The sequence below is a fragment of the Streptomyces sp. NPDC094448 genome, assembly GCF_044763775.1.
Taxonomy (GTDB): domain Bacteria; phylum Actinomycetota; class Actinomycetes; order Streptomycetales; family Streptomycetaceae; genus Streptomyces.
The window spans coordinates 535014-590892 of record NZ_JBIWGU010000002.1 but is presented as its reverse complement, the minus strand read 5'-3'; the positions used below and the strand labels follow the sequence as shown (position 1 = coordinate 590892).

The 55879-nt window shown below is 71.7% G+C and carries 53 protein-coding genes and 1 pseudogene (2 of these 54 only partly in view); 38 read left to right on the top strand and 16 right to left on the bottom strand.

All coding sequences use genetic code 11. From position 1 onward, the window contains the following. Window positions 1-45 carry the start of a hypothetical protein gene (locus ACIQ9E_RS06020; protein WP_403702972.1) on the bottom strand. The gene continues 108 nt to the left of window position 1, outside the view, so 45 of the gene's 153 nt are visible here — the first part of the coding sequence; the start codon lies at window positions 43-45; its stop codon lies beyond the left edge, outside the window. Here ACIQ9E_RS06020 and ACIQ9E_RS06015 point away from each other — a divergent pair. The 5 genes and pseudogenes from ACIQ9E_RS06015 to ACIQ9E_RS05995 all read left to right on the top strand — a co-directional run bounded on the left by ACIQ9E_RS06015 (window position 14) and on the right by ACIQ9E_RS05995 (window position 3885). After that, entirely contained in the window at window positions 14-259 is a 246-nt protein-coding gene (locus ACIQ9E_RS06015) for a hypothetical protein (RefSeq protein ID WP_403702935.1), read from the top strand. The two genes, ACIQ9E_RS06020 and ACIQ9E_RS06015, sit on opposite strands and share 32 nt — an antisense overlap. Window positions 260-288: 29 nt before the next feature. Further along, window positions 289-939: pseudogene (locus ACIQ9E_RS06010) on the top strand (pilus assembly protein TadG-related protein); the annotation flags it as partial. Between the two features lie 22 nt (window positions 940-961). Then, window positions 962-1600, top strand: coding sequence for a hypothetical protein (locus ACIQ9E_RS06005; protein WP_403702567.1), 639 nt, complete (start codon window positions 962-964; stop codon window positions 1598-1600). Next, entirely contained in the window at window positions 1597-2310 is a 714-nt protein-coding gene (locus ACIQ9E_RS06000; protein WP_403702564.1) for an OmpA family protein, read from the top strand. Before ACIQ9E_RS06005 ends, ACIQ9E_RS06000 begins: the two co-directional genes overlap by 4 nt. A 183-nt stretch (window positions 2311-2493) precedes the next feature. Next, window positions 2494-3885, top strand: a complete 1392-nt coding sequence (locus ACIQ9E_RS05995) for a hypothetical protein (protein WP_403702561.1) — start codon at window positions 2494-2496, stop codon at window positions 3883-3885. 6 nt (window positions 3886-3891) lie between these two features. Here ACIQ9E_RS05995 and ACIQ9E_RS05990 read toward each other — a convergent pair whose 3' ends face one another. Next, window positions 3892-4605, bottom strand: coding sequence for a TetR/AcrR family transcriptional regulator (locus ACIQ9E_RS05990; RefSeq protein WP_403702558.1), 714 nt, complete (start codon window positions 4603-4605; stop codon window positions 3892-3894). Between the two features lie 328 nt (window positions 4606-4933). Here ACIQ9E_RS05990 and rfbA point away from each other — a divergent pair, with 328 nt between their 5' ends. Continuing rightward, window positions 4934-5809 carry a glucose-1-phosphate thymidylyltransferase RfbA gene (gene rfbA, locus ACIQ9E_RS05985; protein WP_403702555.1) on the top strand — a complete coding sequence of 292 codons (876 nt, stop codon included), beginning with the start codon at window positions 4934-4936 and terminating at the stop codon, window positions 5807-5809. A 39-nt stretch (window positions 5810-5848) separates the two neighbouring features. On the opposite strand, the gene ACIQ9E_RS05980 is transcribed toward rfbA, so the two are convergent. From ACIQ9E_RS05980 to ACIQ9E_RS05965, 4 genes are all read right to left on the bottom strand, one after another. Continuing rightward, window positions 5849-6811, bottom strand: a complete 963-nt coding sequence (locus ACIQ9E_RS05980) for a Gfo/Idh/MocA family protein (RefSeq protein WP_403702932.1) — start codon at window positions 6809-6811, stop codon at window positions 5849-5851. Window positions 6812-6858: 47 nt separating this feature from the next. Further along, on the bottom strand, window positions 6859-7968 hold the full coding sequence (locus tag ACIQ9E_RS05975) for a DegT/DnrJ/EryC1/StrS family aminotransferase (protein WP_403702553.1): 1110 nt from the start codon (window positions 7966-7968) through the stop codon (window positions 6859-6861). 61 nt (window positions 7969-8029) lie between these two features. Next, window positions 8030-8740, bottom strand: a complete 711-nt coding sequence (locus tag ACIQ9E_RS05970; RefSeq protein ID WP_403702551.1) for a class I SAM-dependent methyltransferase — start codon at window positions 8738-8740, stop codon at window positions 8030-8032. A gap of 46 nt (window positions 8741-8786) precedes the next feature. Then, entirely contained in the window at window positions 8787-9566 is a 780-nt protein-coding gene (locus ACIQ9E_RS05965; protein WP_403702548.1) for a cyclase family protein, read from the bottom strand. 195 nt (window positions 9567-9761) lie between these two features. On the opposite strand from ACIQ9E_RS05965, the gene ACIQ9E_RS05960 reads away from it, so the two are divergent. The 3 genes from ACIQ9E_RS05960 (at window position 9762) to ACIQ9E_RS05950 (ending at window position 11527) form a co-directional block, all read left to right on the top strand. Next, a complete protein-coding gene (locus ACIQ9E_RS05960; protein ID WP_403702929.1) occupies window positions 9762-10199 on the top strand; it encodes a nuclear transport factor 2 family protein in 438 nt (145 codons plus the stop codon). Between the two features lie 74 nt (window positions 10200-10273). Then, window positions 10274-11230 carry an NAD-dependent epimerase/dehydratase family protein gene (locus ACIQ9E_RS05955; protein ID WP_403702545.1) on the top strand — a complete coding sequence of 319 codons (957 nt, stop codon included), beginning with the start codon at window positions 10274-10276 and terminating at the stop codon, window positions 11228-11230. A 39-nt stretch (window positions 11231-11269) separates the two neighbouring features. Next, the gene (locus tag ACIQ9E_RS05950; RefSeq protein WP_403702542.1) at window positions 11270-11527 is read left to right on the top strand and encodes an acyl carrier protein; all 258 of its coding nucleotides are present in this window, start codon (window positions 11270-11272) and stop codon (window positions 11525-11527) included. 87 nt (window positions 11528-11614) lie between these two features. Here ACIQ9E_RS05950 and ACIQ9E_RS05945 read toward each other — a convergent pair whose 3' ends face one another. Next, the gene (locus tag ACIQ9E_RS05945) at window positions 11615-12334 is read right to left on the bottom strand and encodes a class I SAM-dependent methyltransferase (protein WP_403702540.1); all 720 of its coding nucleotides are present in this window, start codon (window positions 12332-12334) and stop codon (window positions 11615-11617) included. 208 nt (window positions 12335-12542) lie between these two features. Between ACIQ9E_RS05945 and ACIQ9E_RS05940 the strand changes: the two genes are divergently transcribed. The 4 genes from ACIQ9E_RS05940 to ACIQ9E_RS05925 all read left to right on the top strand — a co-directional run bounded on the left by ACIQ9E_RS05940 (window position 12543) and on the right by ACIQ9E_RS05925 (window position 18227). Continuing rightward, a complete protein-coding gene (locus ACIQ9E_RS05940; protein ID WP_403702537.1) occupies window positions 12543-13787 on the top strand; it encodes an aromatic ring-hydroxylating dioxygenase subunit alpha in 1245 nt (414 codons plus the stop codon). 68 nt (window positions 13788-13855) lie between these two features. Further along, window positions 13856-15073 carry a methyltransferase domain-containing protein gene (locus ACIQ9E_RS05935; protein ID WP_403702534.1) on the top strand — a complete coding sequence of 406 codons (1218 nt, stop codon included), beginning with the start codon at window positions 13856-13858 and terminating at the stop codon, window positions 15071-15073. Between the two features lie 70 nt (window positions 15074-15143). Continuing rightward, window positions 15144-16520 carry an activator-dependent family glycosyltransferase gene (locus ACIQ9E_RS05930; RefSeq protein WP_403702531.1) on the top strand — a complete coding sequence of 459 codons (1377 nt, stop codon included), beginning with the start codon at window positions 15144-15146 and terminating at the stop codon, window positions 16518-16520. A gap of 60 nt (window positions 16521-16580) precedes the next feature. Then, the gene (locus ACIQ9E_RS05925; RefSeq protein ID WP_403702529.1) at window positions 16581-18227 is read left to right on the top strand and encodes an FAD-binding oxidoreductase; all 1647 of its coding nucleotides are present in this window, start codon (window positions 16581-16583) and stop codon (window positions 18225-18227) included. A gap of 3 nt (window positions 18228-18230) precedes the next feature. Here the strand turns inward: ACIQ9E_RS05925 and ACIQ9E_RS05920 are convergent, their stop codons facing one another. Continuing rightward, window positions 18231-19373, bottom strand: a complete 1143-nt coding sequence (locus ACIQ9E_RS05920) for a glycosyltransferase (protein ID WP_403702526.1) — start codon at window positions 19371-19373, stop codon at window positions 18231-18233. A gap of 195 nt (window positions 19374-19568) precedes the next feature. On the opposite strand from ACIQ9E_RS05920, the gene ACIQ9E_RS05915 reads away from it, so the two are divergent. From ACIQ9E_RS05915 to ACIQ9E_RS05900, 4 genes are all read left to right on the top strand, one after another. Further along, a complete protein-coding gene (locus ACIQ9E_RS05915; protein WP_403702523.1) occupies window positions 19569-20339 on the top strand; it encodes an NAD-dependent epimerase/dehydratase family protein in 771 nt (256 codons plus the stop codon). Continuing rightward, window positions 20336-21571, top strand: a complete 1236-nt coding sequence (locus ACIQ9E_RS05910) for an acyl-CoA dehydrogenase family protein (protein ID WP_403702521.1) — start codon at window positions 20336-20338, stop codon at window positions 21569-21571. Before ACIQ9E_RS05915 ends, ACIQ9E_RS05910 begins: the two co-directional genes overlap by 4 nt. Beyond that, a complete protein-coding gene (locus tag ACIQ9E_RS05905; protein WP_403702518.1) occupies window positions 21568-22677 on the top strand; it encodes a methyltransferase in 1110 nt (369 codons plus the stop codon). Before ACIQ9E_RS05910 ends, ACIQ9E_RS05905 begins: the two co-directional genes overlap by 4 nt. 66 nt (window positions 22678-22743) lie before the next feature. Continuing rightward, window positions 22744-23637 (top strand): alpha/beta fold hydrolase, encoded by an 894-nt coding sequence (locus ACIQ9E_RS05900; protein ID WP_403702515.1) that lies wholly within the window; start codon window positions 22744-22746, stop codon window positions 23635-23637. 79 nt (window positions 23638-23716) lie between these two features. Here the strand turns inward: ACIQ9E_RS05900 and ACIQ9E_RS05895 are convergent, their stop codons facing one another. Further along, complete coding sequence (locus ACIQ9E_RS05895; protein WP_403702512.1) at window positions 23717-24337, bottom strand: disulfide bond formation protein DsbA; 621 nt, start codon at window positions 24335-24337, stop codon at window positions 23717-23719. 94 nt (window positions 24338-24431) lie between these two features. Then, complete coding sequence (locus ACIQ9E_RS05890; RefSeq protein ID WP_403702509.1) at window positions 24432-24908, bottom strand: SnoaL/DnrD family polyketide biosynthesis methyl ester cyclase; 477 nt, start codon at window positions 24906-24908, stop codon at window positions 24432-24434. A gap of 186 nt (window positions 24909-25094) precedes the next feature. Here ACIQ9E_RS05890 and ACIQ9E_RS05885 point away from each other — a divergent pair, with 186 nt between their 5' ends. From ACIQ9E_RS05885 to ACIQ9E_RS05835, 11 genes are all read left to right on the top strand, one after another. Continuing rightward, window positions 25095-25445 carry a putative quinol monooxygenase gene (locus tag ACIQ9E_RS05885; RefSeq protein WP_403702506.1) on the top strand — a complete coding sequence of 117 codons (351 nt, stop codon included), beginning with the start codon at window positions 25095-25097 and terminating at the stop codon, window positions 25443-25445. Next, a complete protein-coding gene (locus tag ACIQ9E_RS05880; RefSeq protein WP_403702503.1) occupies window positions 25445-26725 on the top strand; it encodes a beta-ketoacyl-[acyl-carrier-protein] synthase family protein in 1281 nt (426 codons plus the stop codon). Before ACIQ9E_RS05885 ends, ACIQ9E_RS05880 begins: the two co-directional genes overlap by 1 nt. Next, complete coding sequence (locus ACIQ9E_RS05875) at window positions 26722-27966, top strand: ketosynthase chain-length factor (RefSeq protein ID WP_403702500.1); 1245 nt, start codon at window positions 26722-26724, stop codon at window positions 27964-27966. The genes ACIQ9E_RS05880 and ACIQ9E_RS05875 overlap by 4 nt, the downstream gene beginning before the upstream one ends. Window positions 27967-27974: 8 nt before the next feature. Further along, window positions 27975-28760, top strand: a complete 786-nt coding sequence (locus ACIQ9E_RS05870; protein ID WP_403702497.1) for an SDR family NAD(P)-dependent oxidoreductase — start codon at window positions 27975-27977, stop codon at window positions 28758-28760. A 32-nt stretch (window positions 28761-28792) separates the two neighbouring features. Beyond that, entirely contained in the window at window positions 28793-29743 is a 951-nt protein-coding gene (locus ACIQ9E_RS05865) for an aromatase/cyclase (protein ID WP_403702494.1), read from the top strand. Next, window positions 29743-31101, top strand: a complete 1359-nt coding sequence (locus ACIQ9E_RS05860) for an activator-dependent family glycosyltransferase (protein WP_403702491.1) — start codon at window positions 29743-29745, stop codon at window positions 31099-31101. Before ACIQ9E_RS05865 ends, ACIQ9E_RS05860 begins: the two co-directional genes overlap by 1 nt. Further along, window positions 31094-31855 carry an SDR family NAD(P)-dependent oxidoreductase gene (locus ACIQ9E_RS05855; RefSeq protein WP_403702488.1) on the top strand — a complete coding sequence of 254 codons (762 nt, stop codon included), beginning with the start codon at window positions 31094-31096 and terminating at the stop codon, window positions 31853-31855. Before ACIQ9E_RS05860 ends, ACIQ9E_RS05855 begins: the two co-directional genes overlap by 8 nt. A gap of 63 nt (window positions 31856-31918) precedes the next feature. Continuing rightward, a complete protein-coding gene (locus ACIQ9E_RS05850; RefSeq protein WP_403702485.1) occupies window positions 31919-33226 on the top strand; it encodes a P450-derived glycosyltransferase activator in 1308 nt (435 codons plus the stop codon). A gap of 206 nt (window positions 33227-33432) precedes the next feature. Further along, a complete protein-coding gene (locus tag ACIQ9E_RS05845) occupies window positions 33433-34317 on the top strand; it encodes an ABC transporter ATP-binding protein (protein ID WP_403702926.1) in 885 nt (294 codons plus the stop codon). Beyond that, a complete protein-coding gene (locus ACIQ9E_RS05840; RefSeq protein ID WP_403702482.1) occupies window positions 34314-35168 on the top strand; it encodes an ABC transporter permease in 855 nt (284 codons plus the stop codon). Before ACIQ9E_RS05845 ends, ACIQ9E_RS05840 begins: the two co-directional genes overlap by 4 nt. Next, window positions 35161-35556, top strand: coding sequence for a helix-turn-helix transcriptional regulator (locus ACIQ9E_RS05835; protein ID WP_403702479.1), 396 nt, complete (start codon window positions 35161-35163; stop codon window positions 35554-35556). Before ACIQ9E_RS05840 ends, ACIQ9E_RS05835 begins: the two co-directional genes overlap by 8 nt. Window positions 35557-35626: 70 nt before the next feature. Here the strand turns inward: ACIQ9E_RS05835 and ACIQ9E_RS05830 are convergent, their stop codons facing one another. Continuing rightward, window positions 35627-36919, bottom strand: a complete 1293-nt coding sequence (locus ACIQ9E_RS05830; protein WP_403702478.1) for an activator-dependent family glycosyltransferase — start codon at window positions 36917-36919, stop codon at window positions 35627-35629. A 164-nt stretch (window positions 36920-37083) separates the two neighbouring features. On the opposite strand from ACIQ9E_RS05830, the gene rdmE reads away from it, so the two are divergent. From rdmE to ACIQ9E_RS05805, 5 genes are all read left to right on the top strand, one after another. Next, entirely contained in the window at window positions 37084-38691 is a 1608-nt protein-coding gene (rdmE, locus tag ACIQ9E_RS05825) for an aklavinone 12-hydroxylase RdmE (protein WP_403702475.1), read from the top strand. 87 nt (window positions 38692-38778) lie between these two features. Continuing rightward, a complete protein-coding gene (locus ACIQ9E_RS05820; protein ID WP_403702472.1) occupies window positions 38779-39573 on the top strand; it encodes a phytanoyl-CoA dioxygenase family protein in 795 nt (264 codons plus the stop codon). Between the two features lie 23 nt (window positions 39574-39596). Beyond that, window positions 39597-40763 (top strand): P450-derived glycosyltransferase activator, encoded by a 1167-nt coding sequence (locus ACIQ9E_RS05815; protein WP_403702469.1) that lies wholly within the window; start codon window positions 39597-39599, stop codon window positions 40761-40763. A 27-nt stretch (window positions 40764-40790) separates the two neighbouring features. Further along, window positions 40791-42074 (top strand): activator-dependent family glycosyltransferase, encoded by a 1284-nt coding sequence (locus ACIQ9E_RS05810; RefSeq protein ID WP_403702467.1) that lies wholly within the window; start codon window positions 40791-40793, stop codon window positions 42072-42074. 75 nt (window positions 42075-42149) lie between these two features. Beyond that, entirely contained in the window at window positions 42150-42959 is an 810-nt protein-coding gene (locus ACIQ9E_RS05805) for an FkbM family methyltransferase (RefSeq protein WP_403702464.1), read from the top strand. A 49-nt stretch (window positions 42960-43008) separates the two neighbouring features. Here ACIQ9E_RS05805 and rfbB read toward each other — a convergent pair whose 3' ends face one another. Next, on the bottom strand, window positions 43009-44019 hold the full coding sequence (gene rfbB, locus ACIQ9E_RS05800; RefSeq protein ID WP_403702461.1) for a dTDP-glucose 4,6-dehydratase: 1011 nt from the start codon (window positions 44017-44019) through the stop codon (window positions 43009-43011). A 93-nt stretch (window positions 44020-44112) separates the two neighbouring features. Beyond that, on the bottom strand, window positions 44113-44973 hold the full coding sequence (locus tag ACIQ9E_RS05795; RefSeq protein WP_403702458.1) for a class I SAM-dependent methyltransferase: 861 nt from the start codon (window positions 44971-44973) through the stop codon (window positions 44113-44115). A gap of 403 nt (window positions 44974-45376) precedes the next feature. Here ACIQ9E_RS05795 and ACIQ9E_RS05790 point away from each other — a divergent pair, with 403 nt between their 5' ends. Beyond that, complete coding sequence (locus ACIQ9E_RS05790; protein ID WP_403702456.1) at window positions 45377-45994, top strand: dTDP-4-dehydrorhamnose 3,5-epimerase family protein; 618 nt, start codon at window positions 45377-45379, stop codon at window positions 45992-45994. An 80-nt stretch (window positions 45995-46074) separates the two neighbouring features. Here ACIQ9E_RS05790 and ACIQ9E_RS05785 read toward each other — a convergent pair whose 3' ends face one another. After that, window positions 46075-47535, bottom strand: coding sequence for an NDP-hexose 2,3-dehydratase family protein (locus tag ACIQ9E_RS05785; RefSeq protein WP_403702453.1), 1461 nt, complete (start codon window positions 47533-47535; stop codon window positions 46075-46077). Between the two features lie 1067 nt (window positions 47536-48602). On the opposite strand from ACIQ9E_RS05785, the gene ACIQ9E_RS05780 reads away from it, so the two are divergent. Next, on the top strand, window positions 48603-50570 hold the full coding sequence (locus tag ACIQ9E_RS05780) for a BTAD domain-containing putative transcriptional regulator (protein ID WP_403702451.1): 1968 nt from the start codon (window positions 48603-48605) through the stop codon (window positions 50568-50570). A 164-nt stretch (window positions 50571-50734) separates the two neighbouring features. Here ACIQ9E_RS05780 and ACIQ9E_RS05775 read toward each other — a convergent pair whose 3' ends face one another. Beyond that, window positions 50735-51169, bottom strand: coding sequence for a DUF192 domain-containing protein (locus tag ACIQ9E_RS05775; RefSeq protein ID WP_403702448.1), 435 nt, complete (start codon window positions 51167-51169; stop codon window positions 50735-50737). Between the two features lie 77 nt (window positions 51170-51246). Here ACIQ9E_RS05775 and ACIQ9E_RS05770 point away from each other — a divergent pair, with 77 nt between their 5' ends. The 3 genes from ACIQ9E_RS05770 (at window position 51247) to ACIQ9E_RS05760 (ending at window position 54503) form a co-directional block, all read left to right on the top strand. After that, a complete protein-coding gene (locus ACIQ9E_RS05770) occupies window positions 51247-51999 on the top strand; it encodes a prepilin peptidase (RefSeq protein WP_403702445.1) in 753 nt (250 codons plus the stop codon). A gap of 168 nt (window positions 52000-52167) precedes the next feature. Beyond that, a complete protein-coding gene (locus tag ACIQ9E_RS05765; protein WP_403702442.1) occupies window positions 52168-53790 on the top strand; it encodes a DUF2079 domain-containing protein in 1623 nt (540 codons plus the stop codon). 362 nt (window positions 53791-54152) lie between these two features. Continuing rightward, window positions 54153-54503: a winged helix-turn-helix transcriptional regulator gene (locus tag ACIQ9E_RS05760; protein WP_403702439.1), complete on the top strand. Its 351-nt coding sequence runs from the start codon at window positions 54153-54155 to the stop codon at window positions 54501-54503. Window positions 54504-54987: 484 nt separating this feature from the next. On the opposite strand, the gene mgrA is transcribed toward ACIQ9E_RS05760, so the two are convergent. Further along, on the bottom strand, window positions 54988-55879 hold the 3' portion of the coding sequence (mgrA, locus tag ACIQ9E_RS05755; protein WP_403702437.1) for an L-glyceraldehyde 3-phosphate reductase. Its footprint extends 152 nt past the window's final position; only the last 892 of its 1044 coding nucleotides appear in the window; its start codon lies beyond the right edge, outside the window; the stop codon is at window positions 54988-54990.

Sequence of the window (55879 nt, the reverse complement as noted above, 5' to 3'; positions counted from 1 at the left end):
GAAGGGGAAGACGATGTCGAACGTGACGCTGAAGGCCTTGGCCAAGGCCCGGGTGCACCTTGCCGCCTGGACGGCCACGAGGGCCGACGCGCTGAGGGAACGGCGCGACCGGGGCCAGGGCGCGGTGGAGTACGTGGGTGTGATCGTGCTGGTGGCGATCATCATCGCCGCGGTGGCCGGTTCGGGCGTGGGCGACGATATCGCCAACGGTCTGAGGTCACAGGTGCAGCGGGTGCTGAACACCGGCGGCGGGAAGTAGCCGGAGCGGGCGACCGGGGCCAGGCGGCCCCCCTCTACATCACCATGGTGGCCCTGGTCCTCTTCGCCGCGCTGGCGTTCTTCGTGGTGGGCCAGGCGGGCGCCGTCCGCAGCGGTACGCAGTCGGCTGCCGACGCCGCCGCGCTGGCCGCCGCGCAGGAGTCCCGGGACCGGATCGGCGACGACCTCTGGACCCTGCCCCTCGACCCGGACCTGCTCCGCAGGATCTTCGAGGGGGACTTCACCGGCCCGTCCGGAGCCGCCTGCGACGCCGCCGCCGCGCTCGCCGAGCGGAACAAGGCCACCATCGAGCAGTGCGGCCCGCTCGGCGACGGGCGCTGGGGCTTCTTTGTCCAGGCGCTCTCCGCGAACCCGGTCGGCGACACCGTCGTCCCCGGCACCGGAAGCGCCCGCGCCCGGCAGTCCGCCACGGCCGTCGTGGAACCCCGGTGCACCTTCGACCCGGCTCCCGCCCCCTCGCCCTCCCCGGAGCCGCCCGAGGGTCCGGGAGACCCGTCCGCGAGCACACCGCCCGGCGAGGGCGAGGAGCCGCCCGAACCGCCCCCGATCGGGGAACTCCACTGCGACGACGGGGATTTCACGCTCGACCCCGAACGTCCCGACGACTTTCCGGCGATGTCCGACCTCTTCACCGTACGGCTCGCCGACGACCGACCGTGAACCGACATGAAGGAAAGCACTGATGAGGACCCGGCACGGAGCACAGTCCCCGAGAACCGCCCGAAAGGCCTCCGCCGCGGCCCTGGCCGCCGCGGCGCTGCTGTTCTCCCTCACCGCGTGCGGGCTCGGCGGCACCGACGAACCGGACCGCAAGGGCTCGGACCCGGCACCGGCGGGCAGCAGTTCGGAGCAGTCCGGCTCCCAGGACGGCACGACCGGCACGACCGGCGAGACCGGCACCCCGGGCGGCGACGGCGGCGACCAGGCACCTCTGGCGACCATCAAGGGCAGCAACGGCTTCGAGGTGACCTATGCCTCGGCGAAACGCGACAGCGGCGGCTATCTCACGCTCACCGGTGCCATCAGGAACACCGGCGGGAAATCGCAGTTCGCCCCCACCCAGTGGAGCGGCCAGGAGACCGAGGTCAAGCAGACCGGACCGTCACTGGCGGGCATGACCCTGGTCGACAAGGCGGGCAAGAAGCGTTACTACGTGCTCCGCGACACCGGCGGCAACCCCCTCACCACCACCGGCCTCAGCACCATGCAGCCCGGGGAGAGCCTCGATTTCTTCGCCCAGTACCCGGCGCCTCCGGCCGCCACCAAATCCGTCGAGGTCCTGCTGCCCCTGATGCCGACCGCGACGATCGGGCTGTCATGAACCGCCCGGCCCGCCCCGCCGCCGTCACCCTCGCCGTACTGCTGCTGGTCAGCGGGGTCCAGCTCACCGCGGGGCCCGCCGCCACGGCCGACGAGACCCCGGGCGCACCCGCCGCCCCGGGCGCCGCGGAGCCGCCGAAGGTCGATCCGGACGACCCCGGGCTGAAGATGCGCGACGGCGCCACCCTCGCCGCCCCGCGCGTCCTCGACATCGTGTCCATCGTCGAGACCGAGGGCGGTGAGGAGCGGCGCGAGGAGACCACCACCTCGCTGACCCTCGCGCTCCAGGCCGAAGTGCTGTTCGGCAAGGACAGCGCCGTCCTCACCGCGCAGTCCGCGGGCCGGATGGCGGCGATCGTCAACGAGATCCGCCGCAACCGGCCCGGCAAGATCCGGGTCTTCGGCTTCACGGACGACCTCGGGACGTACGAACACGGGCTGAAGCTCTCCAAGGAGCGCGCCGAGGCCGTGCACGGGGTGCTGAGCCGGCAGCTGAACAACCCGAACATCGTCTACGAGGTCCGCGGTTACAGCGAGGACTTCCCGATTGCCGACAACGCCACGGAGGAGGGCCGCCGGAAGAACCGCCGGGTCGAGATCACCTTCCCGACGGGCTCCCGGACCACCACCGGAACCGATTCCACCGGCACCGGCTCCGGCGATTCCGGTGGTTCCGCCGGTTCCGTCGGTTCCGGGGACGGTACGGCTTAGGCGGCCCGCCGGGGACCCCGTGACCGGACCCGGGGGCGCGGGGCGGGCCCGTCCGGCCGTACATTCGAAGGCGAGCCGGTCCGCGGGTACGCTGCGGGCCGGTCGCCCGGCCGAACACGCCGGGCCCGGGGAGCTGTTGGCGGAGATGTCGGTCGTCGACCGAGTGGGCTGAGGGGCGGACGGATGGGGCCGGGCCGGGCGGTGGCGATGGTGTTGGCGGTGGCGATGGGTGCGCGCCCGGAGCGCGCCCCGGCACCGGGGTTCGTACGGAAAGCCGCCGCGCTGCTCCTCTCCGCCGCCGTGTCGGTGTCCGTCCCGGCCCCGGCCGCCGCCGACACCCGGGCCGCCCGGTCCGCGGAGGCCGCGGAGCCGTACGAAACCGCCCGCGACGCCCGCCCCGTCACCGGCGCCACCACCGGCGAAGGGCCCCTGCTGACCCCCGGGACGTACCTCGACGACATCTCGGCGGGGGAGCGGAAGACGTACCGGATCCGGCTCGACGGCACCTCCAGCGCCTATGTGTCGGCGGTGCTCGCCCCACCGCCCGGGACCCGGGTCACCGCGTCCGAAGGCATCCGGATCACCCTGAAGTCCCAGGGCGGCACCGAGTGCAGCGACGGTACCGACATCACCTTCGACGGCTCCGTCGCCCGGCCCGTCGCCGACTACGCGACCCGGCGGATCGGCCCGGGGCGCGCCTGCCAGGAGGCCGGGGTGTACGAGTACGCCGTCGAGGGCATCGGCCCCGGCGCCGGCCCGGACACGGCCGGGGACGCCGGGTCCGGCACCCGGGGCCTGCCGACGGAGCTGCGTTTCATGCTGGAGCCCGGACTCCGGGACGGCGAGGACGTCCCCGCTCCCGCCGGCTCCTCCGGCCAGGGGACCTCCGCCCTGCCCTCCGGCACCGCCAGGACCGCCTCCGGCGGCTCCGGCTTCAACGACGCCCCCGCCACCGGCCACGGCGTCTGGCAGGACGAACTGGCCCCCGGGGAGACCCGGTTCTACCGGATGCCGGTGGACTGGGGCCAGCAGCTCCGCCTCGGGGCCTCCCTCGGCGGGCGGACGTCCGGCGCGGGACTGCGGATGACGGTCTTCAACCCGGCCCGCGGCTTCGTCCGCGACGCCGACGCCGATGCCGACGGCGCCCGTCCCGGCCGGGCGCTCGCCCTGACCACCGCCCCCGTCGCCTTCGGCAACCGGACGTCCGGCCGGAACGAGACCGGCGCGATGCGCTTCTCCGGCTGGTACTACGTCCGGCTGACCCGCGACGGCGACGGCGGTACGGGGGCGGCCGAGCGGGTGACGCTCCGCGTCGCCGTCACCGGCTCCGCCCGGCCCGCGCCGCCGTACGCGGGCGATCCGGTCGCCGCGGGATTCGGCGTCACGGCCGCCGACCGCAGGGCCGCCGGGACCGGGCTGACCGCACAGGAGAGCGACCGCCGGGACACCCTGCGGACGGTCGCCTTCGCCGCCTTCGGCCTGGGGACCGCGCTGTTGATCGGACTGGTCGCCTGGACCGTGCTGCTGCGCCGCTCCCTCGCCCGCACCGCGCCCGGCCCGTCCCCCTGGAACTAGCTTCCGTCAGGCTCCCCGGGCGCCGCCCCCGGTCGCGCCGGCCGAGCGTTCGACGAACGCCTCCAGCCCGTCCAGGATCCGTTTCAGCCCGAACTCGAAGTGGTCGACGTCCGGGCCGCGGGATTCCCCGGAGGGCGGGGCCGTCGCGGGGGCCCGGCCGGGAGCTGCGGTGTCCTGGATCCGGGCGGCCCCGGTGACATAGGAGTCGATCATGACGACCACCGAGACCAGTTCGGGGTCGGGCAGCCCCATGGGTCTGATCCGGGAGATCACCTTCTCCCTGCCGCCGGCACCGGCCGGGCCGGGCGCCGGGCGGGACCGGTCGGCCCGGAGCAGCCAGGGATGGCGCCGGCACCGGGCGAGGCCCTCGCGGGCGAGGCACTCCAGGACGGTGCGCCAGTCCGCGCCCGGGGCGTCCGTGCAGTCGCCCGTCCACCGGCAGCGGTCCAGCATCAGATCGACCAACTCGTCCTTGCCCGCCACATACCGGTAGAGCGACATCGTGCCGATGCCCAGTTCCGCGGCGATCCTGCGCATCGAGACGGCGTCCAGACCGTGCGCGTCCGCGATCCGGACGGCTGTTTCGACGATCCGGTCCAGTGTCTGCCCCGGCCTCGGCCCGCGGACGGCGCGCGGGCCCATGTCCCACAGCAGTTCGAGCGTGCGGACGACACCTCTGCTGCCACCGGTCTCCGCATTCTTTCCCGCACGGCTCGTCATGCACGTCATGGTAATTCCCGGAAAGGGAACGGGAAACGGTGTGCCCTCGGATATTTCACAATTGCCGAGTCGGGGTGCTGTCCGTCCTTGATTTCGTCGCCTTTCCGGGGAGGGCTCCACCGCGCCTCGTGCCGGGCTCAATCGGCCTACCGCGATCCGTGCCGCAGCAGGTCCGCCGGGTGCGAAAGCCGCGAGTGGCGCTTGAGGTCGCTGCGAGGACCCCCGGCAACACTGCTTTCCCGGGAGTTCGCCGGGGAAGAGGGTTTATTTCCTGGGCGCAGGGCGTCGAGGAGCGTTCAGGACCGTTCCGTTCTGGAAGGTGGTCTTGGTGAAAGGCATCGTGCTGGCCGGTGGCGCCGGAGCCAGGCTCTATCCGATTACCCACGCGGTATCCAAACAATTGCTGCCCGTCGGCGGAAAGCCGATGATCTACTATCCGCTGTCGATTCTCATGCTGGCGGACATCAGGGATGTCCTGGTCATTGCGACGCCCCACGACCTGCCGCGCTTCCGTACCCTCCTCGGTGACGGCTCCCGGCTCGGAATGAACCTCAGCTATGCGGAGCAGGCCGAACCGGCCGGTATCGCCGAGGCCCTGCTCATCGGCGCCGGCCATGTCGGCACGGACACGGTCGCGTTGATCCTGGGGGACAACATCTTCCACGGTCCCCGCTTCTCCGATGTGCTGGCGCGGGAATCCCAGGATGTGAAGGGCTGTGTGCTGTTCGGCTACCCGGTGCACGATCCGCAGCGGTACGGGGTCGGTGAGGCCGACAGCGAGGGCAGGCTCGTCTCCATCGAGGAGAAGCCCGTACGGCCGCGGTCCAACCGGGCCATCACGGGCCTGTACTTCTACGACGACCGGGCGGTCGGCTTCGCCCGGGAGATCGCACCGTCGGCCCGGGGAGAGCTGGAGATCACCGATGTGAACCGGTGCTACGTCGAACAGGGCGAGGCCAGGCTCGTCGACCTGGGCCGCGGTTTCGCGTGGCTCGACACGGGCACACCGGAATCCCTTCTCCAGGCCAGCCAGTACGTGGGCACACTGGAGGAGCGGCAGGGGTGCCGTATCGCGTGCATCGAGGAGATCGCGCTGCGGATGGGGTTCATCGACGCCGAGGCCTGCCACCGGCTGGGCGAGGAGGCCCGCGGGTCGAGCTACGGGCAGTACGTCATGTCCATCGCCCAGGAGCTGCGGGCCTGAGGCCCGGGGGCAGGCCCGGGGCCCGCGGGCCGCGGCGGATCAGCCGGTGACGATCCTGGCGACCTTCCGGACGTCCTCGACCAGCCGTGCCTGGAGCAGCGATTCGTCCTCGCCGACCGGACCGTGCCGGCCGGCGAGGACGGCCGCGGCGAATGCGGCCAGCGCATTGCGCACCTGGTGGTCCGCGGGCAGCGCCAGCTCCGTCAACCGGTCCTGCTGCTGGAGCCGGACCACCGGTTTGAGCTGCTCCGGCGGAGTGTAGGCCCGCTCGACCGAGAGCCGCCCCGCACTGCCCCACAGCGCGTAGCGCGACCGGTAGGAGTGGCGGAAGCCGAATTCGAGCTGTGCCGCGACGCCGTCGGGGGCGCACAGCAGGGCCGTACCCGCGACGTCCACGCCCGTCGCTTCGTCCACCCGGAGGGTGGCCGCCAGCACCTCGGGCTCGCCGGACAGATACAGCTGGGCCGTCCGCAGCGGGTACACCCCGACGTCCAGCAGCGCGCCGCCGCCGAGTGAGGGGGCGTACCGGAACCCGGCGGGGTCCAGCGGGGGCACCCCGAACGAACCCGACAGGACCTCCAGTTCGCCGATGGCCCCCGTGTCGACGAGCGACCGGACAGCGGTGTGCTGGGAGTGGTGCAGGAACATGAAGTTCTCGGCGAGGGTCCGGTGCTGCCGCCGCGCCAGCTCCATCAGTTCGGCGGCCTCCGCCCGGGTCGTGCAGAGCGGCTTCTCGCACAGCACGTGCTTGCCCGCCAGCAGCGCCTCGGCCACGTACTCGAAATGGAGTGCGGGCGGGAGGGGGACGTACACCGCGTCGATGTCGTCCCGCTCCAGCAGTGCCCGGTAGCCCTGGACACCGGCGCAGCCGAACCGCGCCGCGACCCGCTCCGCCTTGGCGGCATCACGGCTGGCCACCGCGGTGAGCCGGGCCGAATCGGCCGCCGCGATGGCCGGGAGCATCCGGCGCAGCGCGATGTCCGCGCAGCCGAGCACCCCCATGCGCACCGGGCCGCCCGCCGTACCGTCCCGCCCGGTGGGGACAGGGCTCACAGCGCCGCCAGTACATCGTGGAGCGCGCCGATGACCTTGTCCTGCACCGCAGGGTCCAGCGCGGGGTACATCGGCAGCGAGAAGATCTCGTCGGCCACCGTCTCGGTGACCGGCAGGGATCCGGTGGCATATCCGAGGTGGGCGAAGCCGGTCATGGTGTGGACCGGCCACGGGTAGCTGATGTTCAGCGAGATGTCATAGCTCTTCAGGGCCTCGATGATGGCGTCGCGCCGCGGGTGGCGGACCACGTAGACGTAGTAGACGTGGTCGTTGCCCGGCGCGATCGACGGCAGCACCAGATCGGTGTCGGCGAGCCCCTCGGCGTAGCGGCGGGCCACCTCGCGCCGCCCCTCCAGATAGGTGTCGAGCCTGCGCAGCTTGCGGCGGAGGATCTCCGCGTGCAGCTCGTCCAGGCGGCTGTTGTGCCCCGGGGTGCGGACGACGTAGTACCGCTCCTCCATGCCGTAGTAGCGCAGCCGGCGCAGGTTGGCGTCCACTTCCGGGTCGGAGGTGAGGACGGCGCCGCCGTCGCCGTACGCCCCGAGCACCTTGGTGGGGTAGAAGGAGAACGCGGCAGCGGCGCCCCAGGTGCCGGCGAGCTGTCCGTGGCGGCGGGCGCCGTGGGCCTGCGCGCAGTCCTCGAAGACCAGCAGCCCGTGCTCGTCGGCCACGGCCTGGAGGGCGGTCATGTCGACGCACTGGCCGTAGAGGTGCACCGGGAGCAGGCACCGGGTGCGCGGGGTGACGGCGGCGGCCACCTGCTCGACGTCCATCAGGTACGTATCGGGGTGGACGTCGACGAAGACGGGCGTCGCCCCCACCGAGTCGATGGCCACCACGGTCGGCGCCGCGGTGTTGGAGACGGTGATCACCTCGTCGCCCGGACCCACGCCGATCGCCTGGAGTCCCAGCTTGAGCGCGTTGGTGCCGTTGTCGACGCCCACGGTGTGCCCGGCTCCGTGGTAGGCGGCGAACTCCTCCTCGAAACCGCGCCCGCTGGCGCCGAGCACGAGCTGCCCCGACCGCAGCACGGTCTCGATCGCGTCGTGGATATCGTCCCGCTCGTTCTCGTACTCGCGCAGGTAGTCCCATACGTAAGTGGTCATGGGCGAGTCACTGTCTCCGCTCGTCTCGGGGATGTGTCCGGCTGCGGCTGTCCCGTGGGGCTCACTGCCGTACGCCGACGAACAGACCGCGGCCGGTCGGATCGCCGGGGAGGTACTCGACGGTGCACCCCGCGTCGGTGAACGCCGCGAGGTATTCGTCCCGGGTGAAGAGGGTGAGCACGTCGATCTCGGTGAACTCCTTGATGCCGTCGCGGTCGCCGACCAGGAAGCGCACCTCCATCCTGGTCGCGCGGCCCTGGAGGGTCGAATGCGAGATCCGGGCCACGGTACGGCCGTTCTCCCGGCCGAGGTCACCCGCGACATAGCCCTCGGCATGGTCCTCGGGGAACCACCACGGTTCGACGACGAGCACACCGCCCGGCCGCAGATGGCGGGCCATCGACCGCACCGCGTCCCGCAGCTCGGCCACCGTGCCCAGATAGCCGATGGCGCAGAACATGCACACGACCGCGTCGAAGGTGCGGCCGAGGTCGAAGGCGCGCATATCGCCCGGGTGCACGGTCACGTCCGGCAGCCGCCGGTGCGCCAGCTCCCGCATCGGTTCCGCGATCTCCACGCCTTCGGTGTGCTTGAACAGCGTCGCGAACGTCTCCAGATGGGCCCCGGTGCCGCACGCCACGTCGAGCAGGGAATCCGCCTCCGGACACCGCGTCCGCACCAGCTCCGTGACGGCGGCGGCCTCCGCCGGCCAGTCCTTGCCCCGGCTGCGGTAGAAGATCTCGTAGACCTCCGCCAGCTCCTGTCCGTACATCTGCCCTCCTGTCGAGGTCGGTCGAGGTCGGTCGAAGGGCGCCCGGTCACTCGTCGACCATGGCGACCGCCCTGGTCCAGCCCGCGCCCGCGCCCGCGATCTTCACGGGGAAGCACACGACGGTGAATCCGTACGGCGCGGGCAGGGCATCGAGGTTCGCCAGGCGCTCGACCTGGCAGTACTCCCGGTCGCGGCCGGTGAAGTGGGCGGGCCACAGCACCGAGCGGTCACCGGTGCGCCGGTAGCGGTCGATGATGTCGGTGAACGGGGCGTCCAGGCTGAACGCGTCCGTCCCGATGACCCGTACCCCCAGATCGAGCAGCAGCTCCACGGCCGGCCCGTCCAGCCCGGCGAACTCGGTGAAGTACTCCGGGGTGCCCGCCCGTGCCGAGGCCCCGGTGTTCAGCAGGACGATGTCCAGCGGCTCCGGGGTGCGCCCGATCCGGCCGAACTCCTTCTCCAGCCGTTCCGGGCCGACGGCACCGGTCGGCGCGTCGGTGAGGTCGAGCACGATGCCCGGATGGCAGAACCACTCCAGCGGCATCCGGTCGATGTGCTTCGGTACGCCGTCGCCGTACCCGGCCCGGGAGCCGTAGTGCGAGGGCGCGTCGACGTGTGTGCCGGTATGCGAGGTCAGGGTCAGCCGGTCGAGGGAGAGGAACTCCCCGTCCGGCAGTTCGTCCGGGTCGAACTCGATGCCGAAGTGCGTCCGCATCTCCGCGCTCATATGCTCCGCACCCTGCCGGGGCGACAGCACCTCGTGGACGACGGGATCGGGTTCGTAGGACGCGGCGTCCACCGCCGATGACAGGTCGATCAACCGCACAGGGACCTCCCGCTGCTGATGCGTACCGCCTGCGCCGACGGAGCAGATCGTGCTCGGTGCGAACGGAGAAACGCTCAACGTTCGCTCGGCTTCCGCGCGTCGCGTTCGAGCCGATGCCGAACGGAGTCGGGAATCGTACGCAGGTACCCCCTGTTCGGATCCGAACGGGACCAGCCTGAGGAGGACGCGATGGCAGTGACCACGGGGATCTCGTCGTCGGTCGAGTCCGTCTACGCCGAAGTGCAGCAGTTCTACGCCCGCCATATGCATCTGCTGGATGCCGGGGACGGCGAGGGATGGGCGCTGACCTTCACCGAGGACGGCTCGTTCGCGCCGCCCTCGCTGCCGGAACCGGTCGTGGGCCGGGACGCCCTGGCCGCCGGGGTCAACAAGGCCGCCGCGGCGCTGTCCGAGGCCGGCGAGGTGCACCGGCATCTGCTGAGCATGGTGTCGGTCGAGCACGGCGCCGACGGTGAACTGAGCGTCCGTTCGTACGCGCAGATCGTCGCCACGCCCCGCGGCGGCAGCCCCCGGCTCCATCTGATGTGCGTCTGCGACGACGTGCTGGTCCGGGTGGACGGCGAACTGAAGGTGCGTGAGCGCCGGGTCACGCGTGACGACCGGCAGCCGTGACCCCGCGACCGGGGAAAGCCGGGGAAAGCCGGGAAGGGCTGCGCGGCCGAGGCGGCGAGGAGAGGGACGGTGCGGTGACCCCGAGTGACGTGATCCGGCCGGGAACGGTCGCCGTCCTGGGCGCGACCGGCGGTATCGGACGACAGGTGAGCGCGCTGTTCTCCCGCGCGGGACACGAGGTGATCGGCGTGGCCCGGCAGCTCGCGCCGCACGCCGCCGGACACCCCTTCGTCGCGCTGGACGTGGCAGCGGCGGAACCGGCGGAGATCGCCGCACTCCTCGGATCGCGGAAAGTGCGGCTCGTGGTCAACGCCACGGGCGGCTGGGCGGTGACCGAGGAGGCCATGTACCACGCCCATGTGCGGCTGGTGGACCGGATGCTCGCCGCGGTCGCCACGCTGCCGGTGCGCCCGCGCGTCGTCCATATCGGCAGTATCCACGAGTACGGTTTCGTGCCGCCCGGCACCAGCATCGACGAAACGCTGGCGACGGATCCGAGCACCCCGTACGCCCGGACGAAACTCGCCGGTTCGCAGGCCGTGCTGGACGCGGCCCGCGCCGGGGACGTCGACGGTGTCGTGCTGCGCGCCGTCAACGTCTGCGGACCGTATCCGTCGGAGGCGAGCTTCCTGGGCGCCGTACTGCACCGGCTCCGCGGGATGGCGCCGGGGGAGCGGCTGGAGCTGATGATCGCGGACGCCGCACGTGACTACATCGACGTGCGCGATGTCGCATCGGCGGTCCTGCGGGCGGCGGAGCGGGCGGCCTCCGGCGCGGTGTTCAACATCGGGCGCGGTGCGGCACCCACGATGCGGGAGCTGGTGACGACCCTCGTCGAGGTCGCCGGATTCCCGCCCGACACCATCAAGGAGACCGGCGGACCGGTGGAGAGCAAAGGCGGCGGCTGGACGAAGGCCGATATCCGCCATGCCGAACGGGTGCTGGGCTGGCGCCCCGCCATCGGTCTGCGCGACTCCCTGCGCGATATGTGGGAGACGTGGGACCGGCCCCCGTCCCCCGGCCCCCGCTGACGAGCGTTGTCATCCCCCACGAGCTGAGAGGTGTGTGCGATGAGTGAACTCACCCTGCCCGACCTGGTCGAGATCTTCCGGCAGTGCGCCGGTGAGGCGGAGGGCGCCGATCCGAGAACCGACGACGTCGGTGATCTGGAGCTGGCGGCCCTCGGGTACGACTCACTCGCCCTGCTGGAGGCGATCAGCCACGTCGAGCGGAAGTACGCGATCGGGATGCCGGACGCGGAGACCCGGATCCGGACCCTGAACGAATTCCTCGGCGAGGCCAACGAACAACTGAACCGGCAGCCCTGAATCCGCCGCCCGTCCCGTCCCCCTCCCTGGCCCCCGTCCCCCCGTTCTCCGTCTCCGGCAGGGTCCGCCGGTCCGCCGGTCGGTCGCTCAGCCGGCGGACCTGACACCGACGAAGAGTCCGCGGCCGGCGGGCTCGACGGGAAGGTAGTCGACGCCGAATCCGGCGGCCGTGAAAGCGGCCTCGTACTGCTCCCGGGAGAACAGGCCGATCAGGTGCGTCTCATGGAAGTGCCGTACCCCCGACGCACCGTCGGCGACCAGATAGTGCACCTGCATCCGGGACGCCGCCCCCTCCCGTACGGAATGGGAGACCCGTGAAACGGTCCGCTCCCCGACGGTCACCGTGCCCCCGGCGACATGCCCGTGCCGGTACGTCTCCGGGAACCACCACGGGTCGACCGCCAGCACCCCGCCGGGACGCAGATGCCGCGCGAACCGGCGCACCGCGCCCACCAGCGCCGACTCGTCGAGCAGATAGCCGATGGAGCCGAACATGCAGGTGATGACGTCATAGGTGCGGCCGAGTTCGAAATCCCGCATATCGCCCACGTGTACGGGGACATGAGGCAGTGCCGCCTGAGCGAAGCGCGCCATCGGCTCGGACAGCTCAAGACCGGCCACCTCGTCGAACAGCTCGTCGAAGCAGCGCAGATGCGCTCCGGTGCCGCAGGCCACGTCGAGCAGGGTGGCGGCCTCCGGCCTGCGCTGCCTCACCTGCCGCTCGACCTCGGCCGCCTCCTGGAGATAGTCCTTGCCGCGGCCTCGGTGGATCAGTTCGTAGATCTCGGCGAGTTCGGCTCCGTACACGGCGACCTCATTCGATACACGACCGGCAGGGACAGGGGTCCGGAAGCAACGATCGTCGGGCGGGCCGCTAGAAGAACACCGGAGACCGGCTGGACATACGGCGGGCCGGGGACCGCCGGGGCGGCCGGGCGGGCTGTCGAGCGGGGTTCGACTCCGCTTTGCCACGGTCGGGGGACCAGGCACCCGCGGCACAGGTTGGAGTCCCTCCGTGAGCACAGAGGTGAGCACAGGCAGGACCACCGGCGAGAGGCACCCGGGCACGTCGCGCGGCGGCCCCCGCAGCGGTGGTGGTGAGCGCGCCGGGCCGCCGTCCGCCGAGACCGCCGCGCTCCTGGCCGAGCTGCGCCGCTATCTCGACCTGGCACCCCAGCTCAGCCTGCCGCCGCGGGCGTTCACCTCACCCGAGCTGTACGAACTCGAACGCACCCGGGTCTTCGGCCGCTCCTGGGTGCTCATCGCCCACCGCGACGACCTCGCCGCACCGAACAGCTATGTCTCGGTCGACGTCGCGGGCGAGCAGGTGGTCGTCACCCGCGATGCGGACGGTGTACTGCACGGCCTGTCGCCGATCTGCCGGCACCGGATGATGCCGCTCGTCGAACCCGGCACCGCGGGCACCGCCGACTCCTTCACCTGCCGGTACCACCTGTGGCGGTACGGACTCGACGGCCGGCTCATCGGCGCGACCCATATGCGCAAGAACCCCGACTTCGACCCCGCCCGCTGCCGGCTGCCCGCCTTCGCGGTCGAGGAGTGGCACGGCTTCGTGTACGTGAACCTCGACGCGGAAGCCGCCCCCCTCACCCCCCAGCTGGCCCGGATCTCGGAAGATCTCACGAACTACCGGCTCGGCGATATGGCGCAGCTCGGGTCCTGGAGCGAGGAGTGGGCCTGCAACTGGAAGATCGCCGTCGAGAACGCCCATGAGAACTACCACGTGATGGGCTTCCACCCGGAGACCCTCCAGCCGTCGACGCCCGGTGGGTCCGATACGGACGTACGGGTCGACTCCCCCTGGGCCCTGCGGCTGCTGATCCCCTTCACCGAACCGCTGGAGACCTACACCCTGCCGCTGACCGCCGAGGAGAAGGCCCATATGTACGGGTTCTTCGTCTTCCCCGGAGCGAGTCTGGCCGCGGCCGGCGAAATGATCATCTGGCTCAGCCTGATCCCGCAGTCGATCGACCGGACCCTGGTCCGCGGCGGGATCCTCATACCCCGTGCCGCCCTGGACGGCGCCGACCTCGACGAGATGCGCCGCAACGCCGAATCGTACGCGGGCATGATCAACCGCGAGGACCGGGACGGCCTCGAAGCCGTCCAGCGCGCAGTCGGATCGCGCTTCGCCGGCCGTGGCCATCTGAGCCCCAAGGAACCCGGCGTGGTGGCCTTCTACCAGAGCCTCGCCAGGGCCCTGCTGCGCGGCGACGACGGCTGGCCGGGAGGCCTGTGAACCCGTCGGCCGCAGCCGCGCACATCAGAACGATCGCCGCACACCACACCAAGGAGAGGGCTTCCACCATGCTGAGTTGTCGGATCTGCCGCGGTCGGCTGCACGAGTTCATGGACTTCGGCCGGCAGCCGCTCTCCAGCGGACTCCTGGATCCCGAGTACCTCGGCGACGAGTTCTTCTTCCGGCTGGCCGTCGGCGTGTGCGGTGACTGCGCGATGGTCCAGCTCACCGAGGAAGTACCGCGCCATCTGATGTTCAACTCCCACTATCCGTACCTCTCCTCCGGGTCCTCCGTGATGCGCCGGCATTTCGAGGCGACCGCACGGCACTTCCTGGAGACCGAACTCGGCGGAAAGGACGCCTTCCTGGTCGAACTGGGCTGCAACGACGGCGTCATGCTCCGCACCGTCGCCGAGGCCGGGGTCCGGCATCTGGGCGTCGAACCGTCCCAGAGCGTCGCCGACCTGGCACACCGCCAGGGCATCCGCGTCATCACCGAGTTCTTCCAGGAGTCGACGGCGGCCGATATCCGCAAGACCGAAGGGCACGCCCAGGTCATCTACGCCGCCAATACGATCTGCCATATCCCCTACCTGGATTCGATCTTCAAGGGGGTCGAGGCGCTGCTCGCGCCGGACGGAGTGTTCGTCTTCGAGGACCCGTACCTCGCCGATATCGTCGACCTCGGGGCCTTCGACCAGATCTACGACGAGCATTACTACTTCTTCTCCGTCTCCTCGGTGAGCGCCATGGCCGAGCGGTTCGGCTTCGAACTGGTCGATGCGGAGCGGCTGCCCGTACACGGCGGCGAGGTCCGCTACACCATCGCCCGCGCCGGGCGGCGCACGCCCGCCCCGGCGGTCGCGGAGCTGCTCAGCCAGGAGCGGGAGCGCGGTCTGTCGGAGCCGGCGAACCTCCAGGGGTTCGTCGGCCGGGTGGAGCGGGCCAGGGACGAGCTGGTCGCGCTGCTCCGCACCCTGCGGGCCGAAGGCCGTACGGTCGTCGGGTACGGGGCCACGGCCAAGAGCGCCACCGTGGCCAACTACTGCGGTATCGGGCCCGACCTCGTCTCGTTCATCTCCGACACCACCCCCAACAAACAGGGGCGGCTGACGCCGGGCTCGCACATACCGGTCAGGTCGCGGGAGGAGTTCGAGAACCCCTTCCCCGACTACGCCGTGCTCTTCGCCTGGAACCACGCCGAGGAGATCATCGCCAAGGAGCAGCAGTTCCGGGAGTCGGGCGGCAAGTGGATCCTCTATGTCCCGGACGTCCGCGTGGTGTGACGGGCCCGCGTTCCCGTTCCGACCCTGCCGGCCGAGCGCCGGCCCGACGCCGGCCGAAGAGGGGTGCCCGATGAGGGTCCTGTTCACCACACACACCGCGAAGTCCCATCTGTTCGCGCAGGTCACGCTGGCGTGGGCGCTTCGGGCAGCCGGTCATGAGGTCCAGATGGCCGGTCAGCCGGACCTCGCCGCCGATATCACGGGCACCGGTCTGACCGCCGTGACGGCCGGTGCCGCGCTCGACCTGGTGGCACAGCTCGAATCGTACGAAGCGGCCGATGGATCCGGCGGGAGCGGGGACGGTGCGTCCCAGGACCCCGGAGCGTGGGACGAGGCGGGCGGCGCGGACGACTACCGCGCCGTCGCCGAACGCTTCGAGTACTGGACGGACATGACCGAGATCCGTCCGGAGAAGCTGTCCTACGAGTACATGCACGGCGTCTTCACCGCCATGACCACGCACGTCTTCCAGCAGTACTCCGCCCCGGCGATGGTCGACGAACTGGTCCGCCACGCCCGGTGGTGGCAGCCGGACCTGGTCGTCTGGGACCCGCTCACCTTCGCCGGACCCGTCGCGGCACGGGCCAGCGGCGCCGCCCACGTCCGGCTCCTCTTCGGACTGGACCTCATCGGACGGATGCGGGAGCCCTATCTCGAAGCGGTACGCCGCTTGCCCCCGGGCCGTCGCGAGGACCCCCTGGAGGAGTGGCTGGGCTGGACCATGCGGCAGTACGGCGGCGAGTTCGGCGAGGACCTCGTCGTCGGACAGCGCACCGTCGACCCGCTGCCGCCGTCCCTGCGGTTCCCGGTCGGGGTGGACCGCGTACCGATGCGGATGGTGACCCACAACGGCAGCTCCGTCCTCCCGGCCTGGCTCCGCGAACCGCGGACCCGCAGCCGGATCTGCCTGACGCTCGGCGTGTCGCACCGCGAGCTGCTCGGCGCCGACCGGGTGCCGCTCGACGAGGTGTTCGCGGCCGTCGCCGGAGTGGACGCCGAGGTGGTGGCCACCCTCAACAAGGCCCAGCTCGCCTCCGTCACCGAGATACCGGACAACGTCCGCGTCGTGGACTTCGTCCCGCTGGAGACGCTGCTGCCCAGCTGCTCCGCGGTGATCCACCACGGCGGTGCGGGCACCTTCAACACCGCTCTGAGCTGCGGGGTGCCCCAGCTGATCCTCCCCGACGGGGTATGGGACACCGACCACAAGGCCCGGCTGCTGGAGGAGCGCGGAGCCGGGCTGCGGGTCGCCGAGCCGGAACGGGCCGACGCCGGAATGCTCCGCGGCCTGCTCCGGCGGCTGCTGGAGGAACGCTCCTTCGCGGATGCCGCCGCCGCACTGCGCCGGGAGTCGGGGGAGCTGCCCGCTCCCAGTGCCGTCGTACCGGTCCTCGAAGAGCTGGCGGCGGCCCGGCACGGCGCCGGGCCGGAGCCCGTACGGAGCTGACGGCCCCGGACCCACCGGGGCCACCGGGATCACCGGGATCACCGACAAGGAGACGGGGGAGTGGCAGTGAAGGATTTCTCGCGCCGGGGATTCCTGGCGAGCGGCGCCGCGGCCGGCGGTGCCGTGGCACTCGGCGGTGCCGGTACGGCGGCGGCGGAGACCGGTGTCGGCAGGGCCCCGGCGGCGCCCGGGGCCGGTGAGTGCCTTCCGGCGCCCCCGGCCAAGGACATCCGGCCCGACGATCCGCGCTACGCCGAACTGAACGCCAGAGGCTACAACGGCCGCTTCTCCGGCCGCCCCGAGTCCATCCGCCTCGTCCACCGCGCCGAGCACGTGGTCGCCGCGGTGGACGAGGCGCTGCGGACGGGCAGCCGGATCGCCGTCCGCAGCGGCGGACACTGCTTCGAGGACTTCGTCGACGACCCGGCCGTACAGATCGTCGTCGACGTCTCCGAGATGAAGTCCGTCCGCTACGATCCGGCGCACCGCGCCTTCGCCGTCGAGTCCGGCGCGACGCTCGGTGATGTGTACCGCAGCCTCTACCTGGGCTGGGGCGTCACCGTACCGGCCGGCGCCTGCCCCGGCGTCGGCGCGGGCGGCCATTTCGCGGGCGGCGGATACGGCGGGCTCTCCCGCCGGCACGGTTTCGTCGCGGACCATCTGTACGGAGTCGAGGTGGTCGTCGCCGGACGGGACGGCCGGGCGCGCCGGGTACGGGCCACCCGTGACCCCGCCGACCCCCACCACGACCTGTGGTGGGCCCACACCGGCGGGGGCGGCGGGAACTTCGGCATCGTCACCCGCTATCTGATGCGCTCACCCGGCGCGCGCGGCGACGATCCCACCACCCTGCTGCCCCGCCCCCCGGCCACGATACGTTCCGTCACCATCGGCTGGTCATGGGCGGACATGACCGAGTCCGCGTTCGTCCGGATCCTGCGCAACCACGGAACCTGGCACGAGCGGGAGTCCGGCACCGGCTCCCGGTACGCGCCGCTCAGCAGCTGGTTCGTCCTCAACCACCGGGCGGCGGGCCGGTTCACCCTCGTGGCCAGTGTGGACGGCTCCCTGCCGGACGGCGAGCAGCTCCTCCGCGAGTACGCGGCCGCGATCACCGCGGACACCGGCGTACGCCACGAGACCGAGGAATCCACCGTGCTGTGGATGAAGTCCACCCTGACCGCCGACCCGTACGCCGGCGGCCGCTACCCCTTCAAGTCCAAGGCCGGGCTGCTGCGCACGGCTTGGACGGAGACCCAGATCCGCACCCTCCACCGCCATCTGAACCGGGGCGGGGACGAACACCAGGCGTCGGCCGTCTACCTCTCCACCCTCGGCGGCAGGATCAACACGGTCCCGGCGTCCGCCACCGCGATCCCGCACCGGGACTGCCTGTTCAGCGCCACGTACGAGACCTCGTGGTGGCCGGGCGTCTCCGGCGACGGACAACTGGCCTGGGTGCGCGAGCTGTACCGGGACGTGTACGCGGACACCGGCGGGGTCCCCGTGCCCGGGGCGGCCAACGGCGGCGCCTACATCAACTACCCGGACGCCGATCTGGCCGATCCCCGGTGGAACACCTCCGGGGTGCCGTGGCACACCTTCTACTACCGGGACAACTACCCGCGGCTCCAGCGGGTCAAAGCGCGGTGGGACCCGGGGAACGTATTCCGCCACGCCCTGTCCGTCCGGCCCCCGGGCCGCTGACCCTCACGGGCTGTCCTCCGGCCCTGTCCGCACCAGGGCCTCCAGCCGTCCGACCAGCGCGGCGGGAGACGGCATCGCCGCCGTCTCATCACGGACCGCGGCCGCGGCCCGGCGCATTCCGTCGTCTTCCAGCAGGGCCCGGAACTCCGCCGTGCCGACGGTCTCGGCCGCCGCCCCGATCGCGATGCCCCGTTCGACGACGGCCCGCTCGTTGTCCTTCTGGTCGGGGCTGAGCGGCATCACGCACTGCGGTACCCCGAGGGCCATCGCCACCGCCGTGGTGCCCGACCCGCCGTGGTGGATCAGCCCGTGGGAGACCGCCAGCAGCGGAGCCAGGGGAAGCCAGTCCACCGTCGTCACATTGGGCGGCAGTTCCCCCAGCAGCGACGGATCGCCGCCACCCAGGGTGACGACGAACTCGGCATCCGTGTCCGCCGCCGCCGCGACCAGCGGCGCCAGCACGGCAAGCCCGCCCCACAGGCCCGCGATCGACCCCAGCGTGACCGCGATCCGCGGCCGCCGCGGCGGCTCCAGGAGCCAGCCGGGCAGTTCGCCGTTGCCGTTGTACGGCACATAGCGCACCGGTATGTCGTCGGCCCCGCGCACCTGCTCCGGAAGCAGCTCCAGCAGGCTCCGCGGCATCGAGTTGAGCCGGAATCCGGGCACCGGCTCCGGCGCGACACCGTGCCGCCGATAGTGGTCCTTCATATGGTCCCGCAGCAGACCGTCGATACGCGGCGCACTGTCCGCAGGACCGGTCACCACGGACACCGCAGGCACTCCGAGCGCCCCCGCCGCCAGCGGTCCGGCACCCTGCAACGGCGAGTGGACGACCAGATCGGGGGACCAGCTCCGGGCGACCTCCACCACCCGGTCGACGGTGACCCCCGAGACCTTCGCGAAGAGCGCGGCGACGAACTCGTCCCCGCCGTCCACGCTGAAGTCGATCTCCTCGGGCCGGAATACCGTCGCATAGTCCAGACCGGGGGTCACATCGACGACATTGACGCCGGCGGCGGCCACCGAGCCGACGTCCCCGCCCTGGGCGTACAGCACCTCGTGACCCGATGCGGTCAGCGCGTGCGCCAGGGGCACGGTGGGGAAGATATGCCCCAGCCCGGGGGAGCTGACGAACAGAGCGCGCATGGGAACTCCTCGCGTCATCAGAAGGATGAGGTGGGTGACGCCCACCCTCCACCCGGGTCCTTGAGGGCGCGCGGAGCCTGGTTGAAGCGCCCTTCCGACCGGGCCTCGCCCCGCTGTCCGGGCACTTTCGAGTCTCCTTCGACACCCGGCTGCGAAGGTCGGTGCCCCCAGCGAGCCGAAGGACTGCCTTGTCAGATGGAGATCATCGGGAACGGGTTCCTCGCACGACACCTCGCGCCGCTCGCGGCCGGGCACCCCGGGGCCACCGTGCTGGCCGCGGGCGTCCCCACGCATCCGCTGCCCGACACCGAACACCGCCGTGAGACCGCACTCGTCGACGACACGATCCGGCATTGCCTGGGGCACGACCGGATGCTGGTGTTCTTCTCCACCGTCAGCATGTACGGCGGCCCCGGCGGACCGGGCGACGAGGACGGCCCGCCCGCCGCCTCCACCCGCTACGGGCAGCACAAACTGGACCTCGAACGGACCATCAAGGCCTCCGGAGTCCGCCATCTCATCCTGCGGCTCGGCTATGTGCTGGGCCCGGACGAACCCCCCTTCCGCCTCCTGACTGCGCTCGTCGCCCAGGTGCTGGCCAGCCGGGTGCGGGTCCAGCGCGGGGCCCGCCGGGACCTGCTCCATGTGGCGGACTTCGTCACCGCCGTCGACGCACTGCTCCGTACCGGCGTGTGCGACGAGACCGTGAACGTCGCCTCCGGGGACTGTGTGGAGGTGGCCGCCGTCGTACGGCACCTCGAACGCCGCCTCGGGGTCTCGGCCCGCTGGCAGGTCACCGACGACAGCATCGAACACTGCCCCTCGGTACGGAAACTGCGGCGGCTGGTTCCCGAGGTCGACCGGCTGGGATTCGGGCCGGGCTACCACCGGACCGCCATCGACCGATATCTGATGGCGGCGCGCCCCGCGGACGTCGTCCGGACGGGAAGGACGGAACAGCCATGACGGATCAGTCCGGCAGTACGGGCGGGGCCCCGGCGGGAGACCTCACCGAACCCCGCACCCCCGAGGGCCGCACCCTGCTGGAGATACTGGGCAGACAGCTGCCGGGCATCGCGTCCGGCGCCGGTGAGCACGACCGCACCGGCACCTTCCCCCTCGGCCTCGTCCGGCGTCTGGGGGCCGACGGCGTACTCGCCGCGACCGTGCCCGCCGCATTCGGCGGACTGGGCGTGAGCAGCGTCCACGACGTCTGCCTCGCCGTGAAACGGATCGCCGAGGCCGACGCTTCCGTCGCGCTGTCGCTGCATATGCAGTTCAGCCGCGGCATCACCATGTCGTACGAGCGTGAGCACGGCACCGACACCGGGCGGCCCCTCGCGGAACGGCTGCTCCGGCTGATGGGCACCGAGAAGGCGCTGATCAGCGGCGCCCTGAAGGATGCGGGTGTCACTACCGAACTCGTCCCGGCGGCCGACGGCGGCTGGCGGCTGACGGGACGGAAGATCCTGGTCAGCATGGCCCCGTACGCCACGCACTTCGTCGTCGCCGCGCAGACCCGCCCTGCCTCCGGCCCCCCGCTGACGGCCTCCGCCTTCCTGCCCGCCGACTCCCCCGGTCTGAAGGCGCCGGACAACTGGAACGGTATGGGCATGCGGGCCTCCGCCAGTACCGAGGTCGTCTTCCAGGACTGCCCCGTCCCGGCGGCCGATGTCTTCCTGCGGGGACCGGTCGGCGTCCGCAGCGACGCCGCGATGGCGGGCCAGACCGTCAGCTCCATCGGACTGCTCGGTGTGTACGCGGGGATCGCCCAGGCGGCACGCGACTTCACCGTCGCGGGCCTCGCCCGCCGCGGCGGCGAACCGGCCGCCGCGGTCCGCACCATGATCGCCGAACTCGATGTGAAGCTCTACACGCTGCGGACCGCGCTCGCGGCGGCACTGGTCAACGCCGACCACTACGCGTACCGGGCGACGGACGACCCCGACGAGCGCGGCCGGCTGATGATGGCCCCCTTCCAGTACGCGAAGCTCATCGTCAACCGCACCGCGGCGAGCATCGTCGAGGACTGTATGACCCTGGTCGGCGGGGCGTCGTTCACCGCCCACCACCCCCTCTCCCGGCACTACCGCGACGTCCGGGCGGGCTGGTTCATGCAGCCCTTCACCTACGCCGATGCCGTCGACCACCTGAGCGCGCATGCCCTCGGCACGGATATCGCGGGCGGCGCGTCATGAGCCGTACGGACGGCGGAACAGCCGGAGAAGGAGCGGGCGCAGAAGGAACGGCCGCAGAAGGAGCGGGCGGGGACCGGAGGCACGTCGACGCGCTGGTCCGGATGTCGAACCTGGTGACCCCGATGGCGCTGCGGGTCGCGGCGACCCTGCGGCTCGTCGACCATCTGCGGGCGGGCGCCACCGGCGCCGAGGCCCTCGCGAAGGCCACCGGAGCGGACGCCGACGCGCTGGCCCGGCTGCTGCGGCATCTGGCGGCGGCCGGAGTCCTGGCGGAGTCCGGGCCCGGCCACTACGCCCCGACCGCCGTCGGTGATCTGCTCGCCGACGACCACCCGTCACGCCAGCGTTCCTGGCTGGACCTGGACCAGGCGGTCGGCCGCGCCGACCTGACCTTCCTCGGACTGCGGGAGGCGGTCCGCACCGGGCGGCCGCAGTACGAGGCCCACTACGGCAGACCGTTCTGGACCGACCTCTCCGAGGACGACGCCCTCGGCGCCTCCTTCGACGCCCTGATGACCACCCGTGAGGACACGGCCTTCGCCGCGCCCGTCGCCGCGTACGACTGGACCCGGGCCCGGCACATCCTCGACGTCGGCGGTGCCCCCGGCGGCCTGCTGACCGCGATCCTGCGGGCCGCGCCCGAGGCCCGCGGCACCCTGCTGGACCTGCCCGGGGCGGCCGCGCGGGCCCGCGAGCGCATCGCGGCGACCGGGACGGCCGGCCGGATCGACGTCGTCGGCGGCGACTTCTTCGACGAACTGCCGGTGACCGCCGATATCGTCGTGCTGTCGTTCACCCTCCTCAACTGGTCGGATCCGGACGCGCTGCGGATCCTGGGGCGCTGCCGGGACGCCCTGCGGCCCGGAGGCCGGATCGTCCTGCTGGAGCGGGCGGAGGCGCCGTCCGGCGGGACGCGGACGTCCGACCTGTACTTCAGCGTGCTGGACCTGCGCATGCTGGTGTTCCTCGGCGGCCGGGTCCGGACCGACCGGGAGTGGGCCGAGCTGGCCGCCGCCGCCGGCCTCGACATCGTCTCGAAGACCGGACCCCTGGTATCGCCCAAGGTGCCGCTGGACTCCTGCCTCTGGGAGCTGGCGCCGCGCTGATCCCGTCCGCACCACGACCGCCGACCAACGGAACCGAGGGTTCCAGGAGCCGAGAGGGAGGTCCCCGTGGCAGAACGTACCGTCACGTCGAAGGATGTAGAGCTGTGGAGCGAGGGCTTCGGCGACCCCGCCGATCCCGCACTGCTCCTGATCGCGGGCGGGAACCTGACCGCGCTGAGCTGGCCGGCCGAGTTCGTCGAACGGCTCGCCGCCGGTGGTTTCCACGTGATCCGTTACGACCACTGGGGGGTGGGCCGCTCCACCGGCTGGGACCCGGCCGAGCGCCCGTACGGATATCTCCAGCTCGCCGCCGACGCCGTCGCGGTGCTCGACGGCTGGGGGATCGAACGGGCGCACTTCGTCGGCATGTCGATGGGCGCCGTCCTGTGCCAGCTCGTCGCGCTGGACCATCCGCAGCGGATGCTGAGCATGTCGATGATGCTGAGCGGCGCGCTCGACGTCGACTTCCCCGACAGTATCCGCCGCGCCTTCGCCAACGAGCCGTCGGCCGACGGCCTTCCGCTGCCGCAGCCACGGTTCCTGGAGGCGCTGGCCGTCATGAACGAGGACGCCGACGGGCCGGAGGCGGAGCTGGACCGGCGGGTGCGCCGGTGGCACCTGTTCTCGGGCGACGCGGTCCCCTTCGGCGCGGCCGACTTCCGGCGGTGGGAGCAGCAGGCCATCGACCACTCGGGCGCCCTCCGCGAACCGCAGTCGCACTACGCGGTGCAGCCGCCGCCGCGCGAGCGCGCCCCCGAGCTGCGCGATATCCGCGTCCCCACCCAGGTGATACAGGCGACGGAGGACCCGATCGCCCCGCCGCCGCACGGCCGCCATCTGGCCGATCTGATCCCGGGCGCGGAGCTGGTGGAGATCGACGGCATGGGGCACGCACTGCCGGTCTCGGTCCACCGCCCGCTCGCCGAAGCCGTCCTCCGGCACGTGCTCCGGTACGGCTGAAGGGCGCGGGGGTACGGGCAGCGGCGCCGCTGCCCGTACCCCCGCGCCCGACGCGGATCCCGCCGGCGGCCGTGGCGCGTCAGCCGGACAGGTCGAAGCGGGGCTCCTCGTTCCGGGTGCGCTTGACCTCGTAGAACCCCGGCACCGCGGCCATGAGGAGAAAGCCGTCCCACAACTGGCCCGCCAGCTCCCCGGCGGGAGCGGGCGAGACGACCGGCCCGAAGAACCCGACCCGTTCACCGCCGGGACCGGCGACCGACACCACGGGGGTGCCGATATCGCCGCCCGCCAAGGCGACGGCCTCCGCATGCGAGGAGCGGATCGCCCCGTCGTAGTCGGTGGACCCGGCGACCTCCGCCAGCTCCTCGGGGAGCCCGGCGTCCGCCAGCGCCCCCGCGAGGTTCCCCCAGTCCTCCTGGAGGTGGAAGCGGGTGCCCAGGGCCGTGAAGAGGTCACCGAGCGCCTGCTGCCCGAACCGCTCCTCCACCGCCGCGCACAGGCGCACCGGCGCCCACATGTAGTCCTCCCACTCGCCCTCGGGGTTGTCGTCCCGGTGCTCGTTGAGCACGGACAGGCTCATCACCCGCCAGCGGATGGTCACCGGCCGCACCTTCGCGACCTCCACCAGCCACCGCGAGGCGATCCATGTGTACGGGCATACGGGGTCGAACCAGAAGTCGACGGTTCGCTGCTCGGTCATCGGTTCGGCTCCTCGTACGGTCTTGTGCCGGATCGTCTCCTGCGGATCCCGCGGGTCGTCCGGATCCCGCCGGGCCCGCTCCGCAGGAGACTCCTTACGGGCGCCAGCCGTCCCCCTCGGGCCACGGCTCACCGAGCTGCCGGTAGGTGCTCTGGTACTCCGGCCAGTCACGGTGGTCCCTGATCCTGCCGTCGACGAAACGCAGCAAATGGATCTGCTCACCGGCGAAACGGCGGCCCGTCGGCGCGAATCCCACCATGGGGCCGACCTGCCGGCCGTGGAGCACCAGATACGCCCGTACCCAGTCGCCCCGCTCTTCGATCTTGACCTCCTCCAGGTGCGCATCCTCGGAGAAGGTCATCCGCACCCAGGCTACCGCCTTCGCGAAGGCCTGGGGGCCCTCACCGATGCCGTGCTCGATGGTGGCCGGATTCAGATACTCGGGATGGATGAACTCGTGGACGTCGTCGGTGTTGCCCGTGTTGTACGCCTTGACCATCCGCCGTACCGCTTCGACGTTCTGACTCATCGCGCGCCTCCGGATCTCGGTGTACTCGTCACCGACGAGCATCCCAACACCCCGATCGGCAGGGGGTCGACGTTCGCTCGACCCGCTGCTCCACGGCCGCTCGACCTTCCCGCGGTCCGCCGGCACCACCGGTCCAGGGGCTGTTGAGCGGGCTGCGAGAGACGACGCCCACGTTGGACGACGCCACAGCGTCAGAGCCCGACGTCGCACGTGAGAAGAGGCGATGAGATGCAACCGAACGGCCTTGATCCCACCGGGAGCGGGGTGGTCACCTTCGTCAACAGGTTTACCGTGCACGCCTCGGAGGAGGAGTTCGAGAAGGCCTTCGCCGAGACCGGACGGTACCTGGCGGATCGTGACGGCTTCCTCCGCTACACCCTGCACCGGCACGCCGAGGACCCGACCCGGTGGGTCAACATAGCGCACTGGCGCGACGCGCGGGCCTTCCGCGCCGCGGTCGGCGCCCCCTCCTTCGCGCCGCACGCGGCGGCGGTGCGGAAACTGGGCACCAGCGAGCCCGGCCTGTACGTACCCCGGCAGTACGTGTCGGGGGAGCGGACGGCGGCGGAGGACCGCTGATGGCCACCTCCGCGGGCCGCCGCATCGTCATCACCGGCATCGGTGTCGTCGCCCCCAACGCCGTCGGGCGCAAGCCCTTCTGGGACGCGCTGACCGCCGGTCGCACGGCCACCAGGAGAATCAGCCTCTTCGACCCCGGCGCCTACCGCTCCCAGGTCGCCGCCGAGGTCGACTTCGACCCGCTGCGCGAGGGACTGACCCCGCAACAGGCCCGGCGGATGGACCGGGCAGCCCAGTTCGCCGTGGTGAGCGCCCGGGAGAGCGTCGCCGACAGCGGGCTGGAGTTCGCGGAACTGGACCCCGCGCGGACCGGAGTGACCATCGGCAGCGCCGTGGGCTGCACCATGAGCCTGGAGGACGAGTACTCCGTCGTCAGCGACGGCGGGCGCCAATGGCATGTGGACGACTCCTACGCCGGACGGCATCTCTTCGACTACTTCGTGCCCAGCTCCATCGCCGCCGAAGTCGCCCGCGACGTCCGCGCCGAGGGCCCCGTATCGCTGATCTCGACCGGCTGCACCTCCGGGCTGGACTCGGTCGGGCACGCGGTCGAGCTGATCCGGGAAGGCTCGGCCGATGTGATGGTGGCCGGCGCCACCGACGCCCCGATCTCCCCGATCACCGTGGCCTGCTTCGACGCCATCAAGGCGACCACGCCCCGCAACGACGAACCCGAACACGCCTCCCGGCCCTTCGACCGCACCAGGAACGGATTCGTCCTCGGTGAGGGCGCCGCCGTCTTCGTCCTCGAAGAGCTGGGACACGCCCGGCGGCGCGACGCCCATGTGTACGCGGAGATCAGCGGCTTCGCCTCCCGCTCCAACGCCTTCCACATGACCGGACTGCGCCCCGACGGGAAGGAGATGGCCGAGGCCATCCGGGTCGCCATGCGGCGGGCCGCGATCGCCCCGCAGGACATCGACTACGTCAACGCGCACGGCTCGGGCACCGTACAGAACGACCGGCACGAGACGGCGGCCTTCAAACGGGCCCTCGGCGAGGACGCCCGCCGGGTGCCCGTCAGCGGCATCAAATCCATGATCGGGCACTCCCTGGGGGCCATCGGCTCCCTGGAGATCGCGGCCTGCGCACTCACCATCGAACACAACACCATCCCGCCCACCGCCAATCTCCACGAACCCGACCCCGAGTGCGATCTGGACTACGTACCGCTGACGGCCCGGGAGCAGCGGGTGGACGCGGTGCTCACCGTGGGCAGCGGCTTCGGCGGCTTCCAGAGCGCGATGGTGCTGCGCGGCCCGGACGGGGCGGCATCATGACACCCGCCGCCGTGATCACCGGCATGGGTGTGCTCGCGCCGACCGGCCTCGGTACGGCCCCCCACTGGGACCGCACACTCGCCGGGCGGCCCGCGATCGGCCCGATCAGCCGCTTCGACCCGGAGCGTTACCCGAGCCGGCTGGCCGGTGAGATCCAGGGCTTCGACCCGCAGGAGTACGGCATCCCCAGCCGGCTCATCCCGCAGACCGACCATATGACCCGGCTGGCGCTGGTCGCCGCCGGATGGGCGATCGAGGACGCCGGGGTGGAGCCCGGTTCACTGCCGGAGTACGACATCGGTGTCGTCACCGCCAGTTCGGCGGGCGGATTCGCGTTCGGCCACCGGGAACTGCACAACCTCTGGAGCAAGGGCCCGGAGCACGTCAGCGCCTACCAGTCCTTCGCCTGGTTCTACGCGGTCAACACCGGCCAGGTCTCCATCCGCCACGGACTGCGCGGACCGGGCGGTGTGGTCGTCACCGACCAGGCGGGCGGCCTGGACGCCCTGGCGAAGGCCCGGCGGCATCTGCGCGAGGACGTCCGGATGGTGATCGCGGGCGGTGTCGACGGCTCGCCGTCGCCCTGGGGCTGGGTCGCACAGCTCGCGAGCGGCCGGATCAGCACCGTGGACGATCCGGAGCGGGCGTACCTGCCCTTCGACGCCGACGCCTCCGGATACGTACCCGGAGAAGGCGGCGCCCTGTTCGTGCTGGAGTCGGCGGAGTCGGCCCGCGCCCGTGGCGTCCACTCCTGGTACGGGGAGATCGCGGGCTGCGCCTCCGCCTTCGATCCGCCGCCCGGGACGGGCCGGCCGTCCAATCTGCGGCGGGCCGCCGAACTCGCCCTCGACGAAGCAGGACTGGAACCCGGCGATATCGACGTCGTGTTCGCCGACGCCGCGGGCGTCCCCGAACTCGACCGCGCCGAAGCGGACGCCGTCCGTGCCGTCTTCGGTGCGCACGGCGTACCCGTGACGGCGCCCAAGACCATGACCGGCCGGCTCGGCGCCGGGGGCGCGGCCCTGGACCTGGCGACGGCCGTCCTGGCCATCCGCCACGGGGTGATCCCGCCGACCGCGAACGTCCGGCAGCCGGTCCCCGAATACGGGATCGACCTGGTCCGCACCCCCCGCGAAGCCCCGGTGGCCGCCGCGCTCGTGCTGGCCAGAGGACACGGCGGCTTCAACGCGGCCGCCGTCGTGACCCGACAGCGAACCCGAGAGCGAACCCGACGACGATGAGGAGAGACATGTCCCCCCAAGACGACCGGTGTGCCGTGGTCACCGGTGCCACCAGCGGTATCGGGCTCGCCGTCACGACCCTGCTGTGCGGGCTCGGACAGCGCGTGTTCATCTGCGCCCGGGACGCCGAGAACGTCGAGCTGACCGTCGAACGGCTCCGCGACAAGGGGTACGAGGTCGCGGGGCAGGTGTGCGACGTGCGCTCCACCGAGCAGGTCGGAGCCCTCGTCCGGGCCGCCGTGGACCGGTACGGACCGGTGGACGTGCTGGTGAACAACGCGGGCCGCAGCGGCGGCGGCCCCACCGCGCAGATCACCGACGAACTGTGGCTCGACGTCGTCGACACCAACCTCAACAGCGTCCTCCGGGTCACCCGGGAGGCGCTCACCACGGGCCGGATGCTGGAACGGGGCACGGGCCGCATCATCAACATCGCGTCGACCGGCGGCAAACAGGGCGTGGTGCTGGGCGCCCCGTACTCCGCGTCCAAACACGGTGTCGTCGGCTTCACCAAGGCGCTGGGCCTTGAGCTGGCCAAGACCGGGATCACGGTGAACGCGGTCTGCCCCGGCTATGTGGAGACACCGATGGCCCAGCGGGTGCGCCAGGGCTACGCCGCGGTCTGGGACACCACCGAGGAGGCGGTGCTGGAGCGGTTCGAGGCGAAGATCCCGCTCGGCCGGTACACCACCCCGGACGAGGTCGCCGGGCTCGTCGGCTATCTCGTCACCGACCAGGCCGCCCCCGTCACGGCGCAGGCGATCAACGTCTGCGGCGGACTCGGCAACTACTGACGGCCCCGCGCGAGGACCAGGAGACCCGCATCATGACGAACCAGCACCGAGCCGAACACCGGATCACCGTGGCAGCGCCCGCCCGTACCGTCTACGGTCTGATCGCGGACGTCGACGCATGGCCGCGGGTCTTCCCCCCGACCGTGCACGTGGACGTCCTGGAGCGGACCGCGGGTGAGGAGCGCATCCGGATCTGGGCGACCGCCAACGACTCCGTCAAGACCTGGACCTCGCGCCGCGTCCTGAACCCCGAAGGCCTGCGGGTGAGCTTCCGGCAGGAGGTGTCGTCGCCGCCGGTCGCCGCGATGGGCGGCGAATGGATCATCGAACCGCAGCCGGACTCCACCACCCTCGTCCGCCTCACCCACGACTTCCGGGCCGTCGACGACGACCCGGACGGCGTGGACTGGATCACCCGGGCCGTCGACCGCAACAGCGGTGCGGAACTGGGCGCCCTCAAGAGGGCCGCGGAACAGAACCCCGAGGGCGGCGGCGAACTGTCCCTGCACTTCGACGACGTCGTCGAAGTGGCCGGCGATCCCGCCGAGGTCTACGCCTTCCTCTACGACGCGGGCCAGTGGGAGCAGCGGCTGCCGCATGTGAACCGCGTCGAGCTGGACGAGACCACCCCCCATCTGCAACTGCTGGAGATGGACACGCTCACCCCGAACGGAGCGGTCCACACGACGAAGTCCGTACGGGTCTGCTTCCCGGCCGGAACCATCGTCTACAAGCAGCTCCGGACCCCGGCGCTGATGACCGTCCACAACGGCCGCTGGCAGGTCGAGAAGAGCCCGTCCGGGTGCACCGTCACCTCGACGCACACCGTCGTCCTCAACCCCGAAGCGGTCGTCCCCGTCCTCGGCGAGGGCGCCACGGTCCAGGACGCGCGCACCTTCGTCCGCGACGCGCTCGGCCGCAACAGCACCGCGACGATGCTCCTCGCCAAGGAGCACGCCGAACGAGCCGTACGGGACCGCTGATGCGGGTCCTGTTCACCACCTTCGGCGCCCGCAACCACGTCCACGCCCAGGTCGCGCTCGCCTGGGCGCTGCGGGCCGCCGGGCACGACGTCCGCCTGGCCAGCCACCCCGACCTCGCGGACGTGATCGCCCGGACCGGCCTGACCGCGGTCCCCGTCGGCCGGGAGCTGAACGAGGACCGGGTGATGGAGGAGCTGCGGGAACGCGAGGAGGCCTCCCGGGAGGAGTACGACTCCTCCGGCGAGGACACCCCGGACGCCCAGCTTCTGCTGGCGATGGACGAACTCCGCCCGGAGAAGCTGACCTACGACCATATGCACGGCGTGTTCACCGCCATGACCTCGGCGGTCTTCCAGAACTACTCGTCGGCCGAGATGATCGGCGATCTGGTGGACTTCGCCCGCGACTGGCGGCCCGATCTGGTGGTCTGGGACCCGCTGACCTTCGCCGGGGCCGTCGCCGCCGAGGTGACCGGCGCGGCCCACGCCCGGCTGATGTTCGGCCTGGACCTGGTCGGCCGGATGCGCGAGAGCTATCTGGCGGAGGTCGCCGAACGGCCGCCCGCGCTGCGCGAGGACCCCCTGCGGGAGTGGCTCGGCCCGGTGATGGAACGCTACGGAGGCACGTTCACCGAGGAGCTGGTGGTCGGCCGGTGGACGATCGACCCGGTGCCGACGTCCCTGCGGCTCCCGGTGGACCTGCCGTACGTCCCGGTCCGCTGTATCGCCTACAACGGCCGGGGCAGCATCCCGCCCTGGCTGCACGAAGAGCCCAAACGCCCGCGCGTGTGCCTGACGCTCGGGGTGTCCCACCGCGAAGTCATGGGCGGTGACCAGGCCTCCATCGGCGAGCTGATCGACGCCGTCGCCGGACTCGACGTCGAGGTCGTCGCCACCCTCAACGCCCGCCAGCTCCAAGAGGTCGACAGCCTTCCCGGCAATGTCCGCGCCGTCGACTTCGTCCCCATGGACGCGCTGCTGCCGAGCTGCTCGGCCATCGTCAGCCACGGCGGCTCCGGCACCGTCCACGCGGCCTTTCTGCACGGAGTTCCGCAGATCCTGGTGCCCGGCACCATGTGGGACAACGGCATCCGCGCCGATCTGGTGGCCCGCTCGGGCGCCGGCCTCCGCCTGGACGCCGAGACCCTCACCGCCGACGCCCTGCGCTCCGCACTCCGACGGCTCCTCGGCGAGCCGTCGTTCGCCGCCGCGGCCGGCCGGCTGCGCCGGGAGACCCTCGGCACCCCCTCCCCGCGGGACATCGTCCCCGTACTGGAGTCGCTCACCGCCGAACACCGCCGCCGCACCGCCACCGGACCCGACGCCCCGGAAGACGACCTGGTGAGGAATCATGCCTGAGACAGCAGCCCCCCGCTCGGCCGTGGTCACCGGAGGCGGCTCCGGTATCGGCCGGGCCACCGCACGCGCCCTCGCCGACCGGGGCGCGGCCGTCCTGGTCGTCGGCCGTACCGCCACCGACCTGGCCGGAACCGCGGAGGGGTACGACACCATCCGGACCCTCGCCGTCGACCTCACCGAGGCCGACGCGCCGCAGAAGGTCGTCGACACCGCCCTGCGCGAACTCGGCGGTATCGACGTCCTGGTGAACAACGCGGCACTCCTCGGCCACCGCGCCCTCGCCGATGTGGACCCGCAGCAGGTCGCCGCCCAGCTCGCCACCAACCTCGCAGTGCCCGTGCTGCTCGTCCACAGCGCGCTCGACGCCCTCGCCGCCGACGGCGGCGGCACCGTGGTCAACGTCAGCTCATCCGGCGCCCGCGGATCGCGGGCCTGGGCGGGCAACAGCGTCTACGGCGCCGCCAAGGCGGCACTGGACTTCCTGACCCGCACCTGGGCGGTCGAACTCGCACCGCGCGGCATCCGCGTCGTCGGCGTCGCCCCCGGTCTGGTCGACTCCGGATTCGCGGAGCGGGCGGGCATGTCGCCCGAGCAGTACACGGGCCTGCTCCACCACGTCGGCGCCCTGACACCCCAGGGCAGGGTCGGCACCCCCGAGGAGATCGCCTGGTGGATCGCCCAGCTGACCCGGCCGGACGCCCGCTATCTGACCGGCGCCGTACTTCCGGTCGACGGCGGCCTCTCCCTGACCTGACCCGGCACGACCCGATACCGGGGCCCCACGCGAACGGGGCCTCGGAGAAGCGGAGTTGACCACATGGCGAGCATGACCGAGAGCGAACTGGGCCGTGTGCTGCTCACGCACCGCGGCGTCCAGTGGATCATCGGGACCAAGGACGACCCCTACGCGCTGCTGCTGCGGGCCGCCTCCGACGACCCCCACCGGCTCGGCGACCTGATCCGCGAACGGGGCCCGCTGTACTGGAGCAGCGCCGAAGCCTGGGTGACGGCCCGGCACGAGGTGGCGGCCGCCGCACTCGCCGACCCCCGGCTGAGCTTCCGGCACCCCGACGCGGACGCGCCGGCCGCGGACGACGACGCCGGTGAGCAGCGGGAGCCCATGCCCTGGGAGGTGCCCGCCCTGCGCGAGATCCTGCCGTTCGGCGAGCTGTTCCTGACCGCGGGCCGCGCCGACTGCAAACGCGTACGCGAACTGCTGGAACCGCTGCTCGGCGCGGAGGCGCTGGAGCGGTGGCGGCCCGCGGCCGAGCAGGCGCTGCGCGCCGCCCTCGCCGCCGCGGGCACCGAGTTCGACCTGCGGTCCGATATCGCGGACGGGTTCGCCGCCGGGCTGGTACGGGAGATCCTCGGCGTACCGGAGGAGGATCACGACCGTTTCGCCGCGCTGGTCCGCGGCGGGGCGGGCGCCCTGGACGCCATGGTGTGCTCCCCGCATCTGCGCACGGCACACGAGCTGATCACCTCGGTCGACGGCATGGGAGCCCTGCTCGGCGATCTGATCGCCCGGCGGCGCGAGCAGCCCGGGGACGATCCGGTGAGCGCCCTGCTCGCGGCGGCGCCCGAGCACGAAGTGCGCTCGGTGTGCACACTGGTGGCCCTCGTCGGCTCCGAGCTGGCGGCGAACGTGCTCTGCGCCGCGGTGGCCGCCCTCCTCGACCACCCCGAGGTGTGGCGGAGCCTGTGCGAGAATCCCGGCCTCGCGCCCGCGGTGGTCGAGGAGACCCTGCGGTACGCCCCTCCCGTCCGGCTCGTACCGCTGTACGCGCACGAGGATCTGGAACTGGCCGGAACCGCCGTCCCGGCGGGCAGCCAGGTCGTGGTGGCGCTGGAGGCGGCCCTACGGGACACCGCGGTCGGTACCGAACCCGCCGTCTTCGATCCCGCGGCGGAGCGCAGCGGGCGGCAGCCGGACCTCCCGGTGTTGCCCGTGTTCTCGGGGGAGCTGCCCGTAACGCTGCTCGCCCCGCTGGTACGGCTCCTGGCCGAGTCCGGGCTCCGCGCCCTGTCCGCCGAGGCGCCCGGGGTGCGGCGCACCGGACCCGTACTGCGGCGGCTGAGGTCCGCGGTCACCGGAGCCGTACTGGAGCTTCCCTTGACGCGCTGACCCCCGTCCCGGACGGTACGTCACCAACCCTGCTTGTCATGTGACTTGTACCGCTTGTAGTAGAGGTACTATCGTTGATTCAACTGGTCTGATCGAAAGGTAGACGGCCTATGGCTGGGACAAACGATCTGCACGAGTTGAGTCGCACCGGGGGATTACCCGGCGGCTCGCCGGGCGAGCGGGTGATCGACATCAGCGGACTGCGGATGCGGTACGGGTCCAAGGACGTGCTGAAAGGAGTCGACTTCAGCGTCCGCCGGGGTGAGGTCGTCGCACTGCTCGGGCCGAACGGAGCCGGGAAGACCACCACCATCGAGATCATGGAAGGGTTCCGCGCCCGGTCGGCCGGTGAGGTCAGCGTGCTCGGCGTGGACCCCAGCAAGGGCGACGAACGCTGGCGCGCCCGGCTCGGCATCGTGCTCCAGTCCTGGCGCGACCACGGGAAGTGGCAGGTCCGGGAGTTGCTGGCGCAGCTCGGCGATTTCTACCGGCCCTACTCCACCGCCGACCGGCCCCGCCCGAGGAATGTGGACGAACTGCTTGCGATGGTGAGCCTGGAGGAGCAGGCGGACCAGAAGATCGCGAGTCTCTCCGGTGGGCAGCGCCGCCGCCTCGATGTCGCGATCGGCATCGTCGGCCGTCCGGAACTGCTCTTCCTGGACGAGCCCACGGTGGGGTTCGACCCCAAGGCCCGCCGTGACTTCCACGATGTGGTGCACCGGCTCTCCGATCTGGAGGACACCACGATCGTGCTCACGACGCACGACCTCGACGAGGCCGAGAAGCTCTCCGGCCGCATTCTGATCCTGGCCGGCGGGCAGATCGTCGCCGACGGCAGCGCGGACCAGCTCGCCCGGCAGGCCTCGGGCAAGGCCGAGGTGCGCTGGGCCGTGGACGGCGAACACTTCGTCCACGCCACCCCCGACGCCAGCACCTTCGTCCACGAGCTGTTCAAACAGCACGGGGACCGGGTGCGCGATCTGGAGGTCCGCCGCGCCAGCCTGGAGGACACGTACATGACCATGGTCCGGCAGTACGAAGCGGGCCGGTCCGAAGAGGCGATCGCCGCATTCCGGGAGGCCGGCCAGTGAGTCTCACCGTGTACGCCGTACGGCTGGGCCTGCGCCGCGGCTGGACCGAATTCCGGCAGTCGGTGACCAGCCCCGGCGATATCGCCTACTACCTGTTCCTCGGAGGCGTCTTCCTCGGTGTGCTGTTCTTCATGCGGAACAAGACCGTGGACGGTACCGACCTCTCGCTGGCGACGCTCTCCATGCCGAGCATGATCGGCGGGCTGCTGGCCTTCCAGGCCCTGGGCGGTGCCGCGTTCGCGCTGGCGGCCGAACGGGAGGACGGCACACTGCTGCGGGCCAGGACCGTACCGCAGGGACTCATCGGCTATATCGCGGGCCGGGTGCTGGGGATCGCACTGAGCACCCTGCTCACCCTGCTGATCATCCTGATCCCCAGCGTGTTCCTCTTCGACGATCTGGTGACCGACGACCTCGGCAACTGGCTGAACCTGCTCTGGGTGCTGGGCCTCGGTCTCCTCGCCACCCTGCCGATCGGCCTGATCGTCGGGGCGATGGTGAAGAATCCGCGCGGCGCCAACACCTGGGGTATCTTCCCGACGATGGGCCTGCTGGCGATCTCGGGTATTTTCTACCCGATCACCTCGCTGGTCGGCTGGCTCCAGGGTGTTTCGCAGCTCTTCCCCGTGTACTGGGTCGGACTGGGCACCCGGGCCGCGCTGCTGCCGGAGTCGGCGGTCGCCGTCGAGCTGGGCGACTCCTGGCGCAGGCCCATGACCGCGGTCGTACTGCTCGTCTGGGCCGTCGTCGCCTTGCTGATCGCGCCGAAGATCCTCAGTCGTACGGCGCGCGGCGAGACGGGATCGAAGGTCGAGGCACGGCAACAGGAGGCATTGAAGCGCGTTGGGTGACAGGGCATCCGGCAGGAAGACCAGTACGGCGCGGAGTGGCGACGCGCCGGAGCCGCCGACCGGGACGCCGGACACCCGGTCCGGTGGCGGCAAGCCCGCCGCGGGCTGGCGGGCGGCCGGCGAGCAGGGGCGTGCCCGGGGCGGCGGCGGGACGGAGACGGTGCACAACCGTATCGCCGTGCTGCGGGTGGAGCGCGCCATCACCCGCAGGCAGCTCGCCGAGGCCCTCGGGGTGCACTACCAGACGGTGGGCTATCTGGAGCGCGGCGAGTACAGCCCCAGCCTGTTCCTCGCCCTGCGGATCGCGGAGTACTTCGAGGTCCCGGTCGAGGTCATCTTCTCGACCGCCCCGTTCCCCCGGATAGGGAGCACCACGCCCTCCGGATAGGGAGCACCGCGCCCCCCGGTGAACGTGCCGCGGCGGTGCCGACGCCGAGGCCGGCACCGCCGCGGCACCTTCATCCGGCGCCCCCCGCCCGGTGTTCGGCAGTGAGCCGCTCCAGCACCGGGACGATATCGGCGGGCGCCGGGGTGCCGACGACCTCCCGGCGCAGCCGCTCCGCGCCCGCGCGGAAGGACGGTTCCTCCAGCACCCTCAGCAGCGCGGCCCGCAGCCCTTCCGGTGTCAGCCCCTCCGGATCGATGCAGAGCCCCGCGCCCGCGTCCCGTACCCGCTCCGCCTTGGGCACGTTGCACCACATCTTGGACGGCACCATCACCTGCGGGACACCGTGCGCCAGGGCCGTCATCAGGGTCCCCGAACCGCCGTGGTGGACGATCGCCGCACTGGTGGGCAGCAGGGCGTCCAGCGGGGCGAAGTCGACGACCCGCACATTGTCCGGCACGCGCCGGCCCGGTTCGAGCTGATCCGCGGTGAAGGTGGCGACCACCTCCACGTCGAGTTCCGCCACGGCGGCCAGCAGATCGCCCACGGACGTCCGGTCCGCCCCGACCACCTCGCGGAACGACCTGCCGAGGGTCAGACAGACCCGGGGCCTGCGCGGGGGCTCCCGCAGCCAGCCGGGGACCGTCGCCTCCCCGTTGTACGGCACATAGCGCACCGGTACGGACGGCAGGTCCACGGGCAGTTGCAGCGACGGCGGGACGGGGTCGATGGTCCACTGGCCCACGACCAGATCCTCGGTGAACTCCCGGCCGTGCCGCCGCAGGATCCGGCTCATCCACTCCTCCAGCGGATCCTCCCGCAGCGCGGGCGGCAGCCCGGCCAGTCCGCCGAGGTAGTGCCGGCGCATCAGCCCGACCAGGTCCAGGCCGAACATCAGCCGGGCATGGGCCGCGCCGCTGATCCGCGCCGCGAGCGCGCCGGGGTAGTACATGGTGTCCCACACCACCAGATCCGGCCGCCAGGCACGGGCGAAGTCGATCAGCTCCTCCGTGGTGTCGTCCGGCAGGGTGTTCTGGTAGACGAACGAGGTCCACGCGGTGAGCACGCCGTGGACATAGGAGTAGGTCAGTTTCTCCGGCCGGGTCTCGCTGATGTCGAGGACGTCCAGCCAGGCTTCGTCACGGATCTCGTCGGGTTCGTCGGTGTACTCCGGGTTCATCGTGGCCGGAACGTCCAGGACCTCGCCGACGGTGACCGCGGTCAGACCGGCGTTGTTGATGTCCTCGACGACGTCCGGCCGGGTGGCGACACGGACCTCGTGTCCCGCGGCCCGCATCGCCCACGCCAGCGGTACCTGGGTGTGGACGTGGGTGCTCGCCGGGAACGGCGTGAACAGCACTCGCATGGGACCTCACCCTGCCCGTGCGCCGTCGCGCCGCGCTCGAAGAATCCCGCAGCCTCGGACGAGCCCCCGCCACGGGTCCTCCAGCGGACTTCTAAGCCCACCGGTGAGTCTCGGCCTTCGGGTACCGGCCGGACGGGTGCCGGACCGAAGCGGGGAGGACGGCAATGGCGGAAGCCGGTACGGAGGTCGATGTCCTGGTTGTGGGTGCGGGCCTGGGCGGACTCTCGACGACGATGTTCCTCGCCCGGCTCGGGGTGCGGGTCCTGATGGCCGAGAAGCATCCGACGACGTCGATCCACCCCAGGGCCATCGGCCAGAATCCGCGCACCATGGAGCTGCTGCGGCTCGCCGGGATCGCCGAGCAGGTGCAGGAGGTCACCGACCACCGCGGCGCCAAGGGCCATTTCACGACCCGGGTCGCCGAGACCGTACGCGGCGAGGTGCTGGGCTCCTTCGAGGAGGGCTTCGAGCATCTGGTCGCCAGTACCGCGCCCTGTTCCCCGATGCCGTGGGCACTGGCCTGGCAGGACCAGCTGGAGCCGCTGATGCGGGACCGGGCGCTGAAGGACGGCGCCCAGGTCCGGTTCGGCACCGCGCTCATCGGCTGGGAACAGGACGAGCACGGTGTCACGGCGGTGCTGAGCGACCGGGAGAGCGGCGCGGAGACCACCGTACGGGCGCGGTATCTCGTCGCCGCCGACGGCGACCGCAGCCCCATCAGGGAGGGCCTCGGCATCGCCCGCCACGGCCATGGCTCCCTCTCCCACGTCGTCGGCATGATCTTCGAGGCCGATCTGTCGGCGGTCCTGCCCGCCGACGCCTCCGGGCTGTACTACCTGCGCAACCCCCACTTCAGCGGGATCTTCATCGGCAGCGACCGCCCCGAACGGCATACCTTCCTGGTCGAGTACGACCCCGAACGCGGCGAATCCGCGGACGATTTCACCCACGACCGCTGCGTCGAACTGATCCGCATCGGCCTGGACGCGCCCGGCCTGGAACCCGAGGTGCTGGACATCCAGCGCTGGGACATGGCGGCCCGGATCGCCGAACGGTGGCGCTCCGGCCGGGTGTTCCTGGTGGGCGACTCCGCCAAGGTCGTGCCGCCCACCGGCGGACTCGGCGGCAACACCGCCATCGGCGACGGCTTCGACCTGGCCTGGAAGCTCTCCGAGGTGCTGTCCGGCCGGGCCGGACCGGGGCTGCTGGACAGCTACGAGCCGGAGCGCAGGCTCGTGGCCCAGCTCGTGATGGACGAGTCCATGCATCTGTACGCCTCCCGGCTGGCCCCCCATCTGAAAGACCGGATGGCGGGGCCCTCCGGCTATGCCGAGGTGGTACTCGGCTTCCGCTACCGCTCGGACGCCGTCGTCATCGACGACCAGGACACCCCCCGGGTCGAGTCCCCGGCCCGGCCCACCGGACGGCCCGGATTCCGGATGCCGCACGTCTGGGTACGGCGGGCGGGTGAACGCATCTCCACCGTGGACCTCTTCGGCTCCGGCTGGCTGCTGATCACCGGCGAGGACGGCGCCGGCTGGACCGGGTGGAGCCGCAGCGCGGCGAAGGAACTCGGCGTCCCCCTCACGGTCCACGGTCTGGCCGGCGATCTCGACGACCTCGACGGCGATCTGGCCGGGCGGTTCGGCATCGGCACCGCGGGCGCCAGCCTGATCCGCCCGGACGGCATCGTCGCCTGGCGCACCGCGACCCGCCCCGACGACCCCGCCGGGGCCCTCTACGAGGCCCTGGCCCGGGTGCTGTCCCGCTGACCACCACCCCGGCGGCCCGGCCCTCCCGGCCCCCCGCCCCGATATGCAGCAGTCCGTACCACCGCGACGAAGGAGAGTGAATCCGCCATGACGGCCAGCACCGGCCCGACCACGGCCGACGTCCTCACCGACGAGGCCCACCGCCACTACCGGGAGAACGGTTTCGTCCGGATTCCGCAAGTCCTCTCCCCGGCCGAGACGGAGCGGTTCAGGAAGGCCTCCGAGGAACTGATCGGCCGGCACGGCCCGGAGATCTGGGGCGCGGGCGCCGACGAGGTGCAGGTGCACTTCGTCGCCCAGGCGTGGCTCAAGCACGAGGCGCTCCGCGATCTCGCGCTGCACCCGGCGATCACCGGGATCGCCACCCGCCTCGCGGGCGCCCCCCTGCGTCTGTACAGCACCGACATCCTGCTCAAGCCGGGCCGGAAGGACCTGAACACGCTGCCCACCCTCGTGCACGACGACGAGGCCGGTCTGCCGCTCGACGGTCTGGACAGGACCCTCACCGCCTGGGTCGCGCTGGTCGACGTCACCGTCGAACAGGGCTGCCTCAGCTATGTGCCCGGTTCCCATCTGCGCGACGCGGAGCACCGGCAGACCCATATGACCAGCTTCGCGGAGTACCGGGCCATCGAGGACATCTGGCCCGACTACAGCAGCCGCCCCCGGGTCACCGTCCCGCTGAAGGCCGGTGACGTCGCCTTCCACCACTGCCGCACCGTGCATATGGCCGGGCCGAACCTGACCGACGTCCCCCGGATGGGCCACGGCATCGTCTACATGGACGCCGAAGCCACCTACCGGCCCGGGACCGAGGACGCCCATATCTCCCATATGACGCCCGGCGATCCCCTCAACAACGAGAAGTTCCCGCTCGTCTAGGCAGACCGCAAGGAGGTGAGCGCATGCAAGAGATACGCAACCCCACCCGGAGCCCCGTGGCGACCGGCGAACCGGGCAGACGACTGCAGCGGGCGCACGGGGAGGTGTGGCTGCACCATATGAAGGGCGATCCGTACGCCGATGTGCTCCGCGGCCACGCCGAGGACCCGCACCCGGCCTACGAACGGATCCGCGCCCTCGGCCCGCTGTGGCGGAGCGCCACGGGTACCTGGGTGACGGCGGACCACGCACTCGCCACCCGGCTGCTGGGCGAGGCGTGGCCGCACGGACCGGTGGCCGGTGGGACCGGCCGGACACCGGTGGACGGTACGGGACTGGACGGCGACCCCGCCCACTACGAGCGGCTGCACCGGTCGGCGGCGGCCGCTTTCACCCCCGCCGAGGTCACCGCCGTGTGCGAACGGGCCGTCGACGGCCTGGCCGGGGACTTCGACCTCGTCACCGGTCTCGCGGCACGCGTCCCCGTGGACCTGCTGGCCGGGACCCTCGGGCTGCCCGCGGCGCACCGCCCGGAGTTCGCCGAGGCCTGCGCCGCCGCCGGTACCGTCCTCGACGGTCTGCTGTGCGCGCAGCGGCTGGAGACCGCCCGGCGCACCCTGACCGCCGTCGGCCGGCTGCGGACGCTCCTCGCGGCGGCACCCCGCCAACCGGACGGCACCGGGCTGGGGGAGACGGCGCTGCCGCTGGCCACCGCGGGGGTACGGACCGCGGCACGGCTCGTCGGAAGCTCCGTACTGGCGGTGGTGGACCACCCCGAGCAGTGGTCGCAGGTGGCCGACGACCCCGGACACGCGGCCCTGGTCGTGACCGAGACCCTGCGGTACGACTCCCCGGTGCAGCTCCATCCGGCGGTCGCCCGCGCCGGCGCGGAGTTCGCCGGAGCGCGGATCGCGGCGGGCGAGCAGGTGGTGGTGCTGATCGGGGCCGCGAACCGCGACCCCGGGGTCTTCACCGACCCCGGCCGGTTCGTCACCGGCCGGGCGGCCCCGGTGCTCGTTCCCGGCCTGTACCACCGGGTCACCCTGCCGTTCGCCCGCGCCCTGGCCGAAGCCGTCGTCCGTGCCCTGGTGGCCGCGGGCCCGCGGGTGCGCCGGGCCGGTCCGCCGCTGCGCAGCCGCCGCTCGCCGGTGACCCGGCACCTGCTCAGCTGCCCGCTGACCACCGGCTGACCGGTACCGACAGAGAGGAATCCGGCGATGCGAGTCCTGTTCACCTCCATCGAGGGCAATCACTTCCACCAGATGGTTCCGTTGGCCTGGGCCCTGCGCACCGCGGGCCACGAGGTGCAGGCGGCCTGCAACGCACAGCTCGTCGACACCGTCACCCACACCGGCCTGACCGCGGTGCCCGTCGAATCGCCGACCCTGTGGGAGCAGCTCGACGACTTCCAGAAGGAGGCGATCTCCCTCTTCAACGAGATCGGCACCAGCAAACAGGACCCCTCCCAGGCGACCTGGGAGGACCATCTCGCCTACGAGAACATGGTGGTCCCCGCGCTCTACCAGCCGCTCAACAACGACGCGCAGATCGACCAGCTCGTGGAGACGGCCCGCAGCTGGCAGCCGGACCTGGTGATCTGGGAGAGCTTCTCCATCGCCGGGGCGATCACCGCCACCGCGGTCGGCGCGGCCCACGCCCGTCTGGTGTCCGGCCCCGAGCTGGCCCTCCAGATGAGCACCCGCGGTCACTTCGTACGCCACCGCGACCGGCAGCCGGAGCCGCTGCGCGAGGATCCGACGGCCGAATGGATCGACTGGACCCTGGAACGCCTGGGCAGCGAGCGCCGGTTCGACGAGACGATGCTGACGGGCCAGTGGGTCGTCGACACCCGGCCCGGCAGCCTCCGCCAGGAGCTGGACCTGCCCACGGTGCCGATGCGCTACGTTCCGTACAACGGACGCTGTGTGGTGCCGAAGTGGCTCTACGAACCGGTGGCGCGCCGCCGGGTGTGCGTCACCCTCGGCACGTCCATCACCAGCGAGGAGTCCGAGCGGTTCCGGCTGGGCGACACCCTCGCCGCCCTCTTCCGCAGTCTGGCGGGACTGGACGTCGAGATCATCGCCGCCCTCGACCCGGCGCAGCGCGAGGCCCTGCCCGAACTGCCGGACAACATCCGCACCACCGACTTCGTCCCGCTGAACGAGCTGGCCCCGTCGTGCTCGGTGATCGTCCACCACGCCGGCTACCAGACGAAGGCGACCGCGGATCTGCACGGGGTGCCCCAGGTCGTCATCGTCGGCTACGAATGGGTCAGCGAGGACATGGGGGAGGAGTACGAGAAGTCGGGCACCACCCTGGCCGTCTCCGCCCGTGATCTGACCGCCGAGGTGCTGCGGGAGAAGATCCTCCGGCTGCTCGACGAGCCCTCGTACACCGAGCGGGCCGGGGAACTCCGCCGGGAGATCCGGGCCATGCCGACCCCCAACGACGTGGTGCCGGTCCTGGAGAAGCTGACCGCGGAGCACCGGCACAGCAGCTGACGTGCGCACCGGCGGGCCGCGGTGGACCAGTGCTCCTCGTGCGCTCTTCGAGACCGGTGCGGGAGCGTCGTCGGCATGTCGAATCAGTGGGATCTCCCGGACGAACTGCCCACCGACCTCCCCGTCGCCCGGTGCGAACTGCCCGACGGCCGTGTGGTGTCTGCGGTGCAGGAAGCCGAAGCACACACCCTCTGGGAGGAGATCAGCAGCGCCGAACCCTACCGACGGGCCGCCGAGGGCATCGGCGCCGGCGAGACCGTCATCGACGTCGGCGCGCATATCGGGCTGGCGTCTTTGCTCTTCGCCCGGCTCGCGCCCGAACGCCGTCTGATGGCCTTCGAGCCCGCGCCCAAGGCGTACGCCTGCCTGGAGGAGAACCTCGCCCGCCATCTGCCGGGGGCGAGCGCCCACCGGCAGGCGCTCGGAGCCGTACCCGGGAAGTCGGAGCTGATCTACCGGCCGTATGTCGCTTCGGCGTCGACCCTGTACGCCGATGCGGAGGACGACACCCGCAATCTCGAAGCACACCTCGACAACATCGACGCGGACGTACAGACCCGCGAGGTCGTGCGGCGGACCTTCGCCGTGACCCAGCGGATCCCGGTCGAGGTGACCACCCTGACCGCCGTCATGGCGGAGCACGGCGTGGACCGGGTGGGCCTGCTCAAGGTCGATGTGGAACGCGGTGAACTCGACGTCCTCGACGGTATCGACCCCGGTGTCTGGCCCCGGATCCGGCGGGTCCTGCTGGAGGTCCACGATATCGAGGGCAGGCTCGGCCGGGTCGTCTCACGACTGTCCGGTCTCGGCTTCCGGGCCACCGTGTCCCAGTGGGGGGTCTATGTCGGCGGAAGCGTCCATCTGGTGCTCGCGGAGCGTGGCTGACACGCCGGGAAGGGAGGGCCGGCCACCGGCCGGTCCTCCCTTCCGGGGCTCAGCGGAGTCCTGACGCCGGCTGGGCCGGAGCGGGTCCGGCCGTACGGCTGACGAGCGGCTCCCACCAACTGCGGTGGTCGCGGTACCACCGGACCGTCTCCGCGAAACCGCGCTCGAACGGGATCCGGGGTTCGAAGCCCAGCTCCGCCCTGATCAGCTCGGCGTTCAGGGCGTACCGGCGGTCGTGGCCCTTGCGGTCCGCGACATGATCCACCCGGTCCCAGCCGGCGCCGAACGCGTCCAGCACCATCCGGGTCAGGTCCCGGTTGGTCAGCTCCCGCCCGCCGGCGATGTTGTACGTGGCGCCCGCCCGGCCGGACTCCAGCACCAGCTGGACCGCCCGGCAGTGGTCGTCGACGTGCAGCCACTCCCGTACATGGAGCCCGTCGCCGTACAGCGGAACGTTCCTGCCGTCCATCAGGCGGGTGACGAAGAGCGGGACGACCTTCTCGGGGAACTGGTGGGGCCCGTAGTTGTTGGCGCAGCGGGTGACCGAGGTCCACAGGCCGTGGGTGCGGTGGAAGGACCGGACCAGCAGATCGCTCGCCGCCTTGGAGGCCGCGTAGGGCGAGTTGGGTTCCAGCGGGGACCGCTCGGAGAAGGCGCCCTCGTCGGTGGACCCGTACACCTCGTCCGTCGAGATGTGCACGAACCGGCCCACCCCGGTGCGGACGCAGCAGTCCAGCAGGGTGTGGGTGCCCGTGACATTGGTGGTGACGAAGGGGGCGGAGCCGGTGATGGAGCGGTCGACATGGGACTCCGCCGCGAAGTGGACCACGGCGTCATGGCCCGGCAGCAGGTCCATCAGCAGTTCGCGGTCGCAGATATCGCCCCGGACGAACGTCAGCCGCGGATGGGTGTCCGGCAGATTGGTCAGCGTGCCGGCGTAGGTGAGTTTGTCCAGGACGGTCACCCGCGCGTCCTCGTAGCCGCGGTAGCGGCCGGTGAGCAGGCTCCGTACATAGTGGGAACCGATGAATCCGGCGCCACCGGTGATCAGCAACCTCATGACGGACGGCCCTTCGTCGGGTACGGGCAGGGGAGGCCGGGCGGTCCTCCGCGGACGGCGTCGCGCACGGTGCCGCGGTGGCGTACCGGCAGGTCAACGGTCGACGACCGCGGTGACGTAGCGCACCGGCGTCTCGATGGACAAGGGACCGCCGTCCCGGCGCATACCGTCCAGCGCCTCGGTGAGCCGGATCCGCAGCCGCTCCCGGTCGTCGTCGGGGAGGTGCTCCCAGAGCAGGCGCATGCCCTGGGTGTGGGACCAGGCCACCCAGGCTTCGCCGGACGGTGCGACGAGGTCGACCGGCTCGTCGGCGATCTCCACCTCCCGGAATCCCGCGGACTCCAGGGCTTGGCGCAGGTCCGCCTCCTTCGCCAGCCAGCTGTTGAAGCGGCGCGAGAGCGCCTCGGGCCGCCACTGCGGAGGCAGGTTCTCCAGCAGCGACCGCGGGATCAGCTCGGTGAAGACCGGCGGGAGGAAGGGGAAGGTGTCGTCGTCGAACACCGGGCTGGTGAAGGCGATGCGCCCGCCGTCGGCGAGCAGGTCGGCATAGCGCGGCAGGGCGGCCCGGGCGTCGGGGAAGAAGATCAGGCTGTAACTGCCGGTGACGATGTCGAAGGAGCGGGCCGGCAGTTCGGGGTACTCCCCGTCCATCACCCGCAGTTCGACATTGCCGACGCCGTCGGCCGCCGCTTCCGCGCGGGCTTCCTCGATCATGGCCGGTGCGATGTCGATACCGAGAACACGGCCGGAACCGCCGACGAGGGACGCCGCGTGGAACAGGCACGCCCCCCGGCCGCAGCCGACGTCGAGGACCCGGTCCCCGGGTTTCGGGTCCGCCCGTTCGACCAGGCGTCTCCCCATGGGGGTGAAAAAGGTGACCCCCAGCCGGTCGTAGGATCCGGCGGCCCGGTCGAAGGCCGCCGCGACATGGGCCTTGTACGTTGTCTTGTCCACGTGCGCTCCCAGGAAATTCCGGCGGATGGCGAAAGGGTGGCGAGACGATTGCGTCTCCGTCGCCGCGTTGGCAACGGAATGGTGTGTACGGGCCACCATCGTCCGCCGGTGTCCTGCGAATGCGCTCGACACCGGATGGAGCGCCACTGGATGAAATCGGCCGGAGTTCCGGGCTCGCCCGACAGGTCCGGGAAGGCCCCCGTCCGGTTCTCCGGCGGGCCGGGACCCCGGTATGGCGCCGCCGCCGTCCAGCGGTCGTTGAGGCGGGTACGAGACGTCCGGACCATCATCGTCAGCAGCCCACGGGCCCGGTGGAGAACACCGAATCCTGGCATGCCGGACACGGGACCAGGTGCACACGGATCGCAGACCGACAACATACGGCTTTGAATCGGAGTCTGTTATGGCTTCCACCATGCAGTCGCGGGAACTGTCCGTCGAGGGTGCAATCGAATTCACCCCGCGGGTGTTCGATGACGAGCGTGGCATCTTTCTGTCGCCCTACCAGGAGTCGGCGTTCTCGGGTGCCACCGGGAACAAACTCTTCCGCGTTGCCCAGACCAATCACAGCCGGTCCCAGCGGGGTGTGGTCCGCGGACTGCACTACACGCTGACCCCGCCCGGCTGCGGCAAGTACGTGTACTGCGCGCGGGGAAAGACGCTCGATATCGCGGTGGACATCCGGGTGGGATCGCCGACCTTCGGCCGCTGGGATGCCGTGCTCCTGGACACCGAGGCGTTTCGCGCCGTGTACTTCCCGGTCGGCGTGGCCCACGGATTCGTCGCGCTGGAGGACGACACCGTGGTCTCCTATCTGCTCTCCGGGGAGTATGTGCCGGAGCACGAGCTGGCGCTGTCGATCCTCGACCCGGAGCTGGCCCTGCCCATCCCCGGTGATATCGAGCCGATCCTGTCCGAGCGCGATCTGGCCGCGCCCACGCTGGAGAAGGCGGCCTCGGACGGACTGCTGCCCGACTACGCGGAGTGTCTGGCGATCGACCGCGCGCTGCGGCCCGCCTGAGTCCATCGCGGACACGACAACGGGTGGCGGCGGCCCGCCGGGCTTCCGGTGGGCCGCCGCCACCCGTCCGGGTCCCGGGCTCAGCCGAGCCGCGGGAGCAGCAGGCTGTGCAGGCAGGCGACCAGGCTGCGGGCCTGGACGTTGAGGTAGTGGCTGTGCCGGAGGAGCGTGCTGAGCTGGTGCAGCGTCAGCCAGCGGTGGTCCCGGTCCTCCAGGGAGCCCGCGTCGCCGTCGGCCTCGACGACGAGGTAGCGGTTCAGGGCGTGGTGGAAACGGCCGCCCTCCTCGGACAGCAGACAGGAGAACCTGATCCGGTCCTCCCGGGCCGACAGGACGTCGTCGAGGAAGCGCGGCCTGGCCGTGCCGGGCAGTACCTCGTAGCTCTCCGGGACGCACTGGACGGTGGGGGAGAGTTCGACCCCGTCGACGTAGCCGGGTTCGGCGGCGGCCCGCATCAGGACGTGGAGCACACCGTCGATCTCCTTCACCAGCACGGCGATCAGACCGGTCCCGTGCGGCTCGACCATGGGCTGGGCCCAGCCGCCGACCTCGCGGGTGCCGGCCGAGACGTTGACCCCGATCACGGAGAAGAAGCGGCCGCTGGAGTGCGAGATCCGCTCCGGCGAACTGCGCCATTCACTCAGCTCGTTGAGCGGGACGGGGCCGGTGGTGAGGTCGCCCTGGGCGCGGTGCTCGGTGATCCAGCTCAGCAGTCCGTCCATCCGGTGCGCACCGCCCGGCTCCCCGGCGCACGAGCGGACCAGGGCGGCCCGGAAGCCGTCGCCGGGGTCCGGAACACCGCCGCTGACACCGTCACCGGCCAGCGGGAGGCAGGACAGTGCCGTACGGGTGTCCATGTTGACGATGTCCTCGGCCGCCAGCTGCCGGTGGATCTGGCCGAGTGTCATCCAGCGGAAGTCCTCCCCGACGGTGATGTCCCCGGTGACTTCGAGGACGATGTTCCGGTTCCGTTTGCGGTAGAACCAGGCGCCCTGTTCGGACTGGAGGACATCGGCCACGACCCGGTGCCGGGATCGGTCCCGGAAGTAGTCCAGATAGGGGACCGCACGCCCCTGGTGCAGCCGGAGGTAGTTGCTGCGGGTGGCCTGCACCGTGGGGGAGAGCTGGAGGTGGTTCCGGTTCCCCGGTTCGACCTTGGCCTGCATCAGGAAGTGCAGCACCCCGTCGAACTCCCGGGCCAGCAGACCGAGTATGCCGATCTCCGGCTGGTGGATGATCGGCTGCTGCCAGTGGGGCACCGGACCCGAGGGGAACCGGACGTCCAGTCCGCCGATGCTGAAGAAGCCGCCGCTGCGGTGCCGCAGGGTGCCCGTGCGCGGATCCCGGTCCCAGTCCCGCAGACCGTCCAGCCGCACCCGGTCGACCCGGAGACCCGACCGCTCGCGGGCGGCGGCGAACCAGGCGGCGAACGAGTCCGGCTGAGGGACCCGGCTCTCCTCGGTGAGGGCCGACCTCAGGAGCCGGGCCGGGAAGGCACGGGACGTGGGCGGGGACGGGGAAGGCGGGGCGGATCGGTACACCAGGGGCTCCTCGGTGCCGGGACGGACAGGGAGGCCCTCGGCGGTCCTCCGCGTCGGCGGTGTCGGGCAGGGCGGGACGTGCGGGCGACGCCGGGAGTTGTGGTGGAGGCGGCCGTCGACCGCGCGCACGGTTCGGTGCGCAGGGTTCAGTACAGTGCGGGCAGCCCGCAGGGACCTCGAATCTCCCTGAACCTCCCCGGACACGGTGGGACCGCCGGTCCGTTTCCCGGCGGTCCGCCGCCCCGTGGCGCAGCCGCTGCTGGGAGAGCCCTGGTGGCCGCTCGGCGGAATGCATGCGTCCAGATGGAATCCGGAGCCGGGTTCGACCGTTCTTCGAGGACCGGCTCCGATGGTTATGAGGATGGCGACCCCACGCGACGGTGTCCCCCTCGGGCACAGTCGCCGTCATAGGACAGCGGAGCGTGAAGCACATGGAAGGCAGTCGGCCGGCCCGGGGTGAGCGCACGGAGCGTGCAGTTCCCGCCATATCGAGCCGGGACCGCGGAGAGTCCGGGCGGGGACGCCGGCGCTCCGGTGCCGCCGCGGTCCGTGCCCCGGCACCGCCGGGCGGCAGCCCCGCGGTGAGCGGGGCGGACCGGCCGTCCGCGGTGCGGTCCGCCGGGGGAGGGATGTACGCCACCGGACCCCGGCGGCAGGGAAGGACGGTCCGGCCCGGATGCGCACTCGCGTTGCGGCCTCCGCCCTCCCGCCGCCCGGCGCCGCCCGTGCCCCCGTCCGCCCGCGGTTTCCGGCCGGTGTGTTCCCCCGGCGGCTATTTTCGCTGAAAGTAACCGGAAGATTTCCGTGTGCTGTCAATTGAAGATTGAAGCATGGTTCGGAATGCTTTGGTCCGCCGTCCGGACGAATATTATCTGGATGATCTCGTTCCGTTTTACGTGTCCGAATGAACCCGGATTGCCCAATGGTCGGGGGTTGTGGTTTGTGGCGCGAAGTGTGCGCCGGAAGGGTTGAATGAACCTTGTCCTGTCGCAGTGGAAAGGTTTAACTGGTACAAAGGAAGGGGAAATCTCTTGCAAAAATGCGACGTCACTGGCGGGGGACGTGAGATGGACTTCCGGATACTTGGACCGTTAGAAATACTCGATGGTCAGCGCAATGTGGTACCCACGGCACCCAAGCCGCGTCAAGTGATTGCCCTTCTGCTGATGCGGCGAAACACTCTGGTACGGACCTCCGAGCTTATTGACGAACTCTGGGAGAGCGCCCCTCCCGCGAGTGCGATGACCACCCTCCAGACGTATATCTACAAGCTCCGGAAAATCCTCACGGCACGCCATTCTGACGAGATTCTCCTCACCCGGCCCGGGGGGTACACCCTGGCCATTCCCGATTCCTGCACCGATCTCCACCGATTCGAAGTGGAAGCCGAAGAGGGCAGGCTGCTCCTGAAGAAGGGGGACGCGGCGGGAGCCGCCGAGGTCCTTCAGCGGTCGCTGGCGCTCTGGCGGGGTTCCGCACTGGTCGATGTCGTTCCGGGCGGCCTGCTGTCGTCCTATGTGACGCGGCTGGAGGAGCTGCGGGAGCGCACCCTGAACCTCAGAATCGAAGCCGATCTCCAGCTGGGGCGCCATCAGGAGCTGATCAGCGAACTGAAGTCCCTCGTGCTCAGCCGCCCCCTCCACGAGAACGTGCACGCCGCGCTGATGATCGCGCTCCACCGCTCCGGACGGCGCCACGAGGCGCTGGAGGTCTACCAGGTACTGCGGCGCAGCATGATCGACAATCTCGGTCTCGAACCGGGGCAGGAACTCCGGGCGCTCCACCAGGCGCTGCTGTCGGAGGCCACGGTCGGGGCGCCGTACGAACAGCGCCGGCCCGTCCTGGCCGAGCCCCTCCGGGCCGCCGCCGCCCGTTCCGCGCCCCGCGAGACGGCGCCGCCCGCCGTGCCCGCGCCACCCGGGCCCGCCGCCCCGAGCAGACCCGTCCCGGCGCAACTCCCCGCGGACCTGACCGACTTCACCGGACGCCGGTCCCTCATCGACCGGGCCCCGGCCGTCCTGGCCCGGGACGAGGAGTGCGAGAACCCCCGTACCGCCACCGCCGTCGTGGTCATCAGCGGTATGCCGGGAGTGGGGAAGACCGCCCTCGCGGTGCATATGTCCCACACCGTCCGGCCGTTCTTCGAGGACGGACAGCTCTACGCGGATCTGTGCGACTCCATGGGCACCGGCCGGGACCCCTCGGAAGTGCTGCACGGATTTCTGCGGGCCCTGGGGGTCGCCGAATGTGAAATCCCCCCCGATCTGGAGGAACGCTCCAAGCTCTTCCGGTCCACCACGGTCGGCCGGCGGCTGCTGATCCTGCTGGACGACGCGTCGTCACTGGCCGATATCCGCCCGCTGCTCCCCGGCGATCCGCACTGCGCCGTCGTCATCACCAACCGGCGGCGGCTGCACGGCCTGGGCGGCGCCTGGAACATCAACCTCGACGCCATGGACACGGCGGAGGGCAGCGAACTGCTCTCCCGCATCATCGGAGCCGCCCGGGTCAAGCGGGAGAGCCGTGCCGCCAAACAACTGGTCGCGACCGTCGGCGGTCTGCCCCTGGCGGTCCGGTGCATCGGCGGCCGGCTGAGCGGCAGCCCGGGGCTCACCCTGTCGAGCCTGGTCCTGCAACTGGCCTGTTCCGAGAAGCTGCTGGACGATCTGCGGCTGGGCGAACTGGATGTACGGTCCCGGTACGACTTCAGCTACGAGCGGCTCGGCCGGGTGGAGCGGAGCGTCTTCCGGCTGCTGAGCATCCTTCCGCCGGAGCAGTTCACCGCCGAGTCCGTCGTGGAACTCCTCGGCAGCGACAGCCGTACCGTGGAACGCCTGCTCCAGAGTTTCGTCGACAGCCACCTGATCGACATCGTCCGCTGGGAGAACGATTCCGCCCACTACGCCTTCCCCGAGCTGACCTGGGTGTACGCCCGCGAGCGGCTGCTGGACACCCTCTCCAGCGACGGGCTCTGGCGCGAGCGGGGACGAGCCCCGGTGGGGGAGCCCGTGGGTGTCAACCGCCCGGGAACGTAACGCTCCGGTCATCCGGCCCGGTCCTCCCGGCCGCTCCGGTCGCGTGCTTCGGCGGTGATCCGCCGGCGAACGGGCAGGACCCGATGCCGACACCGCCGGAGACCACCCCGCCGAAGTGCACCCCACCCGAGTCCACCACCCCGACGGCGATCATCCGATCCGGGTCACCGGGCTCGCTCCTCCACCACCAGCCGTACTCCCGGCCGCACTCCCCACTCCTCCATCGCCCCCGCCGCCGCCTCCAGCACATGGCGGGCCCGGGGCCGGGGCAGCGCGAGACGCCGGGGCGGCAGGGTGTGCCGGGCGATGACCCGGAACTCCGCGTCCAGATAGGCCACATCGACGGCGAACCGCATCCCCAGGGTGTGCACGGCATTGCACGGGGTCAGCAGCATCGCACCGGTGACGCCGTCCCGGCCGAGAAGTCCCCGGCGGCGCGTTCCGTACGAGGCGGCGATCTCCAGCGGGATCCCCGGACCGGCCCCGGGCCCGCCGTCCGCCGCCCGGCGGCCCGCGATGCGCAGGGTCCCCGGTCCGCACCGCAGCCGCCGCCGCTGCCACCACCACCGCCGTTGCCGTTCCCGCCGCACTCTTCCCATGACGGACGACCGTAGCGGCCGGGGACATACGGTCAACCGCCCGCTGCGGTCCGCTCCCGCGTCCTACCCTCTGAGCCGTGTACGTCACCCTGATCGCCGTAGCCGCCCTGTGGGGCGCGGGCAGCGGACTGCTGGTCCCCCGGGCCGTGTACCGGCTCGCCGTCGAACCGGACGAGGCGTGGCGGGCCGTCTGCCCGGCCGGGCACCCCTTCGCCGGCCCGGCGCGCGGCTGGGTCGGCGGGCCCGGCTGCGGATCCGGACCAGGCGCGGTGGAGTGCGGAACCGGGCGGGCGGCGGCCGTTCCCGCCGGGGCGGGCGCCGCCGTCTGCGCGGCGCTGGCCGCCGCCACCGGCCCCCGCCCCGAACTGGCCGTGTGGCTGCTGCTGGTGCCCTTCGCACTGGTGCTGGCGCTGGTGGACCTCCGAGTCCACCGGCTGCCCGACCAACTGACGCTGCCGCTCGCCGCCGTGGCCGCCGCGCTGCTCGGCGCCGCGGCGGCACTGCCGGGCGCGGCGGGCTCCTGGACCACTGCGGCACTCGGCGGGCTCGCGCTCGGCGCCGCCTACCTCGGCCTGTTCCTGCTCCACCCCGGCGGCCTCGGCTTCGGCGATGTGAAGCTCGCGCTCTGCCTCGGCACCGTCCTCGGCTGGTACGGCTGGCCGGCCCTGCTGACGGGTGCCTTCGCCGGATTCCTGTTCGGATCCGGGTACGGAGTGTGGCTGATGATCCGCGGGCGCGCCGGGCGCCGGGACGCGATCCCCTTCGGGCCGTTCATGATGGCGGGGGCGTTCACGGGCCTGGTCGCCGGGGCGATCTCCGCTCCCGCCTGAACGCCCGGCCCCGAACGCCCGGCTCCGGCCGCATCAGCCGGTGCGGGGCGGCCGCCTCGTACCCCCGTACCCCTGTACCGGCTGCGGGCCGCACTCGATGTGCACGCTTGGGAAACACGCCCCTGTCGGTACGAACCCGACCGTCAACCCCGTCTAGCATCCGCATCTATGCGGACATTCTCTGACAACACGGCAGCGTGGCGCGGAGTGCTGCGTCCCCGCACCTCCGGCTCCGCGCCCGCAGTCGCGCCGGAGCCGGGACCGCGCCCCGCCGCCCGTCTCCCCACCGCGCTGCTCCCCTGGGCCTGGGCCGCCGGGCTCTTCGCGCTCTACGCGACCGTGTCCGTACGCCGCCATCTGCTCATCCGCACCACCGGTTACGACCTGGGGATCTTCGAGCAGGCCGTCCGCGCCTACGCCCAACTGCGCCCGCCCGTCGTCCCCTTGCGCGGCGAGGACTTCAACCTCCTCGGCGACCACTTCCACCCCGCCATCGCCGTCCTCGCCCCCCTGTACCGGATCTGGCCCGGCCCGCTGACCCTGCTGCTCGCCCAGGCCGCGCTGCTCGCCGTCGCCGTCGTCCCGCTCGCGGGCTGGGCGGCCGAGGTCCTGGGCCGCCGTGCCGCCCATGCCGTCGCGCTGGTGTACGGGCTCAGCTGGGGCATCGCGTCCGCCGTCGCCTTCGACTTCCATGAAGTCGCCCTCGCCGTACCCCTGGTCTCTGCCGCCGTCACCGCCCTCGGGCGCCGCCGCTGGAGAGCGGCCGTACTCTGGGCGGCGCCGCTCGTCCTCGTCAAGGAGGATCTCGGACTGACCCTCGCCGCCGTCGGCGCGTACCTCGTGTGGCAGGGGCCCCGGCGGCTCGGTCTGCTCACCGCCGCCGCCGGACTCGCGGCCAGCGCCGTCGAGATCAGACTCCTGCTGCCCGCGTTCAACCCGGCGGGCGGCTACGCCCATGGCGAGAACCTCGGCGACGGCGCCCACGGCTCCCTCCTCACCACGATCCTCTTCGCCCCGCTGGACGCCCTGCGCCCGGATATCAAGGCGATGACCCTGGTCCTCGTCTTCGCGCCCTCCGCCCTGCTTGCCCTGCGCTCCCCGCTCGCCCTGCTCGCCCTGCCCACCCTCGCCTGGCGGATGCTGTCCCAGAACGCCTTCCACTGGGGTACGTCGTTCCACTACAGCGCCGTGCTGATGCCGATCGTCACCGCCGGGCTGATCGACACACTCCGCCACTGGCGCACCACCGGCCCCGCCGCCACCGGTCCCGGCACCACCGGCCCCGGCTCCGGAGCGCGGTCGCCCGCCGCCCGTCATATCCGGGCCTCCCTGGTCACCGCGCTCGCCGTGACCGCCGTCATGCTGCCCAGCTTTCCCCTCGCCCAGCTGGCCCAGCGCGCCACCTGGCGCACCGGCGAGCACGTCGCCGCGGCGCGCGCGGTGCTCGCGAGGATCCCGGACGGTGCCACGGTCGCCGCCACCAACCGGCTCGTACCGCAGCTCACCTCCCGGACCGAGGTCGTCCTCTTCCCGTCCTTCCCGGTGCGCGCGCGGTTGTACGAGTACGCGCGGGACCGGCTGCCGCGCCCCACCGCCGAGTGGATCGTCCACGACCGCCACGCACCGCCCGCCTGGCCCTACCACGCGGGCCACTGGCCCTATCCGCCGGAACAGCAGGCGGCCGAGCTGGAGCGGGCCCAGCGGGTGTACGGCTACCGGAAGGTCGCCGAGCGCGACGGCATCACACTGCTGCGGATGGGCCCGCCCCGGCCCCCCGGCGCCCACGGCTGACCGGCCGGCCCCGGCGGCCCGGCCGGCAGCCGGTACAGGGTGCGGGGCACAGGGCACAGGGCACGGCAACGGGAACCGGCCCGGTCCGGTGCCGGTCCCTGGGCCCGCCCCGGCCCCCCGGCGCCCACGGCTGACCGGCCGGGCCCCGGCGGCCCGGCCGGCAGCCGGTACAGGGTGCGGGGCACAGGGCACAGGGCACGGCAACGGGAACCGGCCCGGTCCGGTGCCGGTCCGGAATGAGGGCGGTGCCCTTCATCGTTGAGGGGACGTGGTCTGCGCGGGGGTGCGCCGACCGGACGCACCGCATATCCCCGCTCCCGTACACCCGTTGATCCGCCGTCAGGCCGGACGAGGAGTTGCCCGTGACCGTACGAAAATCCCACTACGCATGTGGTCTCGACGCCGCCGTCGATGTCGTCGGCGGCAAATGGAAGGCACTGATCCTCTGGGAGCTGCACGTCCACGGCGCGGTCCGCTTCGGCGGGATGAGGCGGGCGCTGACCGGGATCAGCGAGAAGGTGCTGATCCAGCAGTTGCGGGAGCTGGAATCGGACGGAGTGGTCCACCGCGAGGTGTACGCGGAGGTGCCGCCGCGGGTGGAGTACTCCCTCACTCCGCTGGGCGAGGCGCTGAACAAGGCGCTGGAGCCGCTCGGCGTATGGAGCAAGACCTATATGGACGAGGTCGTCGCCCGCAGGACCGGTGCGGTGTAGGCCGTCCGCCTCTTTCGGATCTCGCCGGGCTCGCCCGCCCCAGCCGCCCCTGCCGCCCCCCGGCGTCAACCCGGCGCCCCTTCGGGCCTCCCCCTTCGGGGGATGCCCGCCGGAGCCCCCGAAGGCCCCGCACCACCGCTTTTCCGGGGGAGAACCCCGGAATCCCGGGCCCGCGCCCGCGTGCGCCCCGCCGTCCGCCGTCGTCCGGCCCCGCGGGCGACACCCCGGCGGCCCCCGGGTGCGTCCTTCGGCGGCGGTCACGCGTTATGGTGGAAACCCCCCCTCGGGCCGGTCCGTATCCCCCCCCACGGACCGGCCCGGTTTCTTTTCCGGGCCGGTGCGGAACGGGGCGACGCCCTTCCGCCCGCAGAGCAGCAGAGGCACCGAGCCGCCCGGACGCAGAGCCGCCCGGACGCAGCCGCAGGGGGGAGAGCCGCAGGGCGGCACGGCCGTACCGCCCCCGCCGCCCCGCGGGGGACCGGGCTCAGCCCAGACCGCGCCCGGCCCAGATGTTCGTCCCCGCGGTGTCCACCGCGAAGGCGTCGATCTCCGTCAGCTCCTCGGCCGTCAGCGGGGGCGAGGAGAGCGCGGCGACGTTCTCCTCCACCTGCGCCACGCTGGACGCGCCGATCAGCGCCGACGTCATCCGCGGATCCCGCAGCACCCAGCTCAGCGCCAGCTGCGCCAGCGACTGGCCCCGGCCGGCCGCGATCTCGTTCAGCCCGCTCAGCCGCCGGACGACCTCGTCGGAGAGCAGCCCCGGGTCCAGCGACTTGCCCTGAGTGGCCCGCGAACCCTCCGGGATGCCCTTCAGATACTTCCCGGTCAGCAGCCCCTGGGCGAGCGGTACGAACGCGATGCAGCCCATACCCGCCGTCTCCAGCGTGTCGAGCAGCCCGTCGTCCTCGATCCACCGGTTGATCATCGAGTAGGACGGCTGGTGGATCAGGGCCGGGACGCCCATCTCCTTCAGCAGCCGCGCCGCCTCGGCCGTCTGCTCGGCGTTGTACGAGGAGACACCCGCGTACAGCGCCTTCCCCTGCCGCACCGCGGACGCCAGCGCGCCCATCGTCTCCTCCAGCGGAGTCTCCGGGTCGAAGCGGTGCGAGTAGAAGATGTCGACGTACTCCAGGCCCATCCGCTTCAGGGACGCGTCCAGCGACGACAGCAGGTACTTCCGGGAACCCCACTCACCGTACGGCCCGGGATGCATCAAATATCCCGCTTTGGTGGAAATAATAAGTTCGTCCCGGTAGGCCGAGAAATCCTGGGCGAAGAGCTTCCCGAAGTTCAGCTCGGCCGAGCCGGGCGGCGGCCCGTAGTTGTTCGCCAGGTCGAAGTGGGTGACGCCCAGATCGAAGGCGCGGCGCAGGATC

Excerpts from the sequence above, each read along its gene's own strand:
- ACIQ9E_RS05885 (WP_403702506.1), top strand. The coding sequence starts at position 25,095 with ATGCAACCGAACGGCCTTGATCCCACCGGGAGCGGGGTGGTCACCTTC.
- ACIQ9E_RS05990 (WP_403702558.1), bottom strand. The coding sequence starts at position 4,605 with ATGACGAGCCGTGCGGGAAAGAATGCGGAGACCGGTGGCAGCAGAGGT.
- ACIQ9E_RS05930 (WP_403702531.1), top strand. The coding sequence starts at position 15,144 with ATGAGGGTCCTGTTCACCACACACACCGCGAAGTCCCATCTGTTCGCG.
- ACIQ9E_RS06015 (WP_403702935.1), top strand. The coding sequence starts at position 14 with ATGTCGAACGTGACGCTGAAGGCCTTGGCCAAGGCCCGGGTGCACCTT.
- ACIQ9E_RS05780 (WP_403702451.1), top strand. The coding sequence starts at position 48,603 with ATGGACTTCCGGATACTTGGACCGTTAGAAATACTCGATGGTCAGCGC.
- rdmE (WP_403702475.1), top strand. The coding sequence starts at position 37,084 with ATGGCGGAAGCCGGTACGGAGGTCGATGTCCTGGTTGTGGGTGCGGGC.
- ACIQ9E_RS05875 (WP_403702500.1), top strand. The coding sequence starts at position 26,722 with ATGACACCCGCCGCCGTGATCACCGGCATGGGTGTGCTCGCGCCGACC.
- ACIQ9E_RS05855 (WP_403702488.1), top strand. The coding sequence starts at position 31,094 with ATGCCTGAGACAGCAGCCCCCCGCTCGGCCGTGGTCACCGGAGGCGGC.
- ACIQ9E_RS05895 (WP_403702512.1), bottom strand. The coding sequence starts at position 24,337 with ATGACCGAGCAGCGAACCGTCGACTTCTGGTTCGACCCCGTATGCCCG.
- ACIQ9E_RS06000 (WP_403702564.1), top strand. The coding sequence starts at position 1,597 with ATGAACCGCCCGGCCCGCCCCGCCGCCGTCACCCTCGCCGTACTGCTG.
- ACIQ9E_RS05860 (WP_403702491.1), top strand. The coding sequence starts at position 29,743 with ATGCGGGTCCTGTTCACCACCTTCGGCGCCCGCAACCACGTCCACGCC.
- ACIQ9E_RS05775 (WP_403702448.1), bottom strand. The coding sequence starts at position 51,169 with ATGGGAAGAGTGCGGCGGGAACGGCAACGGCGGTGGTGGTGGCAGCGG.
- ACIQ9E_RS05765 (WP_403702442.1), top strand. The coding sequence starts at position 52,168 with ATGCGGACATTCTCTGACAACACGGCAGCGTGGCGCGGAGTGCTGCGT.
- ACIQ9E_RS05905 (WP_403702518.1), top strand. The coding sequence starts at position 21,568 with ATGAGCCGTACGGACGGCGGAACAGCCGGAGAAGGAGCGGGCGCAGAA.
- rfbB (WP_403702461.1), bottom strand. The coding sequence starts at position 44,019 with ATGAGGTTGCTGATCACCGGTGGCGCCGGATTCATCGGTTCCCACTAT.
- ACIQ9E_RS05790 (WP_403702456.1), top strand. The coding sequence starts at position 45,377 with ATGGCTTCCACCATGCAGTCGCGGGAACTGTCCGTCGAGGGTGCAATC.
- ACIQ9E_RS05850 (WP_403702485.1), top strand. The coding sequence starts at position 31,919 with ATGGCGAGCATGACCGAGAGCGAACTGGGCCGTGTGCTGCTCACGCAC.
- ACIQ9E_RS05910 (WP_403702521.1), top strand. The coding sequence starts at position 20,336 with ATGACGGATCAGTCCGGCAGTACGGGCGGGGCCCCGGCGGGAGACCTC.
- ACIQ9E_RS05935 (WP_403702534.1), top strand. The coding sequence starts at position 13,856 with ATGCTGAGTTGTCGGATCTGCCGCGGTCGGCTGCACGAGTTCATGGAC.
- ACIQ9E_RS05870 (WP_403702497.1), top strand. The coding sequence starts at position 27,975 with ATGTCCCCCCAAGACGACCGGTGTGCCGTGGTCACCGGTGCCACCAGC.
- ACIQ9E_RS05820 (WP_403702472.1), top strand. The coding sequence starts at position 38,779 with ATGACGGCCAGCACCGGCCCGACCACGGCCGACGTCCTCACCGACGAG.
- ACIQ9E_RS05915 (WP_403702523.1), top strand. The coding sequence starts at position 19,569 with ATGGAGATCATCGGGAACGGGTTCCTCGCACGACACCTCGCGCCGCTC.
- ACIQ9E_RS05890 (WP_403702509.1), bottom strand. The coding sequence starts at position 24,908 with ATGCTCGTCGGTGACGAGTACACCGAGATCCGGAGGCGCGCGATGAGT.
- ACIQ9E_RS05975 (WP_403702553.1), bottom strand. The coding sequence starts at position 7,968 with ATGACCACTTACGTATGGGACTACCTGCGCGAGTACGAGAACGAGCGG.
- ACIQ9E_RS05970 (WP_403702551.1), bottom strand. The coding sequence starts at position 8,740 with ATGTACGGACAGGAGCTGGCGGAGGTCTACGAGATCTTCTACCGCAGC.
- ACIQ9E_RS05950 (WP_403702542.1), top strand. The coding sequence starts at position 11,270 with ATGAGTGAACTCACCCTGCCCGACCTGGTCGAGATCTTCCGGCAGTGC.
- ACIQ9E_RS05805 (WP_403702464.1), top strand. The coding sequence starts at position 42,150 with ATGTCGAATCAGTGGGATCTCCCGGACGAACTGCCCACCGACCTCCCC.
- ACIQ9E_RS05920 (WP_403702526.1), bottom strand. The coding sequence starts at position 19,373 with ATGCGCGCTCTGTTCGTCAGCTCCCCCGGGCTGGGGCATATCTTCCCC.
- ACIQ9E_RS05810 (WP_403702467.1), top strand. The coding sequence starts at position 40,791 with ATGCGAGTCCTGTTCACCTCCATCGAGGGCAATCACTTCCACCAGATG.
- ACIQ9E_RS05880 (WP_403702503.1), top strand. The coding sequence starts at position 25,445 with ATGGCCACCTCCGCGGGCCGCCGCATCGTCATCACCGGCATCGGTGTC.
- ACIQ9E_RS05830 (WP_403702478.1), bottom strand. The coding sequence starts at position 36,919 with ATGCGAGTGCTGTTCACGCCGTTCCCGGCGAGCACCCACGTCCACACC.
- ACIQ9E_RS05865 (WP_403702494.1), top strand. The coding sequence starts at position 28,793 with ATGACGAACCAGCACCGAGCCGAACACCGGATCACCGTGGCAGCGCCC.
- ACIQ9E_RS05845 (WP_403702926.1), top strand. The coding sequence starts at position 33,433 with ATGCGGTACGGGTCCAAGGACGTGCTGAAAGGAGTCGACTTCAGCGTC.
- ACIQ9E_RS05995 (WP_403702561.1), top strand. The coding sequence starts at position 2,494 with ATGGGGCCGGGCCGGGCGGTGGCGATGGTGTTGGCGGTGGCGATGGGT.
- ACIQ9E_RS05815 (WP_403702469.1), top strand. The coding sequence starts at position 39,597 with ATGCAAGAGATACGCAACCCCACCCGGAGCCCCGTGGCGACCGGCGAA.
- ACIQ9E_RS06005 (WP_403702567.1), top strand. The coding sequence starts at position 962 with ATGAGGACCCGGCACGGAGCACAGTCCCCGAGAACCGCCCGAAAGGCC.
- ACIQ9E_RS05980 (WP_403702932.1), bottom strand. The coding sequence starts at position 6,811 with ATGGGGGTGCTCGGCTGCGCGGACATCGCGCTGCGCCGGATGCTCCCG.